Genomic DNA, 55,518 nt, shown 5'->3' with positions numbered 1-55,518 from the left:
GCCGTGTCGGTCGATGAGGCGGGCGACCTTCACGCGCGGTCCCGGACTCCCCCGCGACTCCCCGTCGCCCACGTCCGTTCCGTCGGTCATCGCACTGTCTTGATGGGAGACCGGCATAAACGTCCCGTCGCCCGGACCCGACCACCCGAGGGAAATCCGTTCGAACCCAAACGTACTTGCCACTGGACGCTTCAGGAGGGATATATGTCATTCGAAGACCGGGTCCGACAACTGCTCGCGAAGGGTCAACACGAGCAGGCGCGGTCGTTCCTGGTCGGCGTCCTCGGCAACCAGCCGGTGAGCGACGTCACGCTCGTCAACGACGGCGTCCAGGTGACGACGCCGAAGTTCGTCGGGGTCCACACCATCTCACCGTCCGTCTCGGAGTTGCGGACGTACTACGCCGAACACGGGCGCCTCCCGGCGGTCTCACAGCTCGACGTCGAGGGGGCGCGCTATCGCCTGCGTGACAGCGACATCTCGATGACCGTCCCCACCCAGCGCATCCACGTCGACGCCGTCGAGGCGCACCTCGAGGAACTCATCGTGGACATGGGCTTCGAGTTGACGCGCGACGCCGCGCCCGGTCGGTCGCTCGAGGAACCGAGCGACACCCGGGGCGACGTGCGCGACGGTCACCCCCTCGCCGCGACCCCGACGTTCGACGGGGGGGAGGTGGACCCCGTCGAACGGTCGGACCCCACGGAACCGACGGAACCGAGGGGGGCGACGGACGAGGAGGAGGCCTCCACCGCCGCGACCGACCCCGCGGCCGCAGCAGACGACGGGAGCTTCCTCGACAGTATTCGACGGTACCTCTTCGACTGAGCTGACCGTCGCGTTCGACGCCCGTCACTCCCACCAGCGGCCGCGACGTTCCTCGTAGCCCGCGTCGACGAACGCGGGCGGCCGGTCGGCGTCGGCGCCGAACACCGGGAGGAGGTTCGCGCCGACGTGCCAGCCGACCGCCTCGCCGTCGACGTCGACGACCTCGATCCTGAGCCGGTCGTAGTGTTCGAGCGCGCCGTCCCCGTCCGGGTCGTCGCCGTAGAGCGTCCGGCACGACCCCGGCCCGCTCCGACAGGTCGGCTCGTCGGGGAACGCGACCACGACGTTCGCCTCGGCGGGGTCGTCGGTCAGCGCGAAGCGGAGGTCGGTCTCGACGGCCCCCTCCGCACCCGACTCGTAGTAGCCGAGCGCGCCGCCGACCTGCTCGCGGAGGTCGCCCGCGCTCGCGGAGTGGTTCCCGTCGTCGACGTAGACGGTGAGGTGTTCGGGACGCCAGGGGTCGGGACGGTCGGCCGCGTCGCGCTGTGGCAGGCGTGTCGCGTCGTACCGCTCGGTCATCAGCGAGTAGGGGCGTTCGCCGTGACCGATGCCGAGGACGTGGCCGAACTCGTGGCGGAGGGTGCGCGTCGTGGAGGTGTCGTTGTACCCCGCGACGACCTCGACGACTTCGGGCGACGACGCGCGCGTTCCCTCACGCAGCACGGGCGCACAGCCGAGGGTCCGTTCGGTCCCCTCCACGCCACAGGTCGGAATCGAGGGGACGACGCGCACCTCGACGTCCGGGTCGTCGGCGTCCGGGTCGAGGACGAACGTCGCCTCGTAGGCCCCGTGGCGGCCGGCGGGTCCGTTCCAGTAGTCGAGGGTCTCCTCCACGTGGGGGGAGAGCGACCGGTTCTCCCACGTGGTGTAGTTGATGCCGACGACGACGGTCTCGTTCCCCCAGGGCGTGTCCGGCGCGTCCGTCGACGCCGCCTGACTCGCTTCGCCGTCGCCCCCGCCGGTCGCGTTCCCCGACCCCTCCCCGCCGAGCAGGAACGTCCCGCCGGCCCCCACCGAGGCGACGAGGAGGACGACGAGGACGACGAGGAGGTCACGCTTCATCTGGTTACGTATCGAGTTCTATGACTATCAGTATTTCGTTAGATACATCGTGGCGTGAAAACAGGGCGTCACGCGCAGCGGTGCCGCGGGCAGAAGCGATTTCCCGCTCGTGGGACAAGAGGGGACGATGAGAGTCGAGCCGGAGTTCGTCGGTGACCGTTCGCAGGTGGCGTGGTGGGCGCTCACCCTCGCGGTCGTGGCCGTGTTCTGTTACGTCGTCTACTCGTACCTCGGTGCGTTCGTCCTCGGGGTGTTCATCTACTACGCGACGCGCCCGATTTACTCGCGGCTGGGCGACCGCTTCCCCTCGCGGTCGCTCCGGGCGGGCCTCGCGCTGTTGCTCATCGCACTCCCGATACTGTTGCTCATCGGTTACACGGTAGTTCTCGCCGCCCGCGAACTGGGCGGTCTCGCCGCCATCGACCTGAGCGACTACCAGACGTCGCTCCAGCCGTACCTCGGCGACCTCGCGGTCAGCAACCCCCAGGAACTCGTCACCGTCCTGCTGGAGAACCCCCAGCGGCTCACGGACCTCGCCACGCCGAGCACCGTCCAGGACCTGCTGGCGACCGCCGGTGGCTACGCGGGCCTCCTCGCGTCGGGGCTCCTCCAGCTGTTCATCGCCCTCGCCGTCGCGTTCTACCTCCTGCGCGACGACTACAAGCTCGCGGGGTGGGTTCGCCGCGGCCTCGCGGACGACGACGCGGCGCTCGTCGCCTACGGCCGGGCGGTCGACCGCGACCTGAAGACCGTCTACTTCGGGAACATCCTCAACGCGTTCGTCGTCGCCGTCGTCGCCGCCATCTCCTACAACGCCCTCAACGCGGTCGCCCCCGACCCGCTCTCGCTCTCGGCGGTGACGTTCATCGCCCTGCTCGCGGGCGCGGGCAGTCTCGTCCCGGTCGTCGGGATGAAGATCGTCTACATCCCCGTCGTCGTCTATCTCGCGGGCCTCGCGGCCATCACCGACCCGGCGCTCCTCTGGTACCCGCTCGTCTTCCTGCTGGTGAGCCTCGCGGTCATCGACGGCGCGACCGAAATCCTGCTGCGGCCGTACATCTCCGGGCGGAACCTCCACGTGGGGCTGGTGCTGTTCGCGTACATCCTCGGCCCGCTCGTCTTCGGCTGGTACGGCCTGTTCCTCGGCCCGCTCGTCCTCGTGGTGGGCGTCCACCTCGCGCGCATCGTCCTGCCGGACCTGGTCCACGGCGTCCCCGTCACCCCCGACGCCGTCGGTGCGGACCCGATTCCCGACCTGGACGGCGACGAACCGCTCCCCAGCGCGGTCGAACGCGTCGACGACGGGTCGGTGGCGAGCGAGGGACCGCGCGAGGACCCCGACGGCTCGGGAGCGAGCGGCCCCGACGCGGACGAGCGGCCCTGACCGACCGCGTTCGTCCCCGGCCGGCTTCGCGACGTTTAGGTTCGTAGCGCCGGTCGTGTGTCGTACCGATGCCGACCGACACTTCCCGCCCGCGCGCCGTCGTCTGGGCGGTCATCGCCTGTACGTTCTTCGTGGGGTTCGGCGGCGGCGTCGTCTTCCCCGTCCTGCCGAACCTGGGGCGGGTCCTCGGCATCTCGCCGGTCCTCGTGGGGCTCATCCTCAGCGCGAACCGGTTCGTCCGGATGGTCGCGAACGCCCCGGCGGGGGCGCTCGTCGACCGAATCGGGACGCGCACGCCGTTCATCGTCGGCCTCGCCGTCGAGGGGGTGGCGACGCTCGGCTACAACGTCGCGCTCGCCTCCTCGCTCCCCGAGGTGTGGTTCCTCCTCGCGCGCCTCGCCTGGGGGGTCGGCAGCGCGCTCGTCTTCGCGACGGCCTACACCATCACGGCCGACGTCAGCGACGCCGCCGCCCGCGGGACGAGCATGGGGCTGGTGCGCGCGGGCATCACCTTCGGCTTCCCCACCGGCCTCGTCCTCGGCGGGGTCGTGAGCGACGCCTACAGCGTGGCGACGGCCTTCGCGCTCGCGGCCGCCTTCGCGCTCGTCGCCAGCGGCCTCGCGTACCTCATCATCCCCGAGACGCACGCCGAGACGACGCGCACGGCGGTCAAACCGTGGAGTATCGACCGGAGCGCGCCCGCGCTGACGGCGGGACTGGTCAACTTCGGGCTCTACTTCTCGTACGTCGGCGTCCTCTTCGCGACGCTCGTCGTCCTCCTCGACGCCCGCGGCGTGACCGTCCTCGGCTACTCGGCGCAGGGCACCTCCGGGTTCCTCATGGCGACGACCGTCCTCGCCGGCTCGGTCTTCATGTTCGTCGGCGGGGTGCTGAGCGACCGCCTCGGGGCGCGCGTCCCCGTCCTCCTCGCGTTCCTCGTCCTCGCCTGTTCGGGCTTCCTCGTCCTCGCGGTCGCCGACTCGCTCGGCCGTCTGCTGGTCGGCTGTCTCCTCATCGGCGCCGGCCAGGGCGGCGTCGGCGGCCCCCTGATGGCGCTGCTCGCCGACCTCACCCCCGCCGACCGGATGGGTCGGGCGACCGGGACGAACAACGTCCTCGGCGACGTCGGCGGCGGCCTGGGCCCCATCGTCTCGCTCCCCGCGGTGGAGGCCGTCGGCTTCCCCCCCGTCTACGCCGCCTGCGCGGTCGTCCCGCTCGTCGCCGGTCTCGTCCTCCTCGGGGGCATCTACCGCTCGACCGGCCAGCTCAACCCCCGGACGGAGGGGGCGTCGGGACCGTAGTCCTCGACGACCCGCCACCTGCTTGCGCACGGCGGCCCCGACCTTATCCCCCGTGACCGTGTACGACGGGCACTGTGACACACTCCGACTCCGGCGGCCGCTCGGTGGAGAGCGACGGCCCGTTCGACCGCATCCAGTCCGGCTTCGACGCGCTGTTCGCCGTCAGCGTCGTCGAGGAGGTGTTCGAGGCGGTCGACTTCGAGGCGCTGTCGGACGGCGCCCCCTACGAACAGGCCGTCGACCACGAGCGACTGAGCCGCGCCCTCGGCGGCCCGGCCGGTCGGGTCGTCGCCCAGCGCCTCGTCCGCCGGGCGACCGGCGGGACGCTCGCCGGCGTCGTCGGCCGCGAGGTCGCCGGCCGGGTCGGCTCCGCCGCGGTCCGGCGCGTCCTCGAACGGACGAACCCCGAGGTGGTCGTCCGGACGCTCGCCGAGGTCGTCGACACCCGCGCGCCCGAGGACCCCGGGTCGCCGGTGGCGCTCGACGTCGAGGGCATCGACGACCTCGACGGCATCGGGGAGGACGACGACCTCGGCGACGCTGACGACGTCGAAGGGGACGACACCGGAGGCGACTGATCCCCGACGAGACGGGTCGGTTCCCCCACCGACGACGACAGGATACGATGGTAGCCCCACACCTCTTTGGCCTCACTCTCGAAGCGCGCCCATGACCACGGACCCGAGTGCGGACCGGCCGCGCGTCGACGCACACGAACTCGACGGCCAGTGGGTCAAACTCACCACCGGCACGCTCGGTGAGTGGGTGAAGGCCGACCGGTCGCTCGACCTCGCCGAGATGCGCTGACCGGCGGTCGACACCCCTTCTCTCGCGACGGAACACGAACGGCTATGTGTCCGCTGTGAGCGGTTCGAGACGGACCCTGTATGGACGTGTTCGCATCGGTCGGACGGGAAGCCCGCGCGCTGTGGGGCGGCGGTCGGGGGACGTCGCTCGTGACCATCGCGGTCGGGTGGGGGATGCTCAACGGGACGCGGATGACCTTCCCCGTCCTGCTGCCGTACCTGCGCGACGCCTTCGACCTCGGCCTCGCCGTCGCGGGGTTGCTCGTCTCGGTGCTCTGGCTCGGGTCGGCCGTCGGCCAACTGCCGGGCGGTATCGTCGCGGACCGGTACAGCGAGCGCCTCGTCATGTCGGCGAGTACGTTCGCCGTCGCGGCCGCGCTCGCCGTCGTCGCCGTCGCCCCGACGCCGGTCGTCCTCTTCGCCGCCACCGGGCTGGTCGGCCTGGGCCAGTCGCTGTACCCCATCGCCCGCATCACGAGCCTCTCGCACATCTACCCCGACCGCATCGGGAGCGCCCTCGGCGTGACGATGGCGACGGGGGACCTGGGACAGACGGTGCTCCCGCCGGTCGTCGGCGTCCTCGCCGGCGTCCTCGCGTGGCAGGCCGGCCTCGTCGCGCTCATCCCCCTGTTCGTCGCGACGGGCGTCGCCATCTGGGTCGTCCTCCCCGTCCAGGACCGCTCGGCGCGCTCGAACGGCCTCCCGCTCGCCGAGAGCGCCCGCGGCGTCGCCGTCCAGCTCCGCCGGCCGAACATGGCGTTCATGGTGTTCATCCTCTTCCTGTACATCTTCGTCTGGCAGTCGTTCACCGGGCTGTACCCGACGTACCTCGTCCAGGAGAAGGGGCTCTCGTCGGCGGTCGTCGGCGTGCTGTTCAGCCTGTTCTTCGCGCTGGGCGTCGTCGTCAAACCGCTCTCGGGCGCCGCCTACGACCGCGTCGGGATGCGGTGGTCGCTCGTCCTCGTGCTCGTCGGGCCGACCGTCGGCTTCGCGCTCCTCCCCTCGGTCGACGGCTTCTGGCCGCTCGCCGCCGTCACCGGTCTCGTGAGCACGATGCTCGGCTCGGGCGCCGTCACGCAGTCGTTCCTCTCGGACGCCTTCCCGAGGGAACTCCGCGGAACGGGGCTCGGCACGGTCCGGACGACGGCGGCGACCCTCGGCGCCACGGGGCCCGTCCTCTTCGGGACCGTCGCCGACGCCGGCTACTTCGACGAGGGGTACCTGGTGCTGGCCGCGCTGATGGCGGGGACGGCCCTCCTCGCGTTCCTGAGCCCGCGGTCCTGACGGCGTGCGGACGGTCGCGCTCCCCCCGCGTCCCCGCCGACCGTCCCCGAAACGGAGTCACGCGGCTCGGAGGCGGTCCACGCCGTCCGCGTCGCGTCGTGACATGGGACTCCTCGTTCGTGTGCATCGTCAACGATTCGCGTCGACCCCGTCCACGGCCGGGGCCTGCGGGCCGTGACGAGGGTGTCTTACCCCCCCGCCACCTCGGTGGGGTATGGACCCCGAGGAGAACCGCCGCGGCTGGGCCGAACGGTCGGGGGCGTTCTCGCCCGCGTACTACGCCGACATCGGCCCGAACGAGGTGAGCGAGACGCTCGCGACGGTCTGTCAGTACTACGCGCCCGCCGACGCCGCCGTCCTCGAAGTCGGCTGTAGCTCGGGACGGCACCTCGCGCACCTCCGCGACGAGGGGTTCGAGGACCTCACGGGTATCGACATCAACGCCGACTCCTTCGAGGTGATGGCCGACCGGTACCCCCGACTCGCCGCCACCGGGACGTTCCACACCGGCGCCATCGAGGACGTCGTGCCGGAGTTTCCCGACGACGCCTTCGACGTCGTCTACTCGGTCGAGACGCTCCAGCACATCCACCCCGAGAACGCCCGGGTCTTCGAGGAACTGGCCCGCGTGACGGGCGACCTGCTGATAACCGCCGAGAACGAGGGGAACAGCCCGCGGCGCGGTCGAACGGGTGCCGAGGTGAGCTGCGTCGACGACGACTTCCCGCTGTACCACCGCGACTGGAAGGGGGTGTTCACCGGACTCGGCCTCGCACAGCTCGTCCGCGAACCGACCGCACGCGACACCGTCCGGGTGTTCAGGGTCCCCTGAACGGCCACGTCGTTTCACTCCCGGTCGGCCTCGGCGTTCGCGAGCAGTCGGTCGAGTTCGCGCTCGGCCGACCGTTCGATGTCGGCGGCCCGCGTCTCCATCTCCTCGGCGAACGCCGAGTCCGAGAGCCGGGCCGTGTTGGTCCGCACGGTGAACACCGACGCGCGGAGCGCGCCGTGCACGAGGTACGCCCCGGTCACGGCGTCGGGGACGGCGTTCCGGTTCCCCTTCTTGGTCAGCACCGTCGCCCGTTCGAGGACGGTCAGACACGCTTCGCCGATAGCGAGCGGCACCCCGGTGGCCCGCTTCGCCGCCGCGGTCCGGTCCGCGTCGCCGTCGGCGTCGAGCAGCGCGTCGACGACCGCCGCGTCCCTGTCGGCGAGCGTCAGCAGGGCCTCTCGCTGCGTCTCCAGCTCCGTTCGGAGCGCCGTCATCTCGTCACGGACGTCCGCGTACTCGTCCCGCCCGATGGTGTGCAGACACACCATCTCGCACAGTGCCGTCCCGATGGCGCCACCGACGGCCGCCCCCGTCCCCCCCGCGGGGGTCACCCGGTGAGACGCCACGAGGTCGAGAAAGCCGCCGATCGACCGGTCGTCGTAGCCCATGTGAACGACCCTCGAACCGGGCGGACGTGGGCTTTTCCCTCGGACGCTGGCGCGGCCCCACCGGCCCGACGCCCGCCGTTCACACACCGGTGTTCGCCGCTGATACCTCGCGCCGAACCTCGTCGGCCGTCGCCAGCGTCGCGCCCGCGTCCGCTATCCGTCCTCGGGCGTCCTCGACCAGCTCGACGTTGGTCCGTCCCGAGCCGAGCGGTGCGTCCTCGAGGCCGACGCGAACGTGTCCCCCTCGCTCGACCGCTTCCGGGACGAGCGGTGCGATGTCGGTCGAGACCGGCCTCGACTATCAGTTCGTGAATAACAATCGTTTGCTTTCTCGTACCGACACCTGTACCCGTTAGTTTATGCGTATTCGCCAGCACCTTCGGGTAGGAACGCCGCCGGAGTCGGTACGGACCTCGCCCGTTCGTTCCGAACTGGCCACCCCATCGACGATTTTCAGTCATGAGACCCCCCTCCCCCGCACCCATCGTCCGAGACGAACCGCACTCCGCACGCCCCGTCTGCACGACCGAGACCGTATGAAAGAGCTGAAACGCGACCTCGGACTGCTGTCCGTCCTCGCCATCAGTATCGGTGCGATGATCGGGAGTGGTATCTTCATCCTCCCGGCGCTCGCGCTCGAGATCGCCGGCCCCGCCGTCATCGTCGCGTACGCGCTCGCGGGCGTGCTCGTCGTTCCCGCGGCGCTCTCGAAGTCGGAGATGGCGACCGCGATGCCCGAAGCCGGCGGGACGTACATCTACATCGAGCGCGGCATGGGTCCCCTGCTGGGGACGGTCGCCGGCGTCGGGACGTGGTTCTCCCTCTCGTTCAAGGGGGCGCTCGCGCTCGTCGGGGGCGTGCCGTACCTGCTGTTGCTGTTCGACCTCCCGGTGACACCGGTCGCGCTGGGACTCGCTTCGCTTCTCATCCTCGTGAACGTCGTCGGTGCGAAACAGACCGGACGACTCCAGGTCGCCATCGTCGTCGTCATGCTGGCGGCGCTCGGCTGGTTCACCGCCGGGAGCGCACCCAGTGTCCAGTCCGCCAACTACGCCGGCTTCTTCGACGCCGGGGTCGGCGGGCTCCTCGCCGCGACCGGACTGGTGTTCGTCTCGTACGCCGGCGTCACCAAGGTCGCGAGCGTCGCCGAGGAGGTCGAAGACCCCGGGCGGAACATCCCGCTCGGCATCCTCGGTTCGCTCGCGTTCACGACCGTCCTGTACGTGGCCATCGTGGCGGTGCTGGTCGGCGTCACCGACCCCGGGAGCGTCGCCGGGTCGCTGACGCCCGTCGCCGTCGCCGCCGAGGCGACGCTCGGCTACGCCGGCTGGCTCGCGGTCATCCTCGCCGCGATGCTCGCCCTCGTCTCGACGGCGAACGCGGGCATCCTCTCCTCGTCGCGCTACCCGTTCGCGATGAGTCGCGACCGCCTGGTCCCACCCTCGCTCTCGGCCGTCAGCGACCGGTTCGGCACCCCGGTGAACTCGATCACCCTCACCGGCGTCGTCCTCCTGCTACTCATCGCCTTCGTCCCGATTCTCGAGATCGCGAAACTCGCGAGCGCGTTCCAGATCATGGTGTTCGCGCTGATCAACCTGGCCGTGGTCGCCTTCCGCGAGGGGAGCGCCGAGTACGACCCCGAGTTCACGTCGCCGCTGTACCCGTGGATGCAAGTCTTCGGGGCGGTCACCGGCGTCGCGCTCCTCACGCAGATGGGGCCCATCGCGCTCGGCGGTGCCGCACTCATCATCGTCGGGAGCGTCGTCTGGTACGTCGGCTACGTCCGGCCGCGCGTTCGCCGGGAAGGGGCGGCGACGGACGCGATTCGCCGGCAGGTCGGCAGGGATGCCCTCACGGAGGTCGAATCGAGCCTCGAAGCGGACACCCACGAAGTGCTCGTGGCGCTGACGAAGAACGCGGACGCGGAGCGCGAGCGCGCGCTCGTCGCCCTGGCCGCCGACCTCGTTCGCCCCGACGACGGGCGCGTCGTCGCCGTCCGCTTCGAGGAGATCCCCGACCAGGCACCACTCACGGAGGAGGTGACGGTCCAGTCCGCGTCGGACGTGTCGTTCGAGACGCGGACGGAGGCGCTCGCGGCGGACCTCGACGTCCGCATCGAGGCGGACGAGGTCGTCAGCCACGACACGAAACACGCCGTCGTCAACTTCGCTGCGGACCGAGGTGTGGACACCATCGTCACCGAACACGAACCGCTCCGACTCCGGTCGCGCGTGCTCGGTGACCCCATCGACTGGGTCGTCCGGCACGCCCCCTGTGACGTCCTCCTGGTGGACAACCTCGGCTACGACCGTCCGGAGGACGTCGTCCTCTCCGAGGGTCGCGGGCCGTACCCACCCCTGGCGGTGGACGTCGCCGACGCCGTCGCCGCGGCGAACGACGGGACCGTCTCGCTGTGGTACCCCGCCGACCGCGAGAGCACCGACCAGCGGCGGCGGACGATCGACGAGTACCAGGCCGAACTCTCGGCGTTGCTCTCGGTGCCGGTCAGAACGGAGGCGGTCCGGACCGACGGCGGGCAACCCTCCCGACCCGACCTGCTGGTGCGTCGTGGTGCCGACGACCGGTTGCGAGACGCCGTGTTCGACGACCGGCCGGTCTTCCCCAGCCCCGGGTGTACGGTCGTCACGGTCTACCCACACGAGTCGCGCCGCCCCCGGTTCGTCCGCCGACTGCTCGAACGGGTCACGTTCTAGCCCCGTCGCCGAACCCCCTCGGCGACGGAAATCGAACGGTCCACCCCCGCCACGACCGGGAGGAGACGCGTACCGCTCCCGTATCGCCGGAGCGACCGTGGGGCGAACGAAGGGGTTCAGCCCACGAATCGACCGGGAACGACAGTCGACGGTGGTGGCGCACGGTTCGCGTGCCAAACTCGACCCCTCGCAGCACCGGGCACCCGGGCTTTACTACCGGTGTCACGAACGGTCGGGCATGGAGTTCCGTGTCATCCAGGGTGACATCGCGACGGAACGGGCGGACGCCCTCGTGAACGCCGCAGGTACCAGCCTTCGGATGGGGAGTGGCGTCGCCGACGCGCTTCGTCGAGCCGCGAACGGACCCATCGACGAGGAGGCGGTCTCGAACGGTCCCGTCGACCTCGGCGACGTCGCGGTCACCGACGCGTACGACCTCGACGCTGACCACGTGATCCACGCGGCGGCCATGCCCCACTACGGCGACGGCCGGGCGACCGAGGAGAGCATCAGGACGGCGACGCGGACGACGCTCGAGAAAGCCGACGAACTCGGCTGCGAGTCGGTCGTCGTCCCGATTCTCGGGACAGGCGCGGCGGGGTTCGACCTCGAGACCGGCGCGCGCCTCGTCTGTGAGGAGATATCGAACTACGACGCTGAGTCGCTGACCGACGTCCGCGTCATCGCGTACTCGGAGTCGGACTACCGACTCGTCCGGGACGTCGCGAACCGGTGTCGCTCGTCGTGACCAGCCTGTCGCTCGACGCACGGGAGCCGGCCACGTCGGCGCTGTGACGATAAATATACTACGAGCGTAGTGATTATTTACCCCGCGGGCGATGTCGCCCCCGGTCGACTCTCCGCCCCCGAGACCGTCGACCCGTCACCGGTCAATACGGGCGATACGGCAGAGGACTGTCCGAAAGTTATCGCTCGATGCCGACTGGGAAGACGTCATGCTGGCGTTGACCGGTTACGACCCGTCCGGCGACGACACGACGTTCGTCCGCGCACTCGCAGACGGGCAGGAACTCGTCGACTCGACGACGGTGACGGTCGACGCGGGTGACTCCGGCCCCGTCACCGTCGACCTCGACGACTGAACCGCGGGCAATCGCTCGTCGGCGGATATTTTTCGCACTGCGAGGTGCTATACCTCCACCAGAGCGACACTCGGTGATCGCAGAGCGTCAGTCTACCTCACTGTCTATCTGGTTAGAATGCATGCAACGTAACATGCTGAGTAGAAGGGGCGTCTTTCCTACCGAGAGCAGGGCCGATAGCAGTCACGACGACTGTGATACTGGGGTCCGATACTAACCAAGTATTGGTAAGGTCCTAATACAATCTACCCATCTGACTCCCCACTGTGCACTGTTTATTTTTGTATAAACCAACGCTTATTGCGGAGATAGTAGACATACAGTCTGTGAACGACGAAAAAACTAGTCGAAGCGGTGGTGAATTGGGTAGTGAACCGGCAGACGACAGGGTGACGTTCCCTTCGCAAGAGACGCTCCGGAGGAGAAGGTTTCTAAAGACAGCAGCGGGAACTGCGGGTGCTGCAATCGTTGCGGGGTCCAGCATTACACAAGCCCAAGAATCAGGCACCGACAACAGCAACGAGCACTACGAAGTCGAACCGACGCCGGAGAATATCCAGTGGGGGATCTTCGACCCCGACCGCGAGCCGGTACTGGAAATCGAATCGGGAGACACTGTCACGTTCGGTTGTGTTCTGACCGCTCCGGACGAAGAGGACCACGAACAGTACTTACTCGACAACGGTATCGCTCACTCGGATATCTTCGAACCGGAAGTGACGGTCGGGAACGAGGTAGAGCGAGAGGGACCACATCCAGTGACTGGTCCGGTGTACGTCGAGGACGCCGAACCGGGCGATATCCTGGAAGTCTACGTCAAGGACATCGAAGTGAGTGCGCCGTATGGCGTCAGTTCGGCTTCCCCGTCCGGAGCACTCCCGGAAACGGATTTCCCGGAGGGTGACAGTCAGGTCATTCCCTTCGACGAAGAGAGGGAGACCGCTCTGTTCACCGACTCGGTTGGTGTCTCACTGGAGCAGGACGTCGCGTTCCCGTTAGACCCGTTCATGGGGATCATGGCTGTCAGTCAGAGACCATCTACGGGCCCGTTGGATACCATCGCACCCTCGTACTTCGGTGGGAATATGGACAACCGCCGACTGGGGGTGGGAACGACGGTCTACTTCCCCGTCAGCGCGGAAGGTGCGCTCTTCTGGACGGGCGATGGACACGCATCCCAGGGCGACGGGGAGGTGTCACTCACCGCGATCGAAACCTCGCTCTCGCCCACGTTGGAGTTCACCCTCCACAAAGACGTTCCGCTGGACTGGCCGGTTGCGGAGACCGACGACCACTACATCCCGATGGGTTTCAGTGAGGATCTCGACGACGCCATGGTCAACGCGATCAGAGAGGCCATCTCGATCCTCGTGCACCAAGAGGGTCTGGACCCGCTGGATGCGTACCGGCTGTGTAGCATCAACGTCGACTTCAACATCGCGCAGGTCGTCGACGATATGGAGATCATCGACGCGACGATTCCCAAGTCGATGTTCTCCGATGGAGGCGGTGACCTCAGTGTGGAAGACCTAGCCACGTACCAGTACTAGCCGAAATCGGCTCTCCTCTTCCTCGGTTTCTCGGCTCGCCACCGTCGCTTCACCGATGAGTACATCGGACGCGTGTGCCCGACTTCCGAGCGATGGGAATCGGAGATCGGTTTTATCACGGTCAGCTATGAACTCCGATCCAATGTACGATCGAATCCTGCTTTCGACGGACGGCACCGTCGCGTCCGAAGAGGCTGAGGCTCACGCGCTCGACCTCGCAGCCGCTCACGATGCTGTCCTCCACGTCCTCTACGTCGTCGACGAGGACGTCGTGACTGCGTACAGCGGCGACGAGTACGTCGACGAAGCCGAAGGCCCCGAACACGGCCTCGAGGGACACGGCGAGGAGACGCTCTCGGAGCTCCGGGGCCGGGCATCGGCGGTCGATGTCGACGTCGAGATAGCGATGCGCCACGGTCGCCCGGCCGAGACCATCGTGCGGTACGCCGACGAGTGCGACGTGGACCTGCTCGTGCTCGGGACCAAACGGCGACCGAACGAGTATCGCGCCCTGCTCGGGAGCGTCACCGACCGCGTTCTCCGGTTGACGACCCGGCCGGCGACCGTCGTGAAAACCGAGGTCGGCGAGTAGCACCGAAGCGGTCACGGTCGCCGTCCGTGCAAACGAGCGGTCCCAGCCGACGGCCCAGGACCGACACGCTAGCGACCCGTACGACCGTGCCAGCGAGTCGCTCGAATCAGTAGTTCACAATTACTGCACGGCCATTCTTCCCGAGTGAGAATCGGCAGCGTCTATAATCGAATCGTCGTCTTACGTTCGGACAGTGGTTCGAACGTCATGATACTCGATTATTCACTCGTCACCATTGTTCAAATCGTACAACAAAGCGCGCTGTTGTCACCCGAGTTCGGCAGCCGACTCCAGTTCGGCTGGACGATCACCGTCCACATCGTCTTCGCGGCGCTCTCGATCGGGCTCGCGCCGTTTATCATCTATTTCACGTGGAAGGACGTTCGAACCGACGACCGACGGTACACCCATCTCAGGGAGTTCTGGACCAAGGTCTTCGCCGTTGGCTTCGTCATGGGCACGGTCACCGGGATTCCGATGAGCTTCCAGTTCGGGACGAACTTCCCGGTGTTTGCGGAGGCTGCCGGGGAGATGATCGGCGGCCCGCTGGCCTTCGAGGCGAAGATGGCCTTCTTCCTCGAAGCCGTCTTCCTGGGCGTCCTCCTATTCGGCCGCGAGCGCGTTTCGGACCGGACCTACGTCCTCTCGTCGGTGCTGACCGGCGCGGGGGCGTGGCTCTCGGGTTTCTGGATTCTGGTCGTCAACGCGTGGATGCAGACCCCGCAGGGGTTCGAACTCGTCGAGCGCAACGGAATGGAGGTCGCCCAGCTCACCGATCCGGTGGCGGCGTTCTTCACTCCACGGATGCCGTGGATGTACGTCCACATGATCAACGCCTCGGTGATCTCCGTCACGTTGCTGGTCGCCGGGATCTCGGCCTACTTCGTCTGGCGAAAGCGCGATTCGGAGGCGTGGAACACCGCGCTCCGGGCGGCGGTCGTACTCCTGCTCGTCACGGCCCCGTTTCAGGCGATCCACGGCGACGCGTACGGTCGACACATCGCCGACACCCAGGAACAGAAGTTCGCGGCGATGGAGGCCCACTACGAGACCGGGCAGGCCGACCTCCACCTGATCGCGGTTCCCCGGAGCCTCGATGCGATGACCGACCCGCGAACGGACAACCTCTTTACGATCAGTCTGCCCGCCCTGGGCTCGTTCCTCGCCAGCGGCGGTGATTTCGACGCGGAAATCACCGGCCTCCACGAGTACGACGAGAACCCACCGGTCGCGGTAGTCTTCTGGTCGTTCCGCGCGATGGTCGGTCTCGGTTTCCTCTTCATCGGCCTCGCGCTGTGGGGCGGGAACCTCATGCGCAAGGGTCAACTCCGCGAACGAACCCGGTACCTGCAGGCGATGATGCTCGCTTCGCCGCTCGGCTTCGTCGCCCTGCTCACCGGCTGGTACGTCACCGAGATCGGCCGACAGCCGTGGGTGATCCAGGACGTCCTCCGGACGAACGACGCGGTGTCGACAACGCTCACTGCGAGCGAGGTCACGGGAACGCTCGTGGCGTTCGTCCTGCTGTATCTCGCTCTGGTGACCGCCTTCGGCTTCACCCTCAAGTGGCTGATGGAGGACGAACTCGAACGGATGGGGGTCCGTGACGAGGGCGACCGCAGCCGACCGCAACTTCCGTGGGTGAACGGCGATGACTAGTCCCCTGTTCGTTCCGGTCGACGCCTACCTCGTCCCGTCGCTGCCGACCGTCTGGTTCGGGGTCATCCTGTTCGCGCTGGCGATGTACGTCGCCCTCGACGGCATGGACTTCGGAATCGGGATGCTGTACGCGACACGTGACGAACGTGACCGCGAGACCCTTCTGGCGGCGTTCGGCCCGATCTGGGACGCGAACGAGGTCTGGCTGGTCGCCTTCGGGACGACGCTGCTGGCGGCGTTTCCGGCTGTCTACTCACGCCTGTTGAGTGAACAGTACCTGCTGGCGATTCTCGTCGTCATGAGCCTGCTGGTTCGCGGCGTCGCGCCCGAACTTCGCGAACAGCGCGAGAACGCCGAGTGGCACGAGCTCTGCGACCGGCTGTTCGTCGTCGGAAGTACGGTCACGCCGCTGCTCCTCGGGACGCTCGTTGGCAGTTGGATCTTCGGAACGGCCGCGATCAGCCTGCCGAGCCTGCTGACCGGCGTCGGTGTGGTGGCGCTCTGTCTGACCAGCGGCGCAGCGTTCGTCGCGGCGAAAACCAGCGGCTCGCTCGCCGACGATATGGTTCGATACGGGACCGCCTCGACCGTTGCCTACCTCGGCGGGGTCGTCGTCCTGCTGGGCGTCGTCTACTGGCTCGGTCCCTCCGACGTGCGGACGCTACTCCTCACGGCGCCTGCGGCCGCGGTCGTCCTCGCCAGCGTCGGCGTCGGCGTCGGCGGGCTCGTCGCTGCACGGCGGGGTCGCCACCGACTGTGGTTCGGTACCACGTTCGTGCTGTCGTTCCTCCTCGTCGGCCTCGTCGCCGTCCTGCTGTACCCGACGATCTACCCCGCGAGCGGGCTGACCATCGACGCCGCCGTCGTCTCGCCGCTCGCGCTGAATCTCACCACGGTGTTCGGGCTGCCGGTCCTGGTGCTGGTGCTGTGGTACTTCAAGTTCCTCTACGGGACGTTTGCCGGACCGGTCGACGGTGAGGGGTACACGAACTGACGACTCGACGGTACGTACGGCGACCGCGTCGCCGAGGGGGGCAGAGTCATCTCCGACCGGACGCGGAGGTTTCGGCTGCATCCGGCCGTGCCGACTGCCGTGCGTCGCTCACCGCGGCCTATTCGAACGTCGTCAAGCGGTTGCGCATCGCGCCGCCACAGTCGGGGCACGCACTCGGACAGGACTCGGCGACCACGATGGTGCCGCAGTCGAAGCACTCGTACGCCGATTCCTCCCGGGGGTCGTATTCGACATCTCTCATCGTCACGAGGACGTACGCCGTGTCGGCTTATCCGCGTACTAGTTCAACATCCAACCGGCGTAGAACACGCCAGTTCGTTGTTCAACGTACTCGAACCTCCCCCCTCCCCGCACCGTGCCTCCCACAGCAGTCGCGTGACGACGAGCAACCGGCGAGCCACTGTGGTCCCGACGTCAGTTCCCCGTCGCCGGGAACGCGGCGACGCCGACCTCGTCGAACAGGGTCGAGAAGAGTTTGCGTTGCACGGTGCGCGCGTGCCGATAGAACGCGGCCGGCGAGATGTCGAGCGCCGCCGCGACGTCCTCGCCGGTACTGTCCCGTGGCGACTCGAAGAACCCGCTGTAGTACGCGGTCTGGAGCACCTCGAGTTGGCGGTCGGTGACCTGCTCCAGGAACCGCGAGTAGAGGTCTCGCGTCGACGAGCGATCGAGCGTCCGCTTCGACCGCAACTCGACGCCGTCGACCGAGTTCGAGACCAGTTGAGTGATGTGGCGAACGTCGACCGACTCCGGGACGTCGATGCGGAGCGTGGTCCCGGTGTCCTCGGCGACGACCCGCTGGAGGACCGCACCGTGGTCGGCCAGTTCGAGGGCCAGAAACGGCTGTGCGATTCGCAGTCGGACGACGCCACCGGACGCGTCGGAACTGATGGGTTGGACCCGCTCGATGGCCACGAGGGCACTCGCCGCCTCCCGAACCGCCTCGACGGGCGCGCCGTCGACCGTCACGAAGACGTCGCTCCCGCGTTCGGTCTGCTGGACGCCGCCTCGATAGGTGAGTCGACACTCCGCGTCCCGGGCGAGGCGCGTGAGAACGAACGACGGGTCGTCGACGCCGAACTCGACGCGTGTCACGGACGTCGTCAGTAACGCGTTCTTCCGTTCGATCGCACTGGTCGCGGACGCGATGGTCTCGCCGAGTTCGACGACGACGTCCCGCGTCGTGTCGTCGAACGCCCCCTGGGTGTCCGCGTACACCGTCAGGACGCCGTAGGTGAACTCGTCGTAGGCGAGCGGCACGCTCACGATCGAGAGGAAGTCGCGCGAGAGGGCGTCCGTTCGCCACGGTTCCTGTCGGAGGCGCTCGGCGACGTTGTCGACGGTCGTCACGGCGTGGGTCGCTGCGGTCCGGCCAGCCGGTTCGACCGCCGACGCCGCGACGGTGAACGAGCGAGCGTCCAGATAGCCACGTTCCTCCCCGGCCCACGAGCGTGGCTCGACGACGTCGTTCGCGGTGTCGAGCACACCGATCCACGCGAACGAGAACCGGTCGTCGTCGGTCAGGCGCTCGCAGACCGCGTGGTCGATCTCCGCGCGGGTTTCGGCCGCGACGAGCGCCTGGTCGATCTCCCGGATGATCTCGTTGATACGGTTGAGGGCGGTGAGCTCGGCGTTTCGTCGCTGGAGCTGTCGTTCCTGTCGTCGCAATCGACCCTCGCGTCGGACGCGGTCGAGCGCGGCCTCGCCGGTCGCCGCCAACAGGTCCGCCAGCTCCCGGCTCACCGGGTCGAACCGACCGACCGCCGCCGAGCCGACGACGAACACGCCGTGGTCGCCCAGCGGGATGTAGGCGACACTTCGGAGGTCGGTCGCGCGGTTGTCGAGTCGCTCCGAGTCGTGGACGTCGTCGAAGAACAGCGGCTCGTCGTTCAGGAAACTGTCGCTGACGAGTCCCGGGTCGTCCGCTCGTACCGTCGGCAGCGGGCCGTGCAACGCACGCATCGCGGCGGACTGCGCGACCGGCCGTAGCTCGTTCTCGTCGGCGTCGAACAGGTACACCGCACTCGCGTCGAGATGGACGACGCCGGCGGCATCGTCGACGATGTGCTGTGCGATCCCGTACGGCGTCTCGGCGTACAGGACGTCCCGGGCCGTCCTGTGGAGCGTCGCCAACGCCTCTTCGCGCTGCTTTCGCTTCGTGATGTCGCGACAGCTGTACAGCAGCGTGCCGTCCTGAATCGACACCTCGCGGACGTTGACCAGCAGCGTGTGTTCGCGTCCAGCCTTGTCCGTCGCGGTACACTCGATGTTCTTGAGGACGCCCTTCGCGGCGAGTTCGTCGCGGTCGAACAGGTCCTCGCCGAGGAGGTCGTCGACCGGTCGCCGTCGGCGGATCTCCTCGGCGGTGTACCCGAAGATGAAGTGGACGTTCGGACAGACGTAGGTGTACTCACCGGACTCGTCGGTCATGAGGATCGTATCGGTCATGTTGTTGAGCGTCACCCGGTGGAGCTCCTCGGACCGGCGGAGGTCGCGTTCGAGCGTCACGCGCTCGGTGATGTCGACCCCTTCGACGACGACCGAGACGAGGTCACCGAACCCGTCGTGGACGGGACGGGCGGAGAGTTCGACGACGTCGGCCGGCTCCTCGAACGACGAGCGAGGGACGACCGCGTGGCCGAACCGCCCCCGACGTGCGGTCTCGACGACTCGCTGGACGTCCGCCCGGACCGCGTCGTCGTGTGCCCACCAGGGGAGCGCCCAGAACGGCTCCCCGACGACGTCCTCGACGGTGCCGGATACCTGGTCACGAGCCGTCTCGTTGACCCGAACGACCGTCCCGTCGGCGTCGAGCACCCAGGTCGCGGCCCGGGCGTCGTGGAAGATGGCGTCGAACTGTCGGGCTCTGTCTCGCCGCGTCGTCGCTCGCTTCGCGTTCCGGACGGCCCGGTCCACACGAGCGAGGAGGTCGTCGAACTGGTCGTCGGGCGGTTCGTCCAGTGCGACGTAATCCGAGACGCCCGCGCCGATGGCGGCACTCGCCGTCGCCTCGTCGCCGTCGGCCGTACACATGACGACTGGAAGCGTCGCCGTCTCCTCTCGGATCGACGCCACGAGGTCGACACCGGAGGCGGCCTCGGGCGTGTGTTCACAGACGACACAGTCGACGGCGTCCTCCCGGACGACGTCGAGCGCCGTCGCTGCCGTCGGAACCCGCCGCACGGCGGCCGCCGTCTCGGTCTCCAACCGCTCTCCGAACGCGTCCATCCACCGTGCCGCTCCGACGAGCGCGATGTGTGTCGCATCGAGGGGTCCAGCGGGGGGAACCATTGTTGAATACTGAACGTCGAGCTGGTTGAACGTACCGGCGTTCGGGAGCGGAGGTCGCAGTCACTCGGGGAGCAGCGCGCGCTGGCAGCGTCGTTCGAACGGCGGACCGAATCGACGGTCCGTCGGGGGGTCCGGCGAGGAACCGTTTGTGGAGCGATAGCTGTTCGCACTGTTGAAACACGAACGCGTCTGCCGTTACTTCATTCGGTGTTCAACACCCATCGATAAGTCCGAGACGACCCGAGCCCTGGACAGTGAGTACGGGATACCTCGTCGAAGACGACTGTCCGGACACGCCGAGTCCGAGCTGCACCGCACCCGACACCGGGTGTCCACTCCACGCACACCGCCCGGACGCCGACGGCCGTGTCGACGTACGGGGACGTTCGCGCCCCGGTCGCACACTCCCTCCACCGGGCGGGTCGCCCGTCCGGACGTGGCAGTCCTCGTTCCCCGTCGAGGGGAACCATCTATCGCATACCAGGCAGAGTTATCGCACCCTCGGTCGAAGACCACGGAGCGACCGGAGATGACCGAACGATCGACGGTGGTGAACACCGCCCGAGCAGGTGGTCCGCCCCCCGACCGACAGCCGCGACGACTCTGGGGACTCGTCGCCGGAGCCAGTCTCATCTCGACGGGGCTCGCTGCCTACGAGATCGCCCCTGCGAGCGTGACGCCACTGGTTCAGGAGTCGCTCGGTGTGGATGCGACGGCGGCGGGACTCCTCGTGGGCACGATGTTCGGGACGGCCGTCGTGGCGAGCGTCCCCATCGGTATCGGGCTCGACCGGACGAACACGCGAACGGCGATGGCCGTCGCCGTTCTCACGCTGTTCGTCGCCGGGGTGTGGGGGTGGGTGGCTGGCCGCAGCGGTGACTTCCGGTCCGTCGTGGCGTCCCGCGTACTGGGTGGAGTCGCGTACGTCGCCGTCTGGAACGCCGGCATCGACATCGTCAGCAGAGCGGTCGAGCGCGACCGCCGCGCGACGGCCGTCGGAATCTTCACCGCCAGCGGACCGGTCGGGTTCGCCCTCGGCCAGGCGGTCGGACCACTGATCGCGGCACGGTTCGGCTGGCCGGCCATCTTCCTCGCGTTCAACGGGCTCGCCCTCCTCGGTCTCGTGCTCTTCTGGCCGACGAGTCGGGGGCTCGGTCACAGCGCCGGGGACGCACCGTCGCTCTCCGAGTTCGGGGCCGTCCTCCGCGACCGCCACGTCTGGCTGGTCGGCGGGCTCGGGTTCCTCGGGTACGCCCTGTACCTGTTCGTCAACAGCTGGGGTGGGCCGTATCTCACCCGCGAGATGGGCCTCTCGGTGGCGGTGAGTGGCCTCCTCGTCTCCGTGTTTCCTGCAGTGGGCGTCCTGTCGCGGACCAGCAGCGGTATCCTCTCGGACCGGGTGTTCAGCGGTCGACGACAGCCCGTCGTGGTGGGTTCGTTCGTGGTCGCGGCGCCGCTCGTCTTCGGCTTCACGCGACTACAGGCGATACCGGTCCTGGTGGCCGTGCTGCTCGCCAGTGGGTTCGCGATTCAGTTGACGATCGGGCTCTCGTTCAGCTACGTCCGGGAACTCGTCGACGCCCGCGTCGCCGCGACGGCGGTAGCGTTCCAGACGAGCGTCGGCCTCGCCGGGGCGTTCGTCGCGCCGATCGTCGGTGGCGCTGTCGTCGACACCGCCGGCTTCGACGCGGCCTTCCTCCTCGCCGGCGTCGTCGCCGTCTCCGGCGTCGCCCTCGGGTGGCTCGCGCCGGAACCTGCCACGTGACCCGTCGAAGGGCGTGGTCTCACCTGCTGGACACGTTCCCTCGAACCTAGCACTCGGGGGCTCCTCCCACTAGCGGCTCGTTCCTACGCCCCGAGAATCGGATGACCTGCTTATCTCCCGCACTGTTCAACGGTTATATGTATGTCCGAGATTGGCGCTCCTGGACGAGGTATCTCCCGACGACAGTTCCTCGCCGCGACCGGGTCGGCCGGTCTCCTCGCGACGGCGGGTTGTACCACGGTGTCGTCGCCGTCCGCATCCGTCGTCGACACCGCTCCCAACAGCACCCGGGCCCCCTCCGACCTCCCCTCGACCGGCCGTCCGGAGGTCGTGAACCTCGACGAGCGGGGGCACGAGGTGACGATCAAGTCGGTGATGGCGCACCACGCCATCCACCCTGGCGAGACGATGGGCGGACCGGTCGACCTCCCCGTCGTCTGGGCGTTCCAGGCCGACGACGGCACGCCGAGCGTCCCCGGTCCCATCCTCCGGACGACCGAGGGGAACGACCTGAAGATCACCCTCGACAACTCCGAGATGGAGGTCCCTCACACGCTGCACTTCCACGGCGTGCGCAAGACGTGGGAGAACGACGGGGTGCCGACGACGACCGGTATCACGGTGATGCCCGGCGAGAGCCACACCTACGACATCCCGGCGAACGTCCCCGGGACCCACCTGTATCACTGCCACTACCAGACGCCGATGCACATGGACATGGGGATGTACGGCATCCTGCGCGTCGACCCGGAGGGCTACGAGGAAGCGGACAAGGAGTACTTCATGACGGCCAAGGAGTGGGACACCCGCCTGTCGCGACAACACGGCGGTGAGGACGTCAGCTACGACCTCACCGGTCGGACGGCCGACGCCTTCACGTTCAACGGGAAGTCCGCGCCCGCGACGTTCCACCCCGAGACCGGCTCGCCCGTCATCGTCGAATCGGGTGACACGGTCCGTGTCCACTGGGTCAACGCCGGGTTCATGAGCCACCCGCTGCACGTCCACAACCACCGGTTCCGCGTCGTCGAGAAGGACGGCAGTCCGATGCCCGAGGCGCTCCAGTTCGACCAGGACGTGGTGAACGTCGCGCCTGCCGAACGGTACACCGTGGAGTTCGAGGCCGACGCCGACCCCGGCATCTACCTCATGCACTGTCACAAGGTCGACCACGTCCGCAACGGGTCGTCCTACCCCGGCGGAATGCTCAACGCGGTCGTCTACCGGGAGGCGATGGACACCGAACTGTTCCGGACGGTGATGGACTACGCGGGGTACGAGGCGTGATGGCGATGACCGACACGACTCGCCGGCGGTTCCTCGCGGCGACGGCCGGTGCGATGGTCGCACCGGGACTGCTCGCGGGTTCCGCGACGGCGCAGGCGGGCGGAGCGGCGGTCGACCTCGCGGCGTGGTTCGCGAACACCGAGGGCGTCGCGGAGGTGACCGACGCCCGCGGACAGTCACGCGTCGAGGTCACCGTGGGGGCAGCGGGGAACGGCGGTGCGTTCGCGTTCGCGCCCGCTGCCGTCCGCGTCGACCCCGGGACGACCGTCGTCTGGACGTGGACCGGCGACGGTGGGTCCCACAACGTCGTCGCGAAGGACGGCGCGTTCGAATCGGAGTACTACCAGTCGAGCGGCGACACCTTCGAGACGACCCTCGACTCGACAGGGGTCACGCGCTACGCCTGTACCCCCCACGAGTCGGTGGGGATGAGAGGCGCCGTCGTGGTCGGTGACGTGACGGTCTCGCTGGGCGGTGGCGGCGGTGGGACCGACACGCCGACCCGTCCCGACGAGACCTACGACGGCTGGCTGGCGGACACCGAGAACTACCACGAACTCGTCGACCGGCGCGGTGAGTCCGAGGTCGTCGTCGAGGTGGGCGCGGAGGGCAACGGGGGCCCGTACGCGTTCGACCCGCCGGCGATGCGTATCGACCCCGGGACGACCGTCGTCTGGGAGTGGGTCGGCGACCAGCTCTACGACGTGACGGACGCCGACCTCGGGTACCACAGCGAACAGGTCGCGGGGGCGGGACACCGCTTCGCGGTCGCGTTCGACGGCGATGGCGTGAGCAGGTACGAGTGTACCGAGTACGGCGAGGAGGGCATGCGTGGGGTCCTCGTCGTCGGGGAGGAGGACAGCCGCCGCATCTCGACGCTCGGGTACACGCTCATGGGTGGGGGCGCGGTCGTCCTCGGCGCCCCCTTCGTCTACGGGCTCCGTGAACACGTTCGCTCGACACGCAGACCCCCCGGACGGTGAGCCGGTCCGTCCTCGAAGCGTCTCCGACTCGTGCAGGCCGCAGGCTTTTGGTCTCGTTACCCGGAATTCAGAACATGGCTCAACTGATTCAGCGAACGGCACAGTCGATCGACGACATGTGGCACTCGATATGGCACGACTCGAGTCGTGCGGAGAAAGTCCTGATCGCGATCGTGCTTCTGGTCACGGGACTGGCCATCCCGGTCGTCCCGATCGTCTGGATCGCCCGGATTATCGCCAACTGAGCGGGGAGCGAGAGACGCGCTCTGTACTCGGGGAACTACTCACTCGTCCCGTGTCTCGGGTGGTGTGTCACCGGTGGAGGCTGTACTGTCTGGTTCTGAGGTATAATGAAAGTTTGCAAGTGCTAAGTACGCCCCGACATACACTGCAATCACGATAAATATGAAGTCGAAGAAGAGGTTCAGGAGTGTTCCAAGGACCATTGATATGAATTATAATTTATAGATTAATAAATCACTTTGGGCAAGTGGCCATCCCACATATCCTATTAGCAGTACCAACACCCCTACCGACGTACCCGATAACAATCCGCCTGAGACTGATGACAGACTCACGCTCAGTGTCTATCAAAAGCGGCAACTGATGACTGCTGAGTGGCCGACGACCCGCTGCGGTGCTGACTGGTGACTCATGGTAGAGTGACAGCTGGTGAATATCTACTACTGACTGATTCACGGGTGGTACAGTCCTTCGAGCGTGTGATTTGTAGAAATCCAAACGCCGAACCTCTGTGGAACCACTGCTCGCGATTTCGATATATCAACATAGAATTCATCGATTTGGGGTCATTTCGGTGCGTGAGGGGCGTGGGGTACGCAGACTGAACTGGTCTGCCTAACCCACAGATTGATTAGTAAACCGACTGAAACGGCGTACGACCAGTAGATGGCGCTCTCACCACCGGCGGACCGGCCAGCGAGCGGGCTTCCCGCCGAGCCTCGTCGCGCTCGACGCGCGGACCGACCGAGTCGACGGGGGCTCGAATGACCCGGCCGGAGCCGACCGAAACGGACGGACTCGACGGCCGTCGAACGCCCTCGTTCGACGACGTTCGGTGGTCGGCGTGTTCGCTGGAGGAGTTCGTCGCCCTGTACCGCGACCGGGTCGCCCCGTGTCTGGAGGCGACGGGTATCGACCCGACGTGCGAGCGACCCACGCACCAGTGGTTCCGCGACCACGGGGCCCGGTCGTTTCTCGCGGCGCTGCGGCGCCATCACGGCCGTTCCTTCGGGGAGTTCTGGACCGAGGACCTCGGACTCGGGTCGGTCGACGACGGCTACGCGTGGGCGACCGCGGACGGGCGGACCGTCGACGCCCTCGAACGCTTCCTCGACCGTCGGCGGTCGCGACACGGGCTCGCGGCGTCGTCCGTCGACGCCCTTCGAACCCGACTGAACCTCTACGTGCGAGCGTACCGGGAGGCGAACGGGACGGACGACCTCCTCACGCCGGTCCTCCGTGAGCGCGAGACGCCCGCCCACGCGGCCGTCGACGCCTGCTACGCGGCGTTCGACTGGTTGAACGAGGGGGCCGACCGTGCGTACAGCGCCCAGACGCTCCAGCGGGTGCGCCGCGTCGTCGACGCCTGGTACCAGCACCTGGTGGGGCGGCGCGTCGCCTCGCTGAACCCCGCGAGCGGCCTCTACGACGAGTTCAAGTGGGAGACGGCCGCGTCGTCGACGCCGGCGCTCTCGGCGACACACGTCCGGGCGCTGACGCGGGCGGCCTCGACCCCGCGGGACCGACTCCTGGTGACCGCCCTCGCCGGGTGGGGACTCAGGGCGAGCGAGGTCGCCGCGCTGCACGCCTCACAGATTACCCGTGACGTCCCCGACGACGACGTCCCTTACGTCCGGTTCGACGACCGCAAGAACGGTCCGGGCGAGGTTTCGGTGCTGTTCGGCCTCGCGGCGCTCGATGCGCGCGTCGACGAACTGGCGGTCGACGACGCGTGGACGGGTTATCTCTTCCCCTCCGCTCGGGGCGAAACGCCCCACGTGACCCGTAACACGGTCCGGAACTGGTTCCAGGCGCTCGCTGCCGAGGCCGACCTCCCCGCCCGTATCGGCGGGGAGCGGCCGAGTCCACAGCTGTGTCGGCGCTTCTGGTACGACACCTACACCGCCGTCCTGGAGGGCGTCCTCGAGGGGGTCGAGACCATCGCCGCGGAGCAGGGGAGCAGCGACCCCCGGGTCGTCGTGCGGAACTACCTCTCCGACTCGCGGTCCCGCCGGGTCCGGCGTGAGTTCATGCGCGACCGACTGGCGGACGCGTTCGCCGACTGAGACGTGCAGTGAGCGCCCGTTTGTCGCCCTGTCTGCCACTCTGGGGCACCGGGACGGTTCCTTTTCGCGTGTTCGCCTACCGTCTCATGGAATCCGTGACTCACGTACTCCTCGAATCCGATACCTACGGATTCCCTGATTCGACGGCGTGGTGCGTCGTTGCCCGTCGAGCGGGCGTCCCCGACGCGTTCGACGTTTCATTGAATCACTGATTGGTGGACTCCGGGATTCACCGACTCCATCGGTCGATGATTCCCTGAGCCTGCAGTCGATGCTTTCGTGATTCATTGATGTACTGATTTACTGATACACTGAGTCAATGATTCATTGATTCCTTGACTTTATGTCGTTGATTTGGCCGTTCATTACATCTTTGATTCGTTGACTCCTGATGTCACTGATTCACTTACTACTGGTCGAATTCCACATACGGCGCTCGGATTGTCGTCCGCCCTGAGTACACGAGTCGTTGCTTCCTTGAATCACTGATTCAACGATTTTGGTCGAAACGTACCCCATTGGGCGTGCAGGCGCAGGCCGGGTGGCTCGTCGTGCGAGTGCTCCGGGTCGCCCCGATTGTCTGACGTACGTTTATGACTCCCTGATTCAATGACTCAGGTATGAGTGACGTACCGCGCGGCTGGGCCGTCACGCCCTCGACGGGCGTTCCCACGGTCGCGTTCGGAAACCAGAAGGGTGGGACCGGGAAGACTACCGCGACGATCAACAGCGCGGGGGCGCTCGCGACCCGTGGACACGACGTCCTCGCCATCGACCTCGACCCGCAGGCGGACATGACGAAGGGCCTCGGCCTCGGGCCGGGAGACGACGCGGACCCCTCGAACCCGAAGAACGACCTGCCGAACCTCCTCGTCACCGACGATTCGAACCTCCTCGACGTCCTCGTCGACAACCCCCGTACCCACGACACGGCGCTCTCGGAGATACTCGTCGAGGCCGACGAGTACGACCACCTGAACTTCGATCTCGTCCCGAGTCACAAGGACATGGGCCTGGCCCGCGACTGGATGGACGACGCGAACGCCCGCCTCTCGCTGAAACAGGCACTCGAAGTCCTCATCGACGACGGCCACGAGTACGACTTCGTCCTCGTCGACTGTCCGCCCGACCTCTCGGTGCTGACCGACGCGGCGTTCATCGCCGCACAGAACGTCTTCCTCGCCGCCCAGACCCAGGCGACCTCGCGCGACGCGCTCGACGACCTCTGGGACCAGCTGGAGTCCATCGAGACGAACCAGGGCATCGACATCGCCATCGTCGGCCTGCTGGCGAACATGTACCGGTCGGACGGCCAGTCGCGGAAGTTCCTCGAGGCGTTCGACGACTCGTGGGCGTCGATGGCGCCCGTCTTCCGGCTCCCGATGCGCGTCGCCATCCAGCGCGCCTGGGACAACGGGATGGACGTCTTCCAGTGGGAGGACGCGAACGACCAGACCGTCGAACGCGAACTCTTCTCCGAGGTCGCGGCGACGCTCGAACGCGCGTTCGAGCGGACGGAGGTGGAGGCCTGAGATGCCCCGCGGAATGGACGAGCGGTTCGAGGACCCGTCCGCGAGCACCGACGAGCGAACGGGCGAATCCAGTGGAACGACCGACGACGAGGCCGAAGGAGAAGGGGAGACGACTCCGGAGGCGCAGTCGTCCGGGACGGAACGCGACGACCAGTTGAACATCCGCGAGGACTGGGACTCCGCGACCATCTACGTCGAACCCACCCAGAGCGAGGACATCGACGTCACGTTCACCCGCCTCAAGAAGCAACTCAAGCGCGAGGGATACGTCCTGGAGAAGAACAAGCACTTCTACCGCGCCGTCTTCGAAGTCGCCTTCGAGGCCCACCCCGAGGAGACGAAAGAGCGGATTCGCGCGCTCGCCCAGTCGGACGACGGCGAATCGAGGAGTCGCTGAGGTACTGAGTCACTGACTCACTGATTCCCGACTCGACCGTGGGTCGCCTCTCGGTACCGGGCGGGCGGGTCAGCAGGCTGTGCGTGCCAACACGGTCGTAATATATCTCATATCGCTATATCGAGAAACCGGTCGGGACGACCGTCCGACCGCGTCAGTCGCCCGTCTCCCGGCAGCTGTTCGTCAGTTCGCCGAGCCCCTCGATACCGACCGTCACCGTATCGCCGTCCTCGAGCAGGACCTGCGGGTCCCGGAAGTACCCCACCCCGTCCGGCGTCCCGGTGTAGATGACGTCCCCCGGCGAGAGGGTGAACGCGCGGCTACAGAAGGCCACGACCTCGTCGATACCGAATATCAGGTGTTCCGTGTTGGACTCCTGGAGTCGTTCGCCGTTCACCTCGGTCCAGATGTCGAGGGCGTGGGGGTCCTCGACCTCGTCCGGGGTGAGCAGGTACGGACCCAGCGGCCCGAACGTGTCGAGGCTCTTGCCCCGCACCCACTGTTCGTCCGCCATCTGCAGGTCGCGCGCGGAGACGTCGTTACCGACGGTGTAGCCGGCGACGTAGTCGAGGGCGTCCTCGACGGCGACGTTCCGGGCGCGCTCCCCGATGACGGCGACGAGTTCCCCCTCGTAGTCGACCGCCTCGGTGAGGGCCGGGTCCCACTCGATCGGCTCGTCGGGCCCGACGAGCGACTGGGGGAACTTCGCGAACAGTACGGGCGAGTCGGGCACCTCGAACGCCCCTTCGTCGGCGTGGTCGCTGTAGTTCAGCCCGACGCAGACGACCTTCTCCGGCGACGTGATGGGTGCGACCGTCGTCACGTCGGCCTCGTTGTACCGTCCGACCCCCGTCTCCGCCGCGTAGTCGACGGCGAGTTCGGCCTTCTCCCGCCAGTTCCACTCCGCCAGTAGCTCACGAAGCGCGACGGGGAGGTCGATACCCGCGGCAGCCCCCGCCTCGCCGAGGCACACGACACCGTCGTCGACGACGACGCCGGCCCAGGGGGCGGCCACGACGTCCGTCTGGAATTGTCCGAGTTTCATAATGATGGGTGTGTCCCCGGTCGCCGTCGGGTCCGTCCGTTCCGTCGTGACGCGCTCGCGTGGACGTACGGCCCGTCTGCGACCGGTAGCACTACCCACGGCTTGCGAGCGCTCCCACATAGAGGTACCCATCCGGTCGCGACGGCCGCGCCGGTCGCGACGGCGGGCACCGTCGAGCGGCCGCGGTCCCGTGTGAACGGTTATGTGTGACACGCGAGAACGATGGGTATGGTATCGACCCCCGAGTACGATGTCCGCGTCGACCTCGACGTGATGGTCGAGATGCGCGACGGGACCGAACTCGCCACGGACGTCTTCCGACCGGTGGACCCGGCGACCGGCGACCCGCTCTCAGAGCCCGTCCCGGCGCTGCTCGACCGGACGCCCTACGACAAGCGAAGCAACCTGCAGCGACACGGCGAGTGGTTCGCCGAGCGCGGCTACGTCGTCGCCGTCCAGGACGTCCGCGGGCGGTTCGGGAGCGGCGGCGAGTTCTACATCTTCGCCAACGAGGCCGAGGACGGCTACGACACCGTGGAGTGGGTGGCCGAGCGACCGTACTGCGACGGGCAGGTGGGGACCATCGGCTCGTCGTACGGCGCGTGGGTCCAGTCGGCGCTGGCGACACAGGACCCGCCGCACCTCGAAGCCATGTTCGTCAACCAGGGGGCGGCGAACGCCTGGGACGCGACGTTCCGGCACAACGGCGCGTTCGAACTGCGCTGGCTCTGCTGGGCGTTCGTCCTCGGCGGCGGGTTCGCCAAACGGGCGTTCGACGCGCCGGAGATACAGGCACACCTCGCGAACACCGACACCCGCGACCTGCTGGCGAACGGGCCCGTCGAGCGGGGGAACACGCCGCTCCGACACCTCCCCGAGTACGAGGAGTGGCTCTTCGACGCCATGACGAGCGACGGGTCGGCCGACCTCTGGGCGTCGCCGGGGCTGAACTTCGAGGCCCACTACGACGAGAGCGCGGACGTCCCCACCGTCTACGCCGGCGGCTGGTACGACTCCTACACGAAGGCGACCTGCGACAACTTCGAGGCGCTCGCCGCGCGGAAGGAAAGCGACCACTACCTCGTCGTCGGCCCGTGGACGCACGGCTGGGAGGCCTATCCGCTCCCGTCGTGGCGCACGCCCCACGCCGGGGAGGTGGCGTTCGGCCCCGAGGCGACGCGCGACTACCAGGCGATGCGCCTTCGCTTCTTCGACCACTACCTGAAGGGCGAGGGGACGTGGGCCGACCAGCCGACGGTCCAGTACTGGCGGATGGGGACGGGCGACGGCCACCGGACCGGCCGCGGGCGACTGTTCCACGGCGGGGAGTGGCGACACGCCGAGGAGTGGCCCCTCCCTGGAACCGAGTTCACCCCCTACTACGCCCACCCGGACGGGACGCTCTCGCCCGAACGGCCCACCGCCGAGGAGAGCGCGACCACCTACCGGTTCGACCCCACCGACCCCGTGCCGACGGTCGGCGGGAACTGCTCGTCGTACCACGCGTTCGAACAGACCGACGCCACCCTCCTCGAGTACCCGATAGCCGAGCGGAAGCGCCTCGACATCACCGGGAGCGGGGGGTACGACCAGCGCACGCGCCCCGAGACCTTCGGCGCCGACCCCCCCTACGGGCCGCTCGCGGAACGCGACGACGTCCTCGTCTTCCGGACGCCGCCCCTGGAGGAAGCCGTCGAGATAACGGGTCCCATCACGGTCCGGGTGTCCGCCGAGACGGACGCCGCTGACACCGACTTCACGGCGAAACTGCTGGACGAGTACCCACCCTCCGCGGACTTCCCGAACGGCTTCGCGCTGAACCTCTCGGACAGCATCTGTCGCGCGCGCTACCGCGGCTACCGGACCGACCCGGACTTCGTCGACCCCGGCACCGTCTACGAGTTCGTCATGGAACCGTACCCGACCGCCAACGTGTTCGGCCCCGGTCACTCGATTCGCCTCGACATTTCCTCGTCGAACTTCCCCCGGTACGACGTGAACCGCAACACCGGCGGCCCGCTCTACGGCGGGCGCGACTACGAGGTCGCGCGGAACACCGTCCACCACTCGCGGACCCACCCCACGCACGTCGAACTGCCGGTTCGACCGACCGACGGGGCGTGACGCCCCCGACTCAGCAGCCCAGTCGCTCGCAGCACTCGTCGAGCGACGCGACGACCAGCGACGGGTCCTCGCCGAACGCGGTCCACTCGCCGCCGTCGCGGTCGAGCCAGACGCCCTGCATCCCCGCGTTGTCCGCACCCTGGACGTCCATCCAGTGGGCGGTGACGTGCGCCACCCGGTCGACCGGCGTCCCGACGCGTTCGGCGGCGTGTTCGTACAGCGACGCCTCGGGTTTGAACGTCCGGACCTCGTCGGCGCTCACGACGACCTCGACCGACGTCTCGATACCCGTCGTCTCGACCAGCGAGTCGAGCATCTCGGGGTTGCCGTTCGAGAGGATGGACGGCGAGTATCCGGCGTCGGCGAGGCGGTCGAACCCCCGCGCCACGTCCTCGTACGGGTCGAGGCGGTGGTAGACGTCGTTCAACTCGACAACCCGCTCGTCGTCGAGCGCGACGCCCTCGGCCCGGAGGGCGTCCCGTAACCCGTCGCAGTGCATCTCCATGTACGTCTCGTACTCCTCGAGCGCCCCCGCGACGACGGAGAAGAACAGGGCATTCTCGCGCCAGCGCCGGGCGACGGCGACGGGGTCGTCCACGACGCCGTCGAGCACCTCGCTCGCGGCGCCGGTGTCGACGAGCGTCCCGTAGGAGTCGAAGGTGACGGTCTCCACCCGCTCCGGTTCGAAGGTCGGCTCCATACGGGGAGAGGTTCGGACGTGACGATAACTGTTGGGTCCGAGGGGACCCGTGCGTCGGGCGGCCCCGTCCGCGACACCGACAGCTAAGTACGAGCGCCCGGTAGTGAGCGGGATGCGTATCGGACAATTCGCGACGGACGGGACCGAGCGGCCCTGGTGCGGCGTGAGCGTCGAGGGGGGCGTCGTCGACCTCCCCACCGCGGGCGCGGCGGCGGGCGTCGACGTGCCGCGAGCGCTCTCGTCGCTCCTCGCGGGGTGGAACTGGGAGCGAAAGGCCGAACTCGTCGTCGAGTACGCGCTGGAGACCGGAATCGGGATACACGACCCCGGGACGCTGGTGCGCCACGAACCCGTCTCCGACCCGGGGAAGGTCGTCTGCGTGGGGCTGAACTACGTGGACCACGCCGAGGAGGGCGACAACCCCGTCCCCGACGAACCGGTGCTGTTCGCGAAGTTCCCGACCACCGTCACCGGCCCCGAGAGCGACATCGTCTGGGACCCGGCGTACACGGAGCAGGTCGACTACGAGGGGGAACTCGTCGCCGTCGTCGGCCGCGAGGCGCGGGACGTCGAACCGGAGGAGGCGCTCGACTACGTCGCCGGCCTCACGGTCGGCAACGACGTCTCCGCCCGGGACCTCCAGCACGGCGACGGCCAGTGGGTCCGCGGGAAGAGCCTCGACACGTTCGCGCCGACCGGGCCGGACCTCGTGACGCTGGACGAGGTCGAGGACCCCCACGCCCTCGACATCTGGACCGAGGTGAACGGCGAACGACTCCAGGAGTCGACGACGGCGAACCTCGTCTTCGGCGTCGACGAACTGGTCTCGTTCTGTAGCCGCGCGTTCACCCTCTCGCCGGGTGACCTGCTGTTCACGGGCACGCCGCCGGGCGTCGGGGTGTACCGCGACCCGCAGGTCCTGCTCGACGACGGCGATACGGTGACGGTCGGCGTCGACGGGGTCGGCGAACTGACGAACACCTGTCGTCACCGGTAGATAAGCGGGAGGTCAGTCGCCGGTCTCCGTTCCGAGCCCGAAGACCTCCCGTGGGGTCTCGTAGACGACCTGCCGGATGGTCTCCTCGTCGACGCCGAGGCGGTACAGTTCGAGGATGGCACGCTTGACCGAGAACACGTCCGTCTTGAGGACGTTCGCGCAGTCGGTGTCCACCATGACGCGCTCGGGACCGTACGCCTCGATGGCGTTCGCCACGTCCGCGGCGTCGATACCCGTCAGCCAGGGGTACCCGACGGTGAAACTGACGTAACAGTCCGTCTCGCCGAGCAGGTAGTCGACGTTGTTCGTGTCGGCGTGGGAGGCGACGATGCGCTCCTCGGGGAGGCCGGCGTCGGCGGCCGCCTCGACGTCTATCTTCACCGCTTCGAGCGCGGGGTTCTCGCCGGTCAGCACCGGGTCCTGACCGAGTTCGACGTTGCTCTCGTACCCCGGCAGGCCGACGCCGGGGCGGTAGTCCCGGTCCGGGTCGACGCCCACGTTGGGCGTGTGGAGGATGACCGGGAGGTCGCAGTCGGCGGCGATTCCCATCTGCGCCTCGACGACCGCACGCTGTTCGGCGAGGTCCCACGCCTCGGCGTGCTGTGCCGGCGTGATACCCGTCTCCCCGATGGCGACGACGCCGTCGAGGTCGGCGTACGACCGCATGCGTTCGAGCAGGTCGTCGGGGTCCTCGATGCGGACGCCGGTGTGGATTCCGAGCGCGAGGTAGGTGTCGAAGAAGTGCGCGCGCTCGATGGCCCGCTTGCGGTTGACGACGTCGTCCCACAGGAACTGGACGTCCCGTGCCTCGACCGGCTTGTACGGCGTCCAGTGGTAGCCCGACGCGACCATCACCATCCCCTCACAGCCGGCGAGCGAGTAGTTCTCGCGGTCCGCCCACGACAGCGTGTGAGCGTGGTTGTGACAGTCAACCCACGGGAGGTTGAGCAACGAGGTGGGCGGGTCGAACTCGTCGCGGTCGAGGTACGCTACGTCCGTGGCTCTCCGGGTCGGGTACTCCGATGAGGGCATCGACATGGCGTGACTTCGATGCCGGACGTATTGAAGCTAGGTCCGGTCCGAGGGACGCGCGGGTCGGGCGGACACGGCGTGACCCGTCGAGGCCGGAGCAGCCGCGGTCGTGCGGAGGACGAGCGCCGGCCTTACGCCCGCATCTCGTCGATCACGGTCGACCCGGTGAGGAAGACGGAGTCGTTCGCCCGTGCGTACGTCAGCGCGTTCGACCGGGACATCGCACCGCCGGTCCTGTCGTCGAGCATCTCACAGACGACGACGGCCGGTGGGACGTCCGCCAGTTCCGCGAGCGCGATGCCGAGTTCGGTGTGACCCTGCCGGTCGTCGAGGAGGTTCGGGGCCGCACGAAGCAGGTGGACGTGTCCCGGGGTATCGAACTCGCCGGCGAAGTCGGTCTCGACGGGCGCGGCCGCGGCCTCGCTCAGTTCGACGATGGTCCGCGCGCGGTCGTTGTCGGTGATACCGGTGAACGTCTCGCGGTGGTTCACCGTCAGCGAGAACGACGAGCGCTCGTCGTAGGCGATGTCGGTCGACTGCCCCGCCGGGTGGTCGACGGCGTCGTGCATGAACGGGAGGTCGAACGCCGCCGCGACCTCGTCGGCCAGCGCGACGCAGACGAGGCCGCCGGCGTCGTTGCGCAGCTGGGCGACGACGGCCGGCGTGACCGCGTACGCCGGGACCACGAGGTCGACCTCGTTCTCGCGCTCGTCGTCGTCGTGGACGAGCACCGGGGTACCGTGACCGAACGCTTCGACGGCTTCCTCCAGGTCCCCCTCGCGTGGATTGAGCCGGGTGTACTCGTGGCTGTCCGGGAGTAGCGTCTCGCTCCACATGCTACGCCCGCCACCCCCGCGTCGTTCGGTCCGGTTCCATGTCTGATACGTGATTGCACGACACATAAACGTTGTTCCCGGTACTCGACCCGCCGGTCCCCACTGGTTCTCCGACCGGCGCGGCGACGGTCCACGGTGGGTGTCGGCGGCCACGTCCCCGCGCGTGGCGCCCCGCGACTACCCGGACTCGATACGGACCTCGAGTCGGTCACCGTCGTCCAGTCCGAACGTCTCGCGGAGGTCGACCGGGGAGACGAACTCGACGGTGGTGGCGTCGTGGTCGGTCCGACGCGGCACGACGGCGTGGAGACGGACCGATTCGGGGTCGTCGACGACGCTCGCGGGATAGCAGTCGACACCGCCGAACGACCGGCCGTCGGCCTCCCACCCCTCGACGAGGATGGCGTCGAGGGCGTCGAACGCGCCGTCGACCCGTCGGTCGAGGACGAGGTTCAGCGTCCCCGGATACGGTTCGTAGCCGAGTCGCTCCTCGAACTGGTCGGCGTAGCCGTCGAGGACGACGAAATCCTTGCCAGTGCCGATACCGCTCGAAACCGCGCCGTCGATCGAGAATGCCATCTGTCGTGTGTTCCCCCGTCGGTAGCCGGTGGCCGGGCGACCCGTCGCGGACGCCGTCCCGGGTCCGGGTGTCGAGTCATTCGCGACGACGTACATGGCTGTTTCCCCGGCGAGAGGCGGACCAGCGCGACGACGCTCGCGGCCTCAGTTCAGCGCGTCGCGCAGGTCGCCGGCCACGTCGTCGAACGCCTCGCCCGAACGCTCGAAGCCGAACGGTGCGACCGCCATCTGGACGAACGCGTGGATGACGTCGTCGTAGTGGTGGTGCGTCACGTCGACGCCGGCGGCCTCCAGTCGCTCGGCGTACGCAACCCCCTCGTCCCGGAGCGGGTCGAACCCGCCGGTGACGACCGTCGCCGGTGGGAGTCCCTCGAAGTCGGGCGCGAGCAGCGGCGAGGCGTAGACGTTCATCCGGTCGACGTCGTGTTCGTAGTACTGGTCGTCGAACCAGACGAGGTCCGCCGCGCCGATGAAGTACCCCTCGCCGTTCTCCTCGACCGACGGCCAGTCCTGCGTGTGCGAGACGGTCGGGTAGAGCAGCGCCTGGTAGGCGATGTCCGGGCCGCCCCGGTCGCGGGCCATCTGCGCGACGACGGCCGCGAGATTGCCCCCGGCGGAGTCGCCGGCGACGGCGAGTCGGGAGGCGTCACCGCCGAACGAGTCGGCGTTCTCGGCGACCCACTCGGTCGCGGCGTAGGCGTCGACGACGGCCGCCGGGAAGGGGTGTTCGGGCGCGAGTCGGTAGTCGACGGCGACGACGGCGACGCCCGCCGCGTTCGCCAGTTCCCGACAGAGTTCGTCGTGGCTGTCGAGGCCGCCGGAGACGAACCCGCCGCCGTGGAAGAACACCGTCACCCCGAACGGGCCGTCGCCCGTCGGGAGGTAGATGCGAATCGGGACGTCGTCGGCCTCCCCGGGGACGGTTCGGTCGACGACCTCCCCGACCTCGGTCGGGTTCTCGACGGCGAACACGGTGTTCGTGGTCGCCCGAACGTCCTCCATCGGCATCTCGTGGAACGCCGGTGCGTCGGCCGACTGGTCGATGAACGCCTGAATCTCTGGGTGTGGCTCCTGTGCCCGCATCACACCGGACAAGCGGCCTCCCACGTCTTATAGATACAGGGCCCCCGGTCACAGGGGGGCCGACACCTCGACGGTGTAGCCGTCGGGGTCGGCGAGCAGCGCCATCCGTCGCCCCCAGCCCACGTCGGTCGGCTCCATCCGGACGTGCACGCCGTGGTCGCTCGCTCGCTCGCTCGTGGACCGCGTCGACCGCCTCTGCGTCCTCGACGGCGATGGCGACGATGACGCCACTGCCGCGGTCCTCGCCCGGGGCGTCGAGGCCGAAGGCGTCGAGCACGTCCTCGTCGAAGTCCGACTCCAGTACCAGCGTCGCCTCACCGGTGGCGTACTCGACGTTGCTGTCGGCCGCCTCGTCCGGGTGCAGACCGACGACCGACTCGTAGAACTCGGTCGAGGCGTCGAGGTCCGACACCATCAGTAACGACTGGTGTAGTGTTGGGCTCATCCGTCCGTTGAGTCCGAGCGCGTTCGCATTAGTTCTACCTGCGAGGGGACGGCGACAGGTCAGGTGCCCACGAATTCGACGGACGGGCAGTCCGGTGGCTCGGGGAGCGGGTCGAACGGAGGAGTGGGTGCGCACGTGACGGGGTCGACGGGGGCCGTGTCGCGGGACGAATCAGTCGTCCGCGCCGGCCGCCTGGGCGGTGCCGCCGGTGACCTGCCCCATCCGCTGGAGCTCCGGCATGACCTCGTCGACGAACAGCTCGCGGTTCTTCACCGCCTTCTCGTGGCTGAGGTTGCCGAAGGTGAACTGGCCGGCCAGTCGCCCGAACCCGCCGACGATCTCGTACTGGCGTTCGATCTCGGCCGCGACGGTCTCGGGGCTGCCGACGACGATCTCGCCGCGTTCGAGGTACTCGTCGAAGTCGAAGTTCCACGCGAGTTGACCGTGCGGGTGGAGGTTCTCCAGGTACTCCGCTTCCCGTTCGGGGTCGTAGAGGTCGTCGCCCATCATCCACGCGGTGACGCCCTTGTGGACCCCGGCGGTGATGTTCTTGTAGTGGTACTTCAGCGCCTCCTCGGCCTCCTCCTTGGCCTTCTCGTCGGTCTCGGCGACGTACGTCGAGCGCATGATGGTGAACTTGTCGTCGCCCGCCGAGTTGCCGGCGTCGGCCGCGAAGTCGCGGTACTTGTCGAACGCCTCGCGCATCTCCTCGGGGGTGTTGAACGTCGACCCGATGCCGACGTCGTGTTCGGCCGCCCACTTGAGCGACTCGTCGCTCTCGGCGGGCATCCAGAGGTCGGGGTGGGGGTCCTGGTACGGCCGCGGCCAGGTGTAGACGTTGTCGTACTGCCAGAACTCGCCGTCCCAGTCGAACGGTTCGTCGGCGGTCCACGTCTTGACGATGAGGTCCCACGCCTCCTCGAAGCGGGGCCGGGACTCCTCCATCGGGATGCTCCAGGAGGCGTACTCCGACGGGATGCCACGTGCGAACCCGCTCAGGATGCGCCCCTCGGTCATGTTGTCGAGCATCGCGATCTCCTCGGCGAGACGCACGGGGTTGGCCCGCGTCGGGGAGACGTTCGCGAAGAACGCGAGCGTCACGTCCTCGGTCCGGGCGGCCATGTTGGCGGCCATGATGTTCGGCGACGGCATCAGCCCGTACGCAGAGAAGTGGTGCTCGTTGAACCCGATACCGTCGAACCCGTTGTTCGCGCTGTACTCCAACTCGTCGAGGTAGTCGTCGTACAACTGCGAGCCCTTCTGTGGGTCCCACCTGTCGTTCGGGAACGGCCACGCGTCGTCCGTCACCCACTGATAGGGCATGATATGGAAGTCGAACAGTTCCATGGTAACGGTTATCGAAGCCACCCACTTAACCTTATCCCAGAACGAACGAGAACGACGGTTCTCCGCGTGCTGAGGCTCTGTTGGCACGAATTAACGAATTCGAGATGGGGCCGCGAGGGCTCTCGACACGGGGACCGGTCTCTCCGTCTACTGATGGTGACCCGGGTACACGATTCGTCTCGGCTTCCGGCGCTGACACGCCTCTCGTGCGCGCTACACGCCGGCCGCGAACGCCCGGAGCTCGTCGTTGAACCGTTCGGGCGCCTCCCAGAACGGCGAGTGCCCCGTCTCGGGGTAGGACGAGCGTTCGGCGTCGTCGAGGAGGTCGGCGTGCCGCCGGGAGGCCTCGGGGAGTATCACCCGGTCCGCCGCCCCGTGGACGAGCAACGCGGGGACGTCCAGTTCGGCCAACTCCTCCCGGTGGGTGACGGTCCGGTTCCGGAGGCCGTCGCGCACGTACGGGGGGACGACCACGTTGTACCCCAGCATGAAGTACCTCTCCGCCGGCGAGAGGTCCCCGTGGACGCAGAGGTCGACGAACTCGCGCATCGTCGCCGTGCTCTCCTCGACGTCGGTCGAGACGAACCCCGGGAGCAACTCGAGGTACTCCGGGGCGAGGACCTCGGTGGCTCGTTCGGTCCCGATGGACGAGATGGCGCCGACGAGGGTGAGCCCCGCGACGCGGTCGGTCCCGAACGATTCGAGGTAGTCGAGGACGACGAGGCCACCGTACGACCAGCCGACGAGGACGACGTCGTCCAGGCCGAGTTCCTCGACGACGGCCCGGAGGTCGGCGGCCCACAGCGCGGCGTCGTCGTACGCGTCGCGGGGCTTGTCGGACTCGCCGTGTCCACGGAGGTCCGGGGCCACGAGGCGGAAATCCTCGGCGAGGGTCGACTCGAACTGCTTTCGCCACGCCAGTCGACTCTGCGAGTAACCGTGGACCAGCAGGAGGGGCCGTCCCTCGCCGACGTCCTCGACGCGCAGGCGGACGTCGCCCCCGCCTTGGACCGTGTGTGTCGCCATGCTAGCTCTCACCAGACGAGTGCTCCTATTGACTGTTTCCCTCGCGCTCGACGTGGTCGGAGACACGGCTGTCCCTCCTCGCCCCGTCCGTGGTTCGGCCGGGACGGACGCGGCGACGGGGGTCGGCCCGACCCGAGACTTATACTGTCAGCCCCTGTACCGGGGGATATGTGGCACAGTGCGTCTCCCCGGCAGCGGCGGCGCCTGCGAGATAGCGAGCAACGCACACCGGACGATACTCATCGCCCCGCACAGCAGGCGGCGGTTCCCCGAGGGGGTCGACTTCGCCACGAGTCCGGGGTACGTCGGCGGTCGGGAGAACCGAGCGCGCCTCGGCCTCCGCGGCGGCCCCGAGGCCGTCATCACCGACAAGGTGGTGATGCGCTTCGACGAGGCGGGCAAGCTGTACGTCGAGTCGGTCCACCCCGGCGTGACCGAGCGCGACGTTCAGGAGGCGACGGGCTGGGAGATGCAGTTCGCCGCCGACGTGACGACGACCGCCCCCCCGACCGACCGCGTCCGGAACGCCCTCGACCCGACCGGCATCTACACCGGCACGAGCGAGTGAGGTGTCCGGGGCCGGTATCCTCCTCGTCACCCCTCACCGGTCGCTCGCGGCGAGCGGCCCTCGGTCACGCGGCGAACCGCCGGTCTCACCGGACAGCGGGACGGAGCGGCGCGTTCTCGCTGCTGTATCACAGTAAGTATTATCAGGTCGGAATGCAACTGTGGAGGTGTATCATACCATGCCAGAGATAAATGGGATACACCACGTGACGGCGTTCTGTGACGACCCACAGGAGAACCACGACTTCTTCGTCGACGTCCTCGGCCTCCGCTTCGTCAAGCGAACGGTCCGGTTCGACGTCCCCGAGAAGATCTACCACCTCTACTACGGCGACGAGGCGGGGACCCCCGGTACCATCGTCACCTACTTCCCGATGACCAACATGCCGATGGAGGAGGGGATGGTCGGCAAGGGGATGATGAGTTCGGTCGGGCTGACCATCCCGGAGGGCTCCGTCGACTACTGGACCGACCGCTTCGAAGCGCACGACGTCGAGTACACCGTCGAGGAGCGCTTCGACGAGACCGCCATCGGGTTCACCGACCCGGACGGTCTCCCGTTCGAACTGGTGACCGGCGAGTCCGACATCGAGCCGTGGACGGGCGACAGCGACGTCCCGGAGGAGTACGGTATCCGCGGGATGTTCAACACGACGCTGCACTCCTCGGACCCCGCGGGCACGATGGACGTCCTCGAGGTGATGGGCTGGGACCGCGTCGGCGAGGCGACCCACCCGCAGGCCGGCGACCGTATCCGTTACGAGGCGCCCGGCGACGCGCCCTGCGCGAACACGGTCGACGTCCTCATCCGCCCGAACGCCCCCAACGGCGTGATGGGTATCGGGACGTACCTCCACGTCGCCTTCGGCGTGAAGAACCGGTGGGAGCAGGACGAGATCAGCGACACGCTCCGGGAGAACGGCTACATCACGACGTCGACGAAGGACCGCGACTACTTCCACTCGCGGTACATCACCGAACCCGGTGGAGCCATCTTCGAGTACGCGACGATGGGCCCCGGGTTCGAGATCGACCAGGACCCCGCGGACTACGGCGAGGAACTGAAGGTCCCGGCGTGGCTCGACGTCGACATCGAGCGCATCGAGGCGATGCTCCCGACGCTCGAGACCGGCAACCGATAGCGGCCGCCGTTTCTCACCCGCCGTCTCACCCGGTCTCCCCGGGTCGTCTACTCGGGACAGAACAGCTGGATGGGGCCGTGGGAGTGGGTGATGTTCAGTTCGAGTTCGTTGACGACGCTCAACAGCAGGTCGGGTATCTCCTCCATCACCCGCTCCTCGCCCATCCGGTGTCGGGGGCCGGCGATGCCGCACGCGCCGATGACCGTGTCGTCGGGCGTGAGCGGGACCGACACGGCGACGAGGCCCTCCGTGCTCTCCTCCCGGTTCAGGGCGAACCCCCGCTCGCGGATGGTCTCCAGTTCCTCGAACAGTGCCTCCTCGTCGGTGATGGTGGCCTCGGTCGCCCTCGGCAGGCCGACCCGCTCGATCACCCCCTCGACCTCCGACCGGGAGAACTGCGAGAGGATGGCCTTCCCGCCGGCGGTCTGGTGCATGTGCAGTCGCATCCCCAAGCGCGTCCTGGTGAACACCCCCTTGTTGCCGTTCTCCCTGAACAGCGTGATGACGCGGTCCTTCTCGGGGATGGAGAACAGCGCCACCTCGCCGGTCTCCTCCGCCAGGTCCTGTATCTGCGGTTTGATGAGTTCGGAGCCGATGTAGCGCGACCGGAGGTAGCCGCCGTAATCGAGGAACCGGAACCCGAGGGTGTACTCCTGTCCGCGCTTCACGACCAGGTCGTGGTCCATCAGCGTGGTCAGGTGCTTGTACACCGCCCCCTTCGAGAGGCCGGTCCGGTCGACGATGTCCGTGACCTTTCCACCGCCGGTGTCCTTGAGCGCGTCGACGATTCGAAAGGAGGTCTCGACGGCTTTCACCCCGTTCGTCGACCCGCCCATCCCGTGTGTGACGCTGTCGTTTTCCATGGTAACTGACTCCGTGCGCGCTCACATATACTTTTACCACGAGTGAACGATATCCGGAATCGGTATCCTAATCGAAACGCTCGACTCTACTCGGTAGCCAGTGGACGAACGACGTCGCGTCCGCCCGCGAACCGTCGTCACACGCCGACAGGCGCGGAAGAGACAGATACGCTCGTCGCCTCGCTCGCGTTCGACGCCGGACGGACATGCGACCCGTCTGACGACCGGAAATCACCACGAAACGCCGACGAGGCCGGTTTCCGTCCCGGTCGCTCGGGGTGCAGTGTGACTGCGACCACCTCCCGTACTCGTTTGACCGCTCGTTTCTCCTCCAGTTACGGGTAAAACCAGCAGTTCGAACGCCTTTGCCGCCTGTTCGTGGTCGTATATCACGCCCCCAAAGATATTGCTTCAGATTTTCGTGAATAACAGAAAGAAACGACACAGTCGACGATTACACTGATGGCGGAACGGTCACGTCGGGTGGCGTGACCGGGTGGTCCGGGCGTCGGTGTCCGTGGTGGAACGCGAGTTGAGGTGCCGACCGACCGACGGCGGCGGGGGTGCGCAGGCCGCCGACATAACGGGTATAGCCGTGTTATGGACGTTGGCGCGAGCACGCCGCAGGCCGGACAGAACGAAGGGTCCTGTGAGGAGTCCCTGTCGTTCCACACGAGGAAGACGACGAACAACGCGCATCCACAATATTCAGATATTTCCTCTGATTTTATAGAACAATGTTTGCGCCGGTATACGGCACTATAACCTTATCTATAGCGATTATATCGCTACTGAGCAAGGGTATACACGATATACTGCCTCGTTCTATTTTTATAATTATTTGTCAGAATCGAATTGAATTACACTCATATTGGACCTTTATCTATTTCTGAGACAATTTCGTTACCTCTCGTCGATGCGCTCGTCCGGCGGCTGGTCGGTCTCCGGGCGCGTCCCGTCCCGTGTCGCGGCGTACTCAGTCGTTCGACGGACGGGCTCCCGATTCGCCACCCGGTTCCGGTATCTGTGCGGCCACGACCGCCGCTGTCAGACACACGACTGCCGACGCGACGAAGACGACGCTCAGGCCGTCGGCCATGATGGCGGCGACCACTGCCGGCGTCTCCCCCCCGTCGAGGAGGCGCCGCTGGAGGTCGCCGAGGTCGGAGATGCCGGGGACGGCGGCGAGCCGCCCGCGCATCGAGGCGTTGAGGACGACGCCGAGCACCGCGACGCCGACGGTCCCCCCGAGGTTCCGGAAGAACTGCTGTGAGGAGGTCGCGAGCCCCATCCGCTCGGTCCCGAGGTGGTTCTGGATGGCGACGAGCAGCGGCGGGGTGAGCGTCCCCATCCCGACGCCGGTGACGAACACCGTCGCCATCATCGCCCAGAGGGGCGTGTCGACGCTCCAGAGGGCGGCGACCACGAAGCTCGCGGCCATGAGCATCGGCCCGACGGTGGCGAGGCGTCGCTCGCCGAAGCGGTTGATGAGGCGCCCCGAGACGAAACTCGTCCCTGACCACCCGATGGAGATGGGGAAGACGATGAGCGCGGCGCCCGAGGCGCTGCCGCGGACGCTCTGGACGAACAGCGGGTCGTAGGTGAGCGCGGCGAAGACGGCGAAGCTCGTGAGGAACCCCGCCGCGTTCGTGACGACGAACGTCGTGTCGCCGAACAGCGACAGCGGGAGGATGGGGACGCGGGCACGGCGTTCGACGACGTAGAACGCCGCGAGGCTCGCGAGGCCGAGCGCGACGAGTCCCGCGGCGACGACCGTCGACTCGGCGAGCGTCTCGAGCGCGACCAGGAGCGCGCCCACCCCTATCGAGAGGGTCACGGCCCCCGCGACGTCGACGTGCCGGTCGACCGCCCCCGTCGTCTCCTCCAGCGACCGGGCGGTCACCAGTGCGGCCGCGACGCCGACCGGCACGCTGAGGTAGAACACCCACCGCCACGACAGCGTCGCGACGATGAGGTAGCCGAGCAGGGGTCCGACGACGCTCGAGACGCCCCAGACGGCGCTCCCGTACCCGATGGCCTTCCCGCGCTGGTCCGGCGGGTAGATGACGCCGAGGACGGTGTAGGGGATGGAGAACATCGCCCCCGCGCCGACGCCCTGGACGGCGCGGAAGGCGATGAGTTGCGGCATGCTCCGGGCGGCGCCGGCGAGCGCGCTCCCGACGACGAACACGCCGATACCGACGTAGAAGAGCCGCTTGCGCCCGTAGCTGTCCGCGAGTCGACCGAACAGCGGCATCGTGACGGCCGCGAACAGCATGTAGACGGCGAACACCCACGAGTAGAGTTCGAGGCCGCCGAGCGACGAGACGACCGTCGGCATGGCCGTACTCACGATGGTCCCGTCGATGCCGGCGAGGAAGATACCCAGCATCATCCCCAGGGTGGCGAGCCGCCGGTCCGTCGTCATGTGTGCGTCAGTACTCCCCCGCTCGTGTTCACCTTTTCCTCCCGCGTCGAGCACCGGGCTTAATATCGCCGCGGGCACCCGTAGGAGCATGACCCACGACTGTTCGTTTCTCGACGACCTGGACCTCGACGGGGCCGTCTCGCGGGGGTCGTCCGACCGGAAGAACCACGCGGGCGACTTCGGGACCCGCGAGGCGGACGAGGTCGAACCGGACGCCGTCGTCTTCGCGGCGTCGACCGCCGACGTCGCGGCGGTCGTCGGAGCCGCCACCGACCACGGCGTGCCGGTCACCCCCTACGCCGCCGGCACCGGTCTCGAATCGAACGCCACCCCCGTCGAGGGGGGTATCAGCCTGAGCACCGTGCGGATGGACACGGTCCTCGAGGTCCGTCCGGACGACCTGCAGGTCGACGTCCAGGCGGGCGTCATCGGCGAGGACGTCAACGAGGCGCTCGCGCGCCACGGGCTGTTCTTCCCGCCGCTGCCGTCCTCGGGGGCCATCTCCACCATCGGGGGGATGATAGCGACCGACGCCTCGGGCCAGCAGACCGTGAAGTACGGCGAGGTCGCGGACTGGGTGCTCGAACTGGAGGTCGTCCTCGCCGACGGGTCGGTCGTCGAACTCGGGAGCAAGGCGGCGAAGACCTCCAGCGGCTACAACCTGAAGGACCTCGTCGTCGGCAGCGAGGGGACGCTCGGCGTCGTCACGCGCGCGACGCTCGAGGTGGCGGGCCGGCCCGAGCAGGTGAAGGGGGGGCGGGCGGTGTTCGCGACGCTCGCCGACGCGACCGAGGCCATCTCCGACGCCGTCACCGCCGGCGTCGACGTCGCGAAGATAGAACTCATCGACGACCGGACCGCCCTGCTCGCGAACACCTACTCCGACACCGACCTCCCGGAGCGACCGATGGCGTTCGTCGAGTTCCACGCGAACCACGGTATCGACGAGGAGATAGCGTTCTGCCGGAGCGTCTTCGACGCGCACGGCCTGGAGGAGATGGAGATCGCGTCGGGCGAGGCGATGGAGCGCCTCTGGCAGGCGCGAAAGGACATCACCTACGCGGCCGAGGAGTACGACCCCGACCTCGACATCGGCCCGCCGGGCGACGTCACCGTCCCCATCAGCCGCTACCCGGAGATGATCTCCGAGGTTCGGGCCGTCGCCGAGCGCTACGACCTGTTCGTCCCCTGTTTCGGCCACGCGGGCGACGGCAACCTCCACTACTTCGTCCTCGCCGACTACGACGACCCCGAGGAGGCCGCCCGCGCCAAGGAGGCCTACGGCGAACTCGTCGAGCGGGCCATCGACCTCGACGGCACCGCGACGGGCGAACACGGCGTCGGCGTCGGCAAGCGCGAGTACCTCGAACTCGAACACGGGGAGGCCGCAGTGGGTGCGATGCGAGCGGTGAAGCAGGCACTCGACCCGAGGAACACCCTCAACCCCGGTAAGGTCATCCCGCCGGAGTAGTCACCCCTCGTCGCCCACGGCTCCCCGCCCTCGACCCCCTTCTCCGCCGCGATGTAGATACTGATAAATACCCCGCTCCGCATCACCGGTGTAGGTACGCTAACACCGGGCAGGGAGCCCGGCGCGACCGGGGTCGAGGACGACACGGTGCTCGCCGTCGACGGGCGACGGTCACCCCCGCCGGTCGTGGCCGACCGCGAACGCACGCTTCACACATGTCACTGCTATCGAAAACCGAACGCGCGTCCGACTTCGTCAACAAGTACTTCGTCGTCTGGGTCGTCGCCGCGTCGGTGCTGGCGCTGTACCGGCCCGACGCCGTCACCTGGATCGGGGCGTACATCTCGCCGCTCCTCGGCGTCGTCATGCTGGGGATGGGGCTCACGCTCACGCCCGCCGACCTCCGGCGCATCGTCGACCGACCGCGGGACGTGTTCATCGGGTCGCTCGCCCAGTGGACGGTCATGCCGCTGGCGGCCTACGGCCTCGTCCAGCTCTTCTCGCTCCCCGCCGAACTCGGCATCGGCCTCATCCTGCTCGGGGCCGCCCCCGGCGGGACGTCCTCGAACGTCATGACCTACCTCGGGAAGGGGGACGTCGCGCTCTCGGTCGCCATCACGTCGCTCACGACCGTCGTCGCCCCGGTCGTGATGCCCGCGTGGGTGTTGCTGCTCGCCGGGACGGAGATACAGGTGACGTTCGCCGAGATGTTCCAGGAGATCGTCTTCATCGTCCTGTTGCCCGTGGTCGCCGGCCTCACGGCCCGTCAGCTACTCGAGCGGGTGGCGCCGACCGCCGCCGAGGCGAGTCTGGCCGTCTTCCCCTCCATCAGCGTCCTCGCCATCGTCGTCATCGTCGCGGCCGTGGTGGGGCTGAACGCCGAGAACATCCTCACGGTCAGCGCCGTCGCGGTCGCGGCCATGGTCGCCCACAACCTCATCGGCCTGTCGTCGGGCTACGCCATCGGCCGGGCGGCGAACATGCCGGAGGACCGCGTCCGCGCCACCGTCTTCGAGGTGGGGTGGCAGAACTCCGGGCTGGCGACCGCCCTGGCCGTCGCCTTCTTCAGCCCGCTGGCCGCGCTCCTCCCGGCGCTGTTCAGCGTCTGGCAACTCGTCCTCGGACCCGCGCTCGCGACCTACTTCGCGCGGAACACCGAGGGCGAGCGAGAGCCGACCCGCGAGAGCGACGCCGTGAGCGTCGACTGACGGCGGGGCCGCCCGCGCGGAACCGCGACGGGCCGGTGGTTATTACTCGCCTCGCCCAGAACGCCCGGGAGTGCCTTCGCTCACGACGCTACAGGAGAAAGCGGCGACCGACGAGCCGATAACGCTGGTGAACGCCTACGACTACGCGACGGCGCGACTCGTCGACCGGAGCGACGTCGACATCGCGCTGGTCGGCGACTCGCTCGGGGTCACGATGCTCGGCTACGACGGGACCGACCGCGTCACCGTCGACGAGATGGTCCACCACGCGAGCGCCGTCAGCCGGGCCGTCGAGGACACCTTCGTCATGGTCGACCTCCCGTTCGGGGCGTACAACGTCACGCCGGCCGAGGCCGTCCGGAACGCGAACCGCCTCAAGAAGGAGAGCGGCGCGGACGCGGTCAAACTCGAGGGCGGGAGCGAGGTGGCGCCGACGGTCGAGGCCATCGACGCCGCCGGCATCACCGTCTTCGGCCACCTGGGCGTCACCCCCCAGACAGACGACGCGACCGACGGCTACGACGTGCACGGCGAGACGTCCGCCGAGGTGAACGAACTCGTCGAGGACGCCCGCGCGGTCGACGCCGCCGGTGCGGCGGGGATGATCCTCGAACTGGTCGACCCCGACGCCGCGGCCACGGTCACCGAGGCGACCGACGGCATCACCCTCGGCATCGGTGCCGGGCCCCACTGCGACGCCCAGGCGGTGACGCTCCACGACCTGCTCGGCCTGCAGGACGTCCTCCCCGAGACGGTCGCCGGACTCCGCGGGACGTTCGGCGACGACATCGTCTCGCACCTCGACGCCTACCACGAGGCCGTCGGGTCGGGCGAGTTCCCCCCCTGACTACGCCCCCTGCGCGAGTCGGACGAGGTCGGCGAGCGTCCGGTTGACCGGGACCGCGAGGTCGTGTCGCGCCGCCCGCCGGACGACGGCGCCGTGGATGCGCTCGACCTCCGTCTCGCGCCCCGCCCGGACGTCCTGGAGCATCGAGGAGGCGTTCGTACCAGTCCGCTCCGCGACGTCGACGACGTGGTCGACGATATCGTCGCGGATAGTACAGCCCTCGTGCCGCGCGACCGCGACCGCCTCGTGTACCGCGGCCTCGACGACGCGTCGACCCTCCTGTGTTCTCGCGAGCGCCCCGTTCTCGACGCGGGCGAGCGCGGTCGGGGCGTTGATGCCGACGTTGACGAGCACCTTCTCCCAGATGTCGTCCCGAATCGCGTCGGACACCGTCGTCGGAAGGCCGGCGGCCGTGAACGCCCCGGCTATCGCGTCGACCCGGTCGTCGTCGTCGACGAAGTACCGGCCGATGCGCGTCGGCCCGCTCCCGGCGTGGAACACCCGCCCCGGCCCTTCGAGCGTCGCGCCGTGGGTCGTCACCCCGGCGACGACGTTGCGCTCGGGGACGTACCCCGCGATGTCCTCGGCGTTGCCGAGGCCGTTCTGGAGCGAGAGCACGTCGACACGCTCGTCCAGCAGCGGTCGCGCGCCGTCGAGGGCGACGTCGGTCTGCGTGCTCTTCACGAAGACGAGCGCCAGGTCGGGTGGCGAGACGGTTCCGGGGTCGGTCGTCGCCCGCACCGGTATCGCCCGTTCCCCGTCGTCGTCGGTGAGTCGCAGGCCGGACTCCTCGATGGTCCGGACGTGTTCCTCCCAGACGTCGACGAGCGTGACGTCGTGTCCCGCCTCGGCGAGCGTCCCGCCGTAGAGCGACCCCATCGCCCCGCTTCCGATGACCGCTATCTCCATGTCACCACTCCTCCCCTGGTGGGCAAAAAACCGTGGCTCACGCGACCGGCCGACACGCGTCCTCGCGAGCGCCCCCCGAACTTATCACGGTCGATGGTGAGGCTCCGAGCGATGTCGAACCGATTCACACGCGAGGAGGCGCTCGACGGACTCCGCGAGACGGTCGCCGAGGGACGCGCTGTCGTCGGCGCGGGGGCCGGGACCGGTATCTCGGCGAAGTTCGCCGAGCGCGGCGGCATCGACCTGCTGATCATCTACAACTCCGGGCGCTACCGGATGGGCGGTCGGGGGTCGCTCGCGGGGCTCCTGCCCTACGGCGACGCCAACGAAATCGTCGTCGAGATGGGCCACGAGGTCCTCCCGGTGGTCGAGGACACGCCGGTGCTCGCCGGCGTGAACGGGACGGACCCGTTCCGACAGATGGACGTGTTCGTCGCCGACCTGAAGCGTCGCGGCTTCTCCGGCGTCCAGAACTTCCCCACGGTCGGTCTCATCGACGAGGACAGCCAGTTCCGGCGGAACCTGGAGGAGACCGGCATGGGGTACGACGAGGAGGTGGCGATGATTCGGGAGGCCAGCGAACAGGGGATGCTCACCTGCCCGTACGTCTTCGACACCGACCAGGCCCGGGCGATGACCGAGGCGGGTGCCGACGTCGTCGTCGCCCACATGGGGCTGACGACGAGCGGCGACATCGGCGCGGAGACCTCGCTGGACCTCGACACCGCCGCCGACCGGGTGCAGGCGATTCACGACGCGGCGACAGACGTCGAAGACGACGTGCTGGTCATCTGCCACGGCGGCCCCATCGCCTGGCCCGACGACGCGAGACACGTCCTCGACAACACCGAGGGCGTCGTCGGCTTCTTCGGCGCGTCCAGCATCGAACGCCTCCCGACCGAGGCGGCCATCGAGAACCAGGCCCGCGAGTTCACGGAGATAGAGCTATGAGCACCGACCGCCGTTCCGTCTCCCCGGTAGCGTTCCTCTCGTCGGTCGATGCAGGGGATATCGTGGGAGGTGAGTCCCCGTGAGCGTCGTCGTCGTCGGAACGCTCGATACGAAGGGTGAGGAGGTCGCGTTCGCTCGCGACGTCCTCGAAGCGCAGGGTATCGACGTCCACGTCGTCGACGTGGGCGTCGTGGGCGACCCGGAGTTCCCGCCGGACACCGACGCCGAGACCGTCGCCGAGGCCGGCGGCGGCGACCTCCGGTCGCTTCGAGACGCCGGTGACCGCGGTGCGGCGATGGACGTGATGGGGGACGGCGCCGCGGACATCGCGCAGCGACTCCACGAGGAGGGCACCCTGGACGGTATCCTCGGCCTCGGCGGGTCGGGCAACACCTCCATCGCGACGGCGGCGATGCGGGCGCTCCCGGTCGGCGTCCCGAAACTGATGGTGTCGACGATGGCGTCGGGCGACGTCGAACCCTACGTCGGCTCCACGGACGTCACGATGATGTACTCGGTCGCGGACATCGAGGGACTGAACCGGCTCTCGCGGCGCGTCATCGCGAACGCGGCGCTGGCGCTGGCCGGCATGGTCGACCGCGAGGCCGACGTCGCCGTCGAGGAGCGTCCGACGGTCGCTATCACCATGTTCGGCGTCACGACGCCGTGTGTCCAGCGCGCCCGGGAGTACCTCGAAGCCGAGGGGTACGAGACCATCGTCTTCCACGCGACCGGGTCCGGCGGCCGGGCCATGGAGGACCTGGTCCGACAGGGGGTCGTCGACGGCGTCCTCGACGTGACGACGACGGAGTGGGCCGACGAACACGTCGGCGGCGTGCTCGCCGCCGGGCCGGACCGCCTCGACGCACCCGGCGAGGTGGGCGTCCCCCACGTGGTCTCGGTGGGGGCGCTCGACATGGTGAACTTCGGTCCGCCGGAGTCCGTCCCCGAGCGGTTCGAGGGACGGACGTTCTACCAGCACAACCCGCAGGTGACGTTGATGCGGACGACGCCCGAGGAGGCGGCCGAACTCGGCGGTATCATCGCGGAGAAGGTGAACGACGCGACCGGCCCGGTCGCGGTGTACCTCCCGCTCGACGGCGTCTCGGCGCTGGACGCCGAGGGCGATGCCTTCCACGACCCCGAGGCGGACGAGGCGCTGTTCGACGCGCTCCGGGAGGGCCTCGCCCCCGACGTCGACCTCGTCGAACTCGACGCGCACGTCAACGACGAGGCGTTCGCGCTGGCGCTCGCCCGGCGGCTGGACGAGTTCGTACGCGAGGGGTGAGCGGGCCCCTCTGGTCGAGTCCCGCCCCCGCCCGACTCAGTGCATCGCGTCGCCGCCGTCGGGGCTGAGCGTCTGGCCAGTGTAGTAGCTCCCGCCGTCGCCGGCGAGGAGCACCGCGGTCGGTACGACTTCGTCGACGGTCCCGATTCGACCGAGCGGGACCTCGGCTTCCTTCTCCTCGCGCCACTCCTCGGTCGTGTCGTCGAGGAGGTCCGTCTCGATGGGGCCGGGCGCGATGGCGTTGACCTGAACGTCCGGGGCGACCTCGCGGGCGAGCGCGCGTGTGAAGCCGATGACGCCGCCCTTCGCGGCCGAGTAGTGCGTGAGCTCCGCGGCGCCCTTGATGCCCAACTGCGAGGCGACGTTGATGACCCGACCGTGGCCCTGCTCCAGCATCCCCTCGATGGCGAAGCGCGTCACGAGGAAGGTCCCGCGGAGGTCGACCGACATCGTCCGGTCCCACGTCTCCACGTCCATCTCGTCGAGCGTCGACGGCTCGAGGACGCCGGCGTTGTTGACGAGGACGTCGAGGCCGCCGAACTCCGTCTCGACGTGGTCGACGAGGTCGCGCGCCTCGGCCTCGTCGCTCACGTCGGCCTGTACGGCGACCGCGCGGCCGCCGGCGTCGGTTATCGCGTCGACGGTCTCCTCGGCGGCCTCGTCGTCCGAGTGGTAGTTCACGGCGACCGCGGCCCCCTCGCGGCCGAACGCCTCAGCGATGCCGCGGCCGATACCGCGCGAGCCGCCGGTGACCAGTGCCGCCGTGTCGTCGAGCGTTCCCATGTCCCGACGGTCGACCGTCACCGCCTTAGTTCGACTGGCGGCGGCGACCCGCTCCGGCAAACGGGAGCACTTACCCCCGACAGGGCGATGGTGGCCACCATGGCGACCATCACGTTCGCGGGCTCCGGCGACACGGTCGGGAGTGGCGGTCGACTCCAGACCTGCATCCACGTGGCGACCGACGAGTCGCGGTTCCTGCTCGACTGCGGCGCCTCCTCGCTGCCGGCGCTGAAACGAGAGGGCGTCGACCCGAACACGGTAGACGCGATATTCCTCACCCACCTCCACGGCGACCACTTCGGCGGCATCCCGTTTTTCGTCCTCGACGCACAACTGGTGTCGAAGCGCGAGGCCCCCCTGCTCGTGGCCGGGCCGCCCGGGACCGAGACGCGAGTCGAAGCCGCGATGGACGTCCTCTTTCCCGGCCTCTCCGAGGTCGAGCAGGCGTTCGACGTCACCTACCGCGAGTACGGGGCGGGCGAGTCGGTGGTCGACGAGGACGTCGAGGTGACCCCCTTCGAGGTGGTCCACCCCAGCGGTGCACCGGCGTACGCCCTGCGAGCCGCGTTCGACGGGCGGGTTCTCACCTACTCCGGGGACACGGAGTGGACCGAGTCGCTCGCGGCCGCCGCCCGCGGCGCGGACCTGTTCGTCTGTGAGGCGTACTTCTACGAGAAGTCCGTCCCGTATCACCTCGACTACGCGACGCTCCGCTCGCACCTCGGGACGCTCGACTGCGACCGCGTCGTCCTCACGCACATGAGCGAGGACATGCTGGCGAGGCGCTCCGAGGTCGACCTCGAGTGCGCCGAGGACGGGACGAGACTCACGCTGTAGGTCCAGAGCGCGTCTCCGGGAGCGGGCGGAGCGACTGGACGACCCGAGCAGCACGGAGGCCACCGCGCCCCGGGACCGGACGCGAGAGCGACGGCCGCCGCAGCACTCGCAGCGACCGTTCGGAACGTGGCTGCTGCTGTTCCGCACAGCGAGCGTCATGAGCCAGACGGACCGCTACGAGCGATGTCGGGACGGAGGCGCTGACTGACACACCGCTCCTGGGCGTCTGGCTGTGTTTCGGCGGGATTCGGCGCCGCAGTCGGCTCTCTACTCGGTCTCGCGGTCGGCGCCGGCCTCCGGGTAGCGATGCGCGATGGGTTCACCGACGCGAAGTCCGGCGGCGACGTGTGAACCCTGTCCCAGGTGTTCCGTTCGACCGACGGTAGCGACCGGACCACTCCCGTATCGTTCAGCGCCCGATAACGGGACGTCGACCCGTGGACGACGCGCGTTTCGGCACGATGCTGATATTCGATTGTAAACACCTCGCCACAGTCACGACGCCGACGCTGACAGTCTTTCTCACCGATACCCTCGGATTTATGTGTGGTTGTTCGAAGTGCGTGTTATGAGCTCTCCGTTCGAGAACCCGATCGTTCGGTACGGAATCGGACTCTGTAGCGCGTCGATACTCGTAATCGTCGCCTTCACCCTCGTCGACGGCACGACCCGCTGGGTCATCCTCGGGCTCGCAGTCGTGGAACTCCTCGTTCTCCCTCCGTTCCTGAAGTACGCTCAGGAACAGAACGAGCAGTCGGCGTAAGGAAACACGACACTACGACGACCGTCGCGACCGCCGCGCCGCCCATCGTGGGCGGCCAGCCGAAACGTCGGCGTACCAGCCGAGCGATGCGACGGTCGTCGTCCGCTCGGCGTGCGCGAGGTCCCTCTGGATATCCCCTCGCGCGTCCTCCACGCCCAGCGACCGGCGGCGTCACTCGATGTCGTTCCAGGCACCGACGTCGCTCCGCCGTAGTTCACCGGTCGCCTGCCAGACGCGCGGCCGGAACGTGATGGCGACGAGCACCGCGTAGAAGGCCCCGACGAGACCGGCGGTGGCCAGTCCGGACACGGAACCGACCGCCGCGCTCGCGGGCCACCCGCTCCCGGTCGTCGGGGTGACGAGGACGCGGAACAGCCACGCCGCGAGCAGGACCGTGAACAGCGGGAGATACACCCGCCGAAGGCGGTGGGCGGTGGCCTCCTCGTAGGAGATCTTCGCGCGCGGTTCGCGGTAGTCCCGCGAGAGACGCGGGCGCCAGTCCGGGTCCTCGATACCCTGCGAGGGGTCTAGCGAGTACGCGAACACGTTCCGCTGGAGCATCCGAACCCGGGACCGCCACATGTCGTAGCCCCGGTAGCGACGGGCCTCGATGACGAGGAAGATGGTCACCATCACCACGCCGACGAGGATGACGTAGTGTGGCCGGGTGGCACTGGAGAAGGCGTAGGTGAGGATGGCCGCGATGAGCGTCACCGCCCAGTTCGACGTCCGGTCGAGTCGCTCGCGCCACAGTTTCATCCGGTGGATCTCGCCCCGGTAGAGGTGTGCCATCGCCGACCCGGGGGCGCTCGACTCCTCGAAGAACCCCCGCCCCATCGTCCGGGCCGCTTCGCTCACCGCGTCGAACGACTCGTCGCGGTCGTACCCCTCCTCGGGGTCCGACGGTTCGTCTCGCGTCGAATTCGGGTCGGAGTCTGTGTCGGTCATGGGGTGTATCGTGGCTCGATGTCCTGAACGCTCTTTCGGCAGCCGGGGTGTCCGTTCGCGCCTCCCGTTCGCTTCGGGTCGCGGCGATGTCGCGGCGAGGTCGGCCGTTCAGACGAGCCGACGTGAGGCGCTCACAGCGACTCGAGGACGCGCTCGAACCGGGTCGAGACGTCGGCCGCTATCGGGTCGAGGTCGGGGTTGTCGGTGATACCGATGAGTGCCGAGGGGTCGACCGCGCTCACCGTGACCTGTCTGTCGTCGGCCTCGTAGACGACGACGTTGCACGGGAGGAGCGCCCCGAGGTCGGGTTCCGCCTGGAGTCCCTCGAAGGCGAGTCCCGGGTTGCAGGCGCCGAGGATGCGATACTGGCGGAACTCCTCGTCGAGCTTCTCCGCGAACGTCGCCCGCACGTCGATGTCGCAGAGGACGCCGAACCCCTCGTCCTCGAGCGCGTCGACCGTCCGTTCGACGGCGTCGTCGAACGATTCGTTCACGTCCGTTCGTGTCGTGTAGTTCATGATGTGTGGGTGTGTGTCTCGGTGGTGAGTCGTGTACTGGGCGGTGTGGTCAGACGAGGAGCTGGACGTCCGCGTCGGTCATGCGCTGGAGCGCGGTCGCCGCGCCCACGCCGGTCGTGACGCCGTCGTAGAAGTCGTCCTCGTCGTAGCCCATCAGTTCGATGGTCATCTGGCACGCCTGCAGGTCGACCCCCTGGTCGAGGGACACGTCGATCAGTTCCTCGATGGTCGCCGTGCCGTTGTCCGCGATCTTCCGGTTCATCATGCGCGTCGCCATCGAGTCCATCCCCGGCAGCGCCGCCACCGCGTTCGGGACGGGCATGCTCGGGTTGCCGACGGCGCTCAGTTTGAGGTTCTTGGACTTCTCCTCGTGGAGGATGTCGAGCCCCCAGAACGTGTGGAAGACGGTCACGTTCCAGCCGAAGGCGGCGGCGGTGCTGGCGAGGATGAGCGGCGGGTACGCCATGTCGAGCGTCCCC

At 68.1% G+C, this 55,518-nt stretch carries 55 protein-coding genes and 1 pseudogene (2 of these 56 only partly in view); 32 read left to right on the top strand and 24 right to left on the bottom strand.

Translation table 11 applies throughout. The annotated features are described in order from the left end of the window. Window positions 1–90 carry the 5' end (the start) of a rod-determining factor RdfA gene (rdfA, locus tag P1Y20_RS16790; RefSeq protein ID WP_304449864.1) on the bottom strand. The gene continues 546 nt to the left of window position 1, outside the view, so the window shows 90 of its 636 coding nt (coding positions 1–90); the start codon lies at window positions 88–90; its stop codon lies off the left edge, out of view. 114 nt (window positions 91–204) lie between these two features. On the opposite strand from rdfA, the gene P1Y20_RS16785 reads away from it, so the two are divergent. Beyond that, complete coding sequence (locus P1Y20_RS16785) at window positions 205–828, top strand: hypothetical protein (protein ID WP_304449863.1); 624 nt, start codon at window positions 205–207, stop codon at window positions 826–828. A gap of 24 nt (window positions 829–852) precedes the next feature. Here the strand turns inward: P1Y20_RS16785 and P1Y20_RS16780 are convergent, their stop codons facing one another. After that, entirely contained in the window at window positions 853–1,890 is a 1,038-nt protein-coding gene (locus P1Y20_RS16780; protein ID WP_304449862.1) for a zinc metalloprotease, read from the bottom strand. A 127-nt stretch (window positions 1,891–2,017) separates the two neighbouring features. On the opposite strand from P1Y20_RS16780, the gene P1Y20_RS16775 reads away from it, so the two are divergent. From P1Y20_RS16775 to P1Y20_RS16750, 6 genes are all read left to right on the top strand, one after another. After that, window positions 2,018–3,274: an AI-2E family transporter gene (locus P1Y20_RS16775; protein ID WP_304449861.1), complete on the top strand. Its 1,257-nt coding sequence runs from the start codon at window positions 2,018–2,020 to the stop codon at window positions 3,272–3,274. A 68-nt stretch (window positions 3,275–3,342) separates the two neighbouring features. Continuing rightward, window positions 3,343–4,575: an MFS transporter gene (locus P1Y20_RS16770; protein WP_304449860.1), complete on the top strand. Its 1,233-nt coding sequence runs from the start codon at window positions 3,343–3,345 to the stop codon at window positions 4,573–4,575. A 74-nt stretch (window positions 4,576–4,649) separates the two neighbouring features. Beyond that, entirely contained in the window at window positions 4,650–5,153 is a 504-nt protein-coding gene (locus P1Y20_RS16765; protein WP_304449859.1) for a hypothetical protein, read from the top strand. Window positions 5,154–5,244: 91 nt separating this feature from the next. After that, window positions 5,245–5,382: a hypothetical protein gene (locus P1Y20_RS16760; RefSeq protein ID WP_304449858.1), complete on the top strand. Its 138-nt coding sequence runs from the start codon at window positions 5,245–5,247 to the stop codon at window positions 5,380–5,382. A gap of 80 nt (window positions 5,383–5,462) precedes the next feature. Next, window positions 5,463–6,665 (top strand): MFS transporter, encoded by a 1,203-nt coding sequence (locus P1Y20_RS16755; protein WP_304449857.1) that lies wholly within the window; start codon window positions 5,463–5,465, stop codon window positions 6,663–6,665. 214 nt (window positions 6,666–6,879) lie between these two features. Further along, complete coding sequence (locus P1Y20_RS16750) at window positions 6,880–7,497, top strand: class I SAM-dependent methyltransferase (RefSeq protein WP_304449856.1); 618 nt, start codon at window positions 6,880–6,882, stop codon at window positions 7,495–7,497. A gap of 14 nt (window positions 7,498–7,511) precedes the next feature. Here P1Y20_RS16750 and P1Y20_RS16745 read toward each other — a convergent pair whose 3' ends face one another. Together P1Y20_RS16745 and P1Y20_RS18810 are read right to left on the bottom strand one after the other, a co-directional pair. Next, on the bottom strand, window positions 7,512–8,105 hold the full coding sequence (locus tag P1Y20_RS16745; RefSeq protein WP_304449855.1) for a cyclodeaminase/cyclohydrolase family protein: 594 nt from the start codon (window positions 8,103–8,105) through the stop codon (window positions 7,512–7,514). Between the two features lie 79 nt (window positions 8,106–8,184). Then, on the bottom strand, window positions 8,185–8,382 hold the full coding sequence (locus P1Y20_RS18810) for a 3-keto-5-aminohexanoate cleavage protein (RefSeq protein WP_368662191.1): 198 nt from the start codon (window positions 8,380–8,382) through the stop codon (window positions 8,185–8,187). 259 nt (window positions 8,383–8,641) lie between these two features. Here P1Y20_RS18810 and P1Y20_RS16740 point away from each other — a divergent pair, with 259 nt between their 5' ends. From P1Y20_RS16740 to P1Y20_RS16710, 7 genes are all read left to right on the top strand, one after another. Further along, complete coding sequence (locus P1Y20_RS16740; protein ID WP_304449854.1) at window positions 8,642–10,819, top strand: amino acid permease; 2,178 nt, start codon at window positions 8,642–8,644, stop codon at window positions 10,817–10,819. Between the two features lie 238 nt (window positions 10,820–11,057). Then, a complete protein-coding gene (locus P1Y20_RS16735; protein WP_304449853.1) occupies window positions 11,058–11,567 on the top strand; it encodes a macro domain-containing protein in 510 nt (169 codons plus the stop codon). A 208-nt stretch (window positions 11,568–11,775) separates the two neighbouring features. Further along, a complete protein-coding gene (locus P1Y20_RS16730) occupies window positions 11,776–11,922 on the top strand; it encodes a hypothetical protein (protein WP_304449852.1) in 147 nt (48 codons plus the stop codon). Between the two features lie 326 nt (window positions 11,923–12,248). Continuing rightward, on the top strand, window positions 12,249–13,472 hold the full coding sequence (locus P1Y20_RS16725) for an acetamidase/formamidase family protein (RefSeq protein ID WP_304449851.1): 1,224 nt from the start codon (window positions 12,249–12,251) through the stop codon (window positions 13,470–13,472). A gap of 142 nt (window positions 13,473–13,614) precedes the next feature. Then, window positions 13,615–14,064: a universal stress protein gene (locus tag P1Y20_RS16720; RefSeq protein ID WP_304449850.1), complete on the top strand. Its 450-nt coding sequence runs from the start codon at window positions 13,615–13,617 to the stop codon at window positions 14,062–14,064. 207 nt (window positions 14,065–14,271) lie between these two features. Further along, entirely contained in the window at window positions 14,272–15,723 is a 1,452-nt protein-coding gene (locus P1Y20_RS16715; protein ID WP_304449849.1) for a cytochrome ubiquinol oxidase subunit I, read from the top strand. After that, on the top strand, window positions 15,716–16,717 hold the full coding sequence (locus P1Y20_RS16710; protein WP_304449848.1) for a cytochrome d ubiquinol oxidase subunit II: 1,002 nt from the start codon (window positions 15,716–15,718) through the stop codon (window positions 16,715–16,717). The genes P1Y20_RS16715 and P1Y20_RS16710 overlap by 8 nt, the downstream gene beginning before the upstream one ends. Before the next feature lie 118 nt (window positions 16,718–16,835). Here P1Y20_RS16710 and P1Y20_RS16705 read toward each other — a convergent pair whose 3' ends face one another. Further along, complete coding sequence (locus P1Y20_RS16705; RefSeq protein ID WP_304449847.1) at window positions 16,836–16,979, bottom strand: rubrerythrin-like domain-containing protein; 144 nt, start codon at window positions 16,977–16,979, stop codon at window positions 16,836–16,838. A 173-nt stretch (window positions 16,980–17,152) separates the two neighbouring features. Continuing rightward, window positions 17,153–20,029, bottom strand: a complete 2,877-nt coding sequence (locus tag P1Y20_RS16700) for a bacterio-opsin activator domain-containing protein (protein ID WP_368662189.1) — start codon at window positions 20,027–20,029, stop codon at window positions 17,153–17,155. A 529-nt stretch (window positions 20,030–20,558) separates the two neighbouring features. On the opposite strand from P1Y20_RS16700, the gene P1Y20_RS16695 reads away from it, so the two are divergent. The 4 genes from P1Y20_RS16695 to P1Y20_RS16680 all read left to right on the top strand — a co-directional run bounded on the left by P1Y20_RS16695 (window position 20,559) and on the right by P1Y20_RS16680 (window position 24,309). Continuing rightward, window positions 20,559–21,794: an MFS transporter gene (locus P1Y20_RS16695; protein WP_304449845.1), complete on the top strand. Its 1,236-nt coding sequence runs from the start codon at window positions 20,559–20,561 to the stop codon at window positions 21,792–21,794. Between the two features lie 141 nt (window positions 21,795–21,935). Next, window positions 21,936–23,081 (top strand): multicopper oxidase domain-containing protein, encoded by a 1,146-nt coding sequence (locus P1Y20_RS16690; RefSeq protein WP_304449844.1) that lies wholly within the window; start codon window positions 21,936–21,938, stop codon window positions 23,079–23,081. Between the two features lie 5 nt (window positions 23,082–23,086). Next, window positions 23,087–24,064, top strand: coding sequence for a halocyanin domain-containing protein (locus P1Y20_RS16685; protein WP_304449843.1), 978 nt, complete (start codon window positions 23,087–23,089; stop codon window positions 24,062–24,064). Window positions 24,065–24,138: 74 nt separating this feature from the next. Beyond that, on the top strand, window positions 24,139–24,309 hold the full coding sequence (locus P1Y20_RS16680) for a hypothetical protein (protein WP_304449842.1): 171 nt from the start codon (window positions 24,139–24,141) through the stop codon (window positions 24,307–24,309). Between the two features lie 39 nt (window positions 24,310–24,348). Here P1Y20_RS16680 and P1Y20_RS16675 read toward each other — a convergent pair whose 3' ends face one another. Continuing rightward, a complete protein-coding gene (locus P1Y20_RS16675; protein ID WP_304449841.1) occupies window positions 24,349–24,510 on the bottom strand; it encodes a hypothetical protein in 162 nt (53 codons plus the stop codon). A gap of 561 nt (window positions 24,511–25,071) precedes the next feature. On the opposite strand from P1Y20_RS16675, the gene P1Y20_RS16670 reads away from it, so the two are divergent. The 3 genes from P1Y20_RS16670 to P1Y20_RS16660 all read left to right on the top strand — a co-directional run bounded on the left by P1Y20_RS16670 (window position 25,072) and on the right by P1Y20_RS16660 (window position 28,302). Continuing rightward, complete coding sequence (locus P1Y20_RS16670) at window positions 25,072–26,373, top strand: tyrosine-type recombinase/integrase (protein ID WP_304449840.1); 1,302 nt, start codon at window positions 25,072–25,074, stop codon at window positions 26,371–26,373. Between the two features lie 620 nt (window positions 26,374–26,993). Further along, the gene (locus P1Y20_RS16665; RefSeq protein ID WP_304449839.1) at window positions 26,994–27,905 is read left to right on the top strand and encodes a ParA family protein; all 912 of its coding nucleotides are present in this window, start codon (window positions 26,994–26,996) and stop codon (window positions 27,903–27,905) included. 1 nt (window position 27,906) lies between these two features. Further along, on the top strand, window positions 27,907–28,302 hold the full coding sequence (locus tag P1Y20_RS16660) for a DUF8160 family protein (RefSeq protein WP_304449838.1): 396 nt from the start codon (window positions 27,907–27,909) through the stop codon (window positions 28,300–28,302). A gap of 154 nt (window positions 28,303–28,456) precedes the next feature. Here the strand turns inward: P1Y20_RS16660 and P1Y20_RS16655 are convergent, their stop codons facing one another. Next, window positions 28,457–29,347, bottom strand: coding sequence for a fumarylacetoacetate hydrolase family protein (locus P1Y20_RS16655; protein ID WP_304449837.1), 891 nt, complete (start codon window positions 29,345–29,347; stop codon window positions 28,457–28,459). A 228-nt stretch (window positions 29,348–29,575) separates the two neighbouring features. Here P1Y20_RS16655 and P1Y20_RS16650 point away from each other — a divergent pair, with 228 nt between their 5' ends. Next, the gene (locus tag P1Y20_RS16650; protein ID WP_304449836.1) at window positions 29,576–31,471 is read left to right on the top strand and encodes a CocE/NonD family hydrolase; all 1,896 of its coding nucleotides are present in this window, start codon (window positions 29,576–29,578) and stop codon (window positions 31,469–31,471) included. 10 nt (window positions 31,472–31,481) lie between these two features. On the opposite strand, the gene P1Y20_RS16645 is transcribed toward P1Y20_RS16650, so the two are convergent. Next, window positions 31,482–32,171 carry a haloacid dehalogenase type II gene (locus P1Y20_RS16645; protein ID WP_304449835.1) on the bottom strand — a complete coding sequence of 230 codons (690 nt, stop codon included), beginning with the start codon at window positions 32,169–32,171 and terminating at the stop codon, window positions 31,482–31,484. 112 nt (window positions 32,172–32,283) lie between these two features. Here P1Y20_RS16645 and P1Y20_RS16640 point away from each other — a divergent pair, with 112 nt between their 5' ends. Then, complete coding sequence (locus P1Y20_RS16640) at window positions 32,284–33,168, top strand: fumarylacetoacetate hydrolase family protein (protein ID WP_304449834.1); 885 nt, start codon at window positions 32,284–32,286, stop codon at window positions 33,166–33,168. Window positions 33,169–33,180: 12 nt separating this feature from the next. Here P1Y20_RS16640 and P1Y20_RS16635 read toward each other — a convergent pair whose 3' ends face one another. The 8 genes and pseudogenes from P1Y20_RS16635 to P1Y20_RS16600 all read right to left on the bottom strand — a co-directional run bounded on the left by P1Y20_RS16635 (window position 33,181) and on the right by P1Y20_RS16600 (window position 39,516). Then, window positions 33,181–34,206, bottom strand: coding sequence for a TatD family hydrolase (locus tag P1Y20_RS16635; protein ID WP_304449833.1), 1,026 nt, complete (start codon window positions 34,204–34,206; stop codon window positions 33,181–33,183). Between the two features lie 125 nt (window positions 34,207–34,331). Further along, the gene (gene ribB, locus P1Y20_RS16630; protein WP_304449832.1) at window positions 34,332–35,036 is read right to left on the bottom strand and encodes a 3,4-dihydroxy-2-butanone-4-phosphate synthase; all 705 of its coding nucleotides are present in this window, start codon (window positions 35,034–35,036) and stop codon (window positions 34,332–34,334) included. A 177-nt stretch (window positions 35,037–35,213) separates the two neighbouring features. Then, window positions 35,214–35,615, bottom strand: coding sequence for a DUF120 domain-containing protein (locus P1Y20_RS16625; RefSeq protein ID WP_304449831.1), 402 nt, complete (start codon window positions 35,613–35,615; stop codon window positions 35,214–35,216). A gap of 144 nt (window positions 35,616–35,759) precedes the next feature. Continuing rightward, the gene (lipP1, locus tag P1Y20_RS16620; protein ID WP_304449830.1) at window positions 35,760–36,698 is read right to left on the bottom strand and encodes a LipP1 family hormone-sensitive lipase; all 939 of its coding nucleotides are present in this window, start codon (window positions 36,696–36,698) and stop codon (window positions 35,760–35,762) included. A gap of 48 nt (window positions 36,699–36,746) precedes the next feature. Further along, entirely contained in the window at window positions 36,747–36,836 is a 90-nt protein-coding gene (locus tag P1Y20_RS16615; protein ID WP_304449829.1) for a VOC family protein, read from the bottom strand. A 106-nt stretch (window positions 36,837–36,942) separates the two neighbouring features. Further along, window positions 36,943–37,113: pseudogene (locus tag P1Y20_RS18805) on the bottom strand (hypothetical protein); the annotation flags it as partial. Window positions 37,114–37,314: 201 nt separating this feature from the next. After that, window positions 37,315–38,490: an LLM class flavin-dependent oxidoreductase gene (locus P1Y20_RS16605; protein ID WP_304449827.1), complete on the bottom strand. Its 1,176-nt coding sequence runs from the start codon at window positions 38,488–38,490 to the stop codon at window positions 37,315–37,317. 213 nt (window positions 38,491–38,703) lie between these two features. Then, a complete protein-coding gene (locus tag P1Y20_RS16600) occupies window positions 38,704–39,516 on the bottom strand; it encodes an alpha/beta fold hydrolase (protein WP_304449826.1) in 813 nt (270 codons plus the stop codon). Between P1Y20_RS16600 and P1Y20_RS16595 the strand changes: the two genes are divergently transcribed. Beyond that, window positions 39,515–40,084 (top strand): CoA-transferase, encoded by a 570-nt coding sequence (locus P1Y20_RS16595; protein ID WP_304449825.1) that lies wholly within the window; start codon window positions 39,515–39,517, stop codon window positions 40,082–40,084. The genes P1Y20_RS16600 and P1Y20_RS16595 overlap by 2 nt on opposite strands. Window positions 40,085–40,262: 178 nt before the next feature. Next, entirely contained in the window at window positions 40,263–41,225 is a 963-nt protein-coding gene (locus tag P1Y20_RS16590) for a VOC family protein (protein WP_304449824.1), read from the top strand. A gap of 47 nt (window positions 41,226–41,272) precedes the next feature. On the opposite strand, the gene P1Y20_RS16585 is transcribed toward P1Y20_RS16590, so the two are convergent. Next, a complete protein-coding gene (locus tag P1Y20_RS16585) occupies window positions 41,273–42,088 on the bottom strand; it encodes an IclR family transcriptional regulator (protein WP_304449823.1) in 816 nt (271 codons plus the stop codon). 976 nt (window positions 42,089–43,064) lie between these two features. Further along, window positions 43,065–44,516, bottom strand: coding sequence for an MDR family MFS transporter (locus P1Y20_RS16580; RefSeq protein WP_304449822.1), 1,452 nt, complete (start codon window positions 44,514–44,516; stop codon window positions 43,065–43,067). Window positions 44,517–44,604: 88 nt separating this feature from the next. On the opposite strand from P1Y20_RS16580, the gene P1Y20_RS16575 reads away from it, so the two are divergent. The 3 genes from P1Y20_RS16575 (at window position 44,605) to panB (ending at window position 48,042) form a co-directional block, all read left to right on the top strand. After that, entirely contained in the window at window positions 44,605–45,987 is a 1,383-nt protein-coding gene (locus P1Y20_RS16575) for an FAD-binding oxidoreductase (protein ID WP_304449821.1), read from the top strand. A 215-nt stretch (window positions 45,988–46,202) separates the two neighbouring features. Further along, window positions 46,203–47,195, top strand: coding sequence for a bile acid:sodium symporter family protein (locus tag P1Y20_RS16570; protein WP_304449820.1), 993 nt, complete (start codon window positions 46,203–46,205; stop codon window positions 47,193–47,195). A gap of 70 nt (window positions 47,196–47,265) precedes the next feature. Beyond that, complete coding sequence (panB, locus tag P1Y20_RS16565; protein WP_304449819.1) at window positions 47,266–48,042, top strand: 3-methyl-2-oxobutanoate hydroxymethyltransferase; 777 nt, start codon at window positions 47,266–47,268, stop codon at window positions 48,040–48,042. Here the strand turns inward: panB and P1Y20_RS16560 are convergent, their stop codons facing one another. Continuing rightward, a complete protein-coding gene (locus P1Y20_RS16560; RefSeq protein WP_304449818.1) occupies window positions 48,043–48,951 on the bottom strand; it encodes a ketopantoate reductase family protein in 909 nt (302 codons plus the stop codon). 111 nt (window positions 48,952–49,062) lie between these two features. On the opposite strand from P1Y20_RS16560, the gene P1Y20_RS16555 reads away from it, so the two are divergent. Beyond that, window positions 49,063–49,902 carry a phosphoenolpyruvate hydrolase family protein gene (locus tag P1Y20_RS16555; protein WP_304449817.1) on the top strand — a complete coding sequence of 280 codons (840 nt, stop codon included), beginning with the start codon at window positions 49,063–49,065 and terminating at the stop codon, window positions 49,900–49,902. Window positions 49,903–49,981: 79 nt separating this feature from the next. Next, the gene (locus P1Y20_RS16550; protein ID WP_304449816.1) at window positions 49,982–51,190 is read left to right on the top strand and encodes a Tm-1-like ATP-binding domain-containing protein; all 1,209 of its coding nucleotides are present in this window, start codon (window positions 49,982–49,984) and stop codon (window positions 51,188–51,190) included. A gap of 36 nt (window positions 51,191–51,226) precedes the next feature. Here the strand turns inward: P1Y20_RS16550 and P1Y20_RS16545 are convergent, their stop codons facing one another. Then, window positions 51,227–51,973: a 3-oxoacyl-ACP reductase family protein gene (locus P1Y20_RS16545; RefSeq protein WP_304449815.1), complete on the bottom strand. Its 747-nt coding sequence runs from the start codon at window positions 51,971–51,973 to the stop codon at window positions 51,227–51,229. 99 nt (window positions 51,974–52,072) lie between these two features. Between P1Y20_RS16545 and P1Y20_RS16540 the strand changes: the two genes are divergently transcribed. Together P1Y20_RS16540 and P1Y20_RS16535 are read left to right on the top strand one after the other, a co-directional pair. Then, window positions 52,073–52,810: an MBL fold metallo-hydrolase gene (locus P1Y20_RS16540; protein WP_304449814.1), complete on the top strand. Its 738-nt coding sequence runs from the start codon at window positions 52,073–52,075 to the stop codon at window positions 52,808–52,810. 568 nt (window positions 52,811–53,378) lie between these two features. Beyond that, window positions 53,379–53,573, top strand: coding sequence for a hypothetical protein (locus tag P1Y20_RS16535; RefSeq protein WP_304449813.1), 195 nt, complete (start codon window positions 53,379–53,381; stop codon window positions 53,571–53,573). 171 nt (window positions 53,574–53,744) lie between these two features. Here the strand turns inward: P1Y20_RS16535 and P1Y20_RS16530 are convergent, their stop codons facing one another. The 3 genes from P1Y20_RS16530 to P1Y20_RS16520 all read right to left on the bottom strand — a co-directional run. Further along, entirely contained in the window at window positions 53,745–54,410 is a 666-nt protein-coding gene (locus tag P1Y20_RS16530) for a DUF2270 domain-containing protein (RefSeq protein ID WP_304449929.1), read from the bottom strand. 242 nt (window positions 54,411–54,652) lie between these two features. Beyond that, window positions 54,653–55,039 (bottom strand): DUF302 domain-containing protein, encoded by a 387-nt coding sequence (locus P1Y20_RS16525; RefSeq protein WP_304449812.1) that lies wholly within the window; start codon window positions 55,037–55,039, stop codon window positions 54,653–54,655. A 49-nt stretch (window positions 55,040–55,088) separates the two neighbouring features. Continuing rightward, window positions 55,089–55,518: the 3' portion of a DsrE/DsrF/DrsH-like family protein gene (locus P1Y20_RS16520; RefSeq protein ID WP_304449811.1), read on the bottom strand. Its footprint extends 179 nt past the window's final position; 430 of the gene's 609 nt are visible here — the last part of the coding sequence; its start codon lies off the right edge, out of view; its stop codon occupies window positions 55,089–55,091.

Source organism: Halomarina ordinaria (assembly GCF_030553305.1).
In the GTDB taxonomy this organism is placed as follows: Archaea; Halobacteriota; Halobacteria; order Halobacteriales; family Haloarculaceae; genus Halomarina; species Halomarina ordinaria.
Note: the sequence above shows the minus strand (reverse complement) of the source record. Positions and strands in the feature narration are given on the sequence as shown.

Bases quoted from the DNA above. Each gene is read 5' to 3' on its own strand.
- P1Y20_RS16665 (WP_304449839.1), top strand. From the start codon at position 26,994: ATGAGTGACGTACCGCGCGGCTGGGCCGTCACGCCCTCGACGGGCGTT.
- P1Y20_RS16695 (WP_304449845.1), top strand. From the start codon at position 20,559: ATGACCGAACGATCGACGGTGGTGAACACCGCCCGAGCAGGTGGTCCG.
- P1Y20_RS16785 (WP_304449863.1), top strand. From the start codon at position 205: ATGTCATTCGAAGACCGGGTCCGACAACTGCTCGCGAAGGGTCAACAC.
- P1Y20_RS16585 (WP_304449823.1), bottom strand. From the start codon at position 42,088: ATGGAAAACGACAGCGTCACACACGGGATGGGCGGGTCGACGAACGGG.
- P1Y20_RS16650 (WP_304449836.1), top strand. From the start codon at position 29,576: ATGGTATCGACCCCCGAGTACGATGTCCGCGTCGACCTCGACGTGATG.
- P1Y20_RS16555 (WP_304449817.1), top strand. From the start codon at position 49,063: ATGTCGAACCGATTCACACGCGAGGAGGCGCTCGACGGACTCCGCGAG.
- P1Y20_RS16735 (WP_304449853.1), top strand. From the start codon at position 11,058: ATGGAGTTCCGTGTCATCCAGGGTGACATCGCGACGGAACGGGCGGAC.
- P1Y20_RS16560 (WP_304449818.1), bottom strand. From the start codon at position 48,951: ATGGAGATAGCGGTCATCGGAAGCGGGGCGATGGGGTCGCTCTACGGC.
- P1Y20_RS16530 (WP_304449929.1), bottom strand. From the start codon at position 54,410: ATGGGGCGGGGGTTCTTCGAGGAGTCGAGCGCCCCCGGGTCGGCGATG.
- P1Y20_RS16635 (WP_304449833.1), bottom strand. From the start codon at position 34,206: ATGTCGATGCCCTCATCGGAGTACCCGACCCGGAGAGCCACGGACGTA.
- P1Y20_RS16700 (WP_368662189.1), bottom strand. From the start codon at position 20,029: ATGGTTCCCCCCGCTGGACCCCTCGATGCGACACACATCGCGCTCGTC.
- P1Y20_RS16655 (WP_304449837.1), bottom strand. From the start codon at position 29,347: ATGAAACTCGGACAATTCCAGACGGACGTCGTGGCCGCCCCCTGGGCC.
- P1Y20_RS16605 (WP_304449827.1), bottom strand. From the start codon at position 38,490: ATGGAACTGTTCGACTTCCATATCATGCCCTATCAGTGGGTGACGGAC.
- P1Y20_RS16625 (WP_304449831.1), bottom strand. From the start codon at position 35,615: ATGGCATTCTCGATCGACGGCGCGGTTTCGAGCGGTATCGGCACTGGC.
- P1Y20_RS16600 (WP_304449826.1), bottom strand. From the start codon at position 39,516: ATGGCGACACACACGGTCCAAGGCGGGGGCGACGTCCGCCTGCGCGTC.
- P1Y20_RS16660 (WP_304449838.1), top strand. From the start codon at position 27,907: ATGCCCCGCGGAATGGACGAGCGGTTCGAGGACCCGTCCGCGAGCACC.
- P1Y20_RS16775 (WP_304449861.1), top strand. From the start codon at position 2,018: ATGAGAGTCGAGCCGGAGTTCGTCGGTGACCGTTCGCAGGTGGCGTGG.
- P1Y20_RS16615 (WP_304449829.1), bottom strand. From the start codon at position 36,836: ATGGAGCCGACCGACGTGGGCTGGGGGCGACGGATGGCGCTGCTCGCC.
- P1Y20_RS16670 (WP_304449840.1), top strand. From the start codon at position 25,072: ATGACCCGGCCGGAGCCGACCGAAACGGACGGACTCGACGGCCGTCGA.
- P1Y20_RS16690 (WP_304449844.1), top strand. From the start codon at position 21,936: ATGTCCGAGATTGGCGCTCCTGGACGAGGTATCTCCCGACGACAGTTC.
- P1Y20_RS16590 (WP_304449824.1), top strand. From the start codon at position 40,263: ATGCCAGAGATAAATGGGATACACCACGTGACGGCGTTCTGTGACGAC.
- P1Y20_RS16680 (WP_304449842.1), top strand. From the start codon at position 24,139: ATGGCTCAACTGATTCAGCGAACGGCACAGTCGATCGACGACATGTGG.
- P1Y20_RS16745 (WP_304449855.1), bottom strand. From the start codon at position 8,105: ATGGGCTACGACGACCGGTCGATCGGCGGCTTTCTCGACCTCGTGGCG.
- ribB (WP_304449832.1), bottom strand. From the start codon at position 35,036: ATGTGGAGCGAGACGCTACTCCCGGACAGCCACGAGTACACCCGGCTC.
- P1Y20_RS16570 (WP_304449820.1), top strand. From the start codon at position 46,203: ATGTCACTGCTATCGAAAACCGAACGCGCGTCCGACTTCGTCAACAAG.
- P1Y20_RS16640 (WP_304449834.1), top strand. From the start codon at position 32,284: ATGCGTATCGGACAATTCGCGACGGACGGGACCGAGCGGCCCTGGTGC.
- P1Y20_RS16675 (WP_304449841.1), bottom strand. From the start codon at position 24,510: ATGGTCCTTGGAACACTCCTGAACCTCTTCTTCGACTTCATATTTATC.
- P1Y20_RS16780 (WP_304449862.1), bottom strand. From the start codon at position 1,890: ATGAAGCGTGACCTCCTCGTCGTCCTCGTCGTCCTCCTCGTCGCCTCG.
- lipP1 (WP_304449830.1), bottom strand. From the start codon at position 36,698: ATGCGGGCACAGGAGCCACACCCAGAGATTCAGGCGTTCATCGACCAG.
- P1Y20_RS16535 (WP_304449813.1), top strand. From the start codon at position 53,379: ATGAGCTCTCCGTTCGAGAACCCGATCGTTCGGTACGGAATCGGACTC.
- P1Y20_RS16730 (WP_304449852.1), top strand. From the start codon at position 11,776: ATGCTGGCGTTGACCGGTTACGACCCGTCCGGCGACGACACGACGTTC.
- P1Y20_RS16580 (WP_304449822.1), bottom strand. From the start codon at position 44,516: ATGACGACGGACCGGCGGCTCGCCACCCTGGGGATGATGCTGGGTATC.
- P1Y20_RS16750 (WP_304449856.1), top strand. From the start codon at position 6,880: ATGGACCCCGAGGAGAACCGCCGCGGCTGGGCCGAACGGTCGGGGGCG.
- P1Y20_RS16645 (WP_304449835.1), bottom strand. From the start codon at position 32,171: ATGGAGCCGACCTTCGAACCGGAGCGGGTGGAGACCGTCACCTTCGAC.
- P1Y20_RS16720 (WP_304449850.1), top strand. From the start codon at position 13,615: ATGTACGATCGAATCCTGCTTTCGACGGACGGCACCGTCGCGTCCGAA.
- P1Y20_RS16770 (WP_304449860.1), top strand. From the start codon at position 3,343: ATGCCGACCGACACTTCCCGCCCGCGCGCCGTCGTCTGGGCGGTCATC.
- P1Y20_RS16710 (WP_304449848.1), top strand. From the start codon at position 15,716: ATGACTAGTCCCCTGTTCGTTCCGGTCGACGCCTACCTCGTCCCGTCG.
- P1Y20_RS16595 (WP_304449825.1), top strand. From the start codon at position 39,515: ATGCTAGCTCTCACCAGACGAGTGCTCCTATTGACTGTTTCCCTCGCG.
- P1Y20_RS16755 (WP_304449857.1), top strand. From the start codon at position 5,463: ATGGACGTGTTCGCATCGGTCGGACGGGAAGCCCGCGCGCTGTGGGGC.
- P1Y20_RS16575 (WP_304449821.1), top strand. From the start codon at position 44,605: ATGACCCACGACTGTTCGTTTCTCGACGACCTGGACCTCGACGGGGCC.
- P1Y20_RS16525 (WP_304449812.1), bottom strand. From the start codon at position 55,039: ATGAACTACACGACACGAACGGACGTGAACGAATCGTTCGACGACGCC.
- P1Y20_RS16760 (WP_304449858.1), top strand. From the start codon at position 5,245: ATGACCACGGACCCGAGTGCGGACCGGCCGCGCGTCGACGCACACGAA.
- P1Y20_RS16740 (WP_304449854.1), top strand. From the start codon at position 8,642: ATGAAAGAGCTGAAACGCGACCTCGGACTGCTGTCCGTCCTCGCCATC.
- P1Y20_RS16705 (WP_304449847.1), bottom strand. From the start codon at position 16,979: ATGAGAGATGTCGAATACGACCCCCGGGAGGAATCGGCGTACGAGTGC.
- P1Y20_RS16540 (WP_304449814.1), top strand. From the start codon at position 52,073: ATGGCGACCATCACGTTCGCGGGCTCCGGCGACACGGTCGGGAGTGGC.
- P1Y20_RS16715 (WP_304449849.1), top strand. From the start codon at position 14,272: ATGATACTCGATTATTCACTCGTCACCATTGTTCAAATCGTACAACAA.
- P1Y20_RS16685 (WP_304449843.1), top strand. From the start codon at position 23,087: ATGACCGACACGACTCGCCGGCGGTTCCTCGCGGCGACGGCCGGTGCG.
- P1Y20_RS16545 (WP_304449815.1), bottom strand. From the start codon at position 51,973: ATGGGAACGCTCGACGACACGGCGGCACTGGTCACCGGCGGCTCGCGC.